This window comes from uncultured Sphingomonas sp., assembly GCF_964250165.1.
Taxonomy (GTDB): domain Bacteria; phylum Pseudomonadota; class Alphaproteobacteria; order Sphingomonadales; family Sphingomonadaceae; genus Sphingomonas.
The window spans coordinates 29267-70489 of record NZ_CAXUEK010000006.1 but is presented as its reverse complement, the minus strand read 5'-3'; the positions used below and the strand labels follow the sequence as shown (position 1 = coordinate 70489).

Here is a 41223-nt window from a genome sequence, read left to right as displayed (position 1 = left end):
TCAGCTCGTAGCCGGTGACGTGCGGCATCTGGATGTCCATCACGATCAGGTCGGGGGCGAAAGCGCGGGCGCGCGCCACCGCCTCGCGCCCGTCACGCACCGGCTCCACCACGAGCTCGTGCGCGCGCAGCAGGTCGCTGAACAGCTTCAGGTTGAGTTCGTTGTCCTCGACAACGAGCACCTTCTTCGCCACGAACCCCCCGAACACTGACCCCGCATGAAGGTAGGCATGGGCCGATCGGTTGTAAATGAAGACGCGGACGTGCTGGCGTTGCGCGCGCTGGCCTGGACGCTGGCGGACGAACGCCGCGCCGAGCGGCTGCTGGCGGTGACGGGCATCGACCCGGCCGGGCTGCGCGCGCGGGCCGGCGAGCGGCCGGTGCTCGCCGCGGTCATGCAGTTCCTGCTCGCGCACGAGGCGGACCTTATCGCCTGCGCCGACGCGATCGGGGTCGCGCCGGACGCGCTGGCGCGCGCCGCGGGCGTGCTGGAGGGCGCAGGCGCATGAGGCCGCTGCTCATCACCGATTGCGACGAGGTGCTGCTGCACATGGTCGCGCATTTCCGCGACTGGCTGGGCGAGCATCACGCCATCGACTTCACGATCGGCGCGGGCGATTTCGGTCGCTCGATGCGGCGGCGCGAGGGCCCCAATCCGCTCGCGCAGGAAGAGATGTGGGAGCTGCTGAACGGCTTCTTCCCCGGCGAGATGGACCGGCAGACGCTGGTGCCGGGCGCGGCGGAGGCGCTCGCGGCGCTGGCCGGGGAGGCCGACATCGTGGTCCTGACCAACCTGGCCGACCAGTGCCGCCAGCCGCGCATGGACCAGCTCGCCCGTTTCGGCATCCGCCACCGGGTCGAGTGCAACCAGGGCGGCAAGGGCGACCCGGTCGCACGCCTGGTGGCGGAATATGGCCCGAGCGTCGCAGTGTTCGTCGACGACCTCGCGGTCCATCACGCCTCGGTGGCACGCCACGCGCCGGCGGTCTACCGGCTGCACATGGTGTCCGAGCCCGAGCTGGCGCGCGCCACGCCGCCCGCGCCGCTGGCGCACGCCCGCATCGACGATTGGCCGACGGCGCGGGGCTGGATCGCCGATCGCTTCGCGGCCGGCGTCCCCGCTGCGGCGGCCCCCGAGGAGTTGCCCGCATGACCACGCAGATCGATCGCCGGCTGGAGGAGCTGGGGCTGGAGCTGCCGCAGGCCGCCGCGCCGGTCGCGGCCTATGTCCCCGCCGTGCTGGCGGGCGGGCTGCTGCATGTCTCGGGCCAGCTGCCGTTCCGCGACGGGCAGGTGATGACCGGGCGGCTGGGAGACGGCGTGACCCTGGCGGACGGGCAGGAGGCGGCGCGGCGCTGCGCGCTGATGCTGCTCGCGCAGGTCAAGGCGGCGCTGGGCTCGCTCGACCGGGTGGAGCGGGTTGTGAAGCTGGGCGCGTTCGTCAATTCGGCCGCCGACTTCACCGATCAGCCCAGGGTGGCCAACGGCGCGTCCGAGCTGATGCAGGCGGTGTTCGGCGAGGCCGGCCGCCACGCGCGCTCCGCGGTCGGCGTGCCGACGCTGCCGATGGGCGTGGCGGTGGAGGTGGACGGCATCTTCGCGGTGCGGGACTAGCCGCCGGACCGCGCGCGCCTAAGTAGAAGGGGATGACCGCCGTCACCGCGCGCCTCGTCGAGGGCGTCTCCCTAATCCCCGCCGACCAGTGGGACGCCTGCGCGGGCGACGCCAACCCGTTCGTCGGCCACGCCTTCCTGAAGGCCCTGGAGGATTCGGGGAGCGTCGGCGACCGGTCGGGATGGCGGCCGTTGCCCGTGGTGGTGGATGGACCGGACGGCCGCCCCGCGGGGATCGCGCCCGCCTATCTGAAAAGCCACAGCCAGGGCGAGTATGTCTTCGACCATGGCTGGGCGGACGCCTGGGCGCGCGCGGGCGGGAGCTATTATCCCAAGCTGCAGGTCGCCGCGCCCTTCTCGCCCGTGCCCGGGCCGCGGCTGCTGCTGCGCGATCCCGCCGCCGGGCCGGCGCTGATCGCCGCTCTGGAGGCGGTGGCGGATCAGCATGAGCTGAGTTCGGTGCACGCCACCTTCGTCGCACCCGCGCAGGTCGCGACGTTCGAGGCGGCGGGCTGGCTGATCCGCCAGGGCACTCAGTATCACTGGCAGAACGACCGCTACGCCGCCTTCGAGGACTTCCTCGCCGCGCTCGCCAGCCGCAAGCGCAAGGCGATCCGCAAGGAGCGCGCGGCCGCGGTCGAGGGGCTGACAATCCGCCACCTGACCGGCGCCGAGATCACGCCGCGCTACTGGGACGCGTTCTGGCGCTTCTACCAGGACACCGGCAACCGCAAATGGGGGCGGCCCTATCTGACTCGCGCCTTCTTTCCGCTGCTCGGCGAAGCGATGGGCGACGGGGTGCTGCTGATCGTCGCGGAGCGCGACGGCGTGCCCATCGCGGGCGCGCTCAACCTGATCGGCGCGGACGCGCTGTACGGGCGCTATTGGGGCTGCACGCAGGAGGTGCCGTTCCTCCATTTCGAGCTGTGCTACTACCAGGCGATCGATGCGGCGATCGCGCGCGGGCTCGCCACGGTGGAGGCGGGCGCGCAGGGCGAGCACAAGCTGGCGCGCGGCTATCTGCCGACGCCGACCTGGTCGGCGCATTACCTGCCCGATCCGGGCTTCCGCCGCGCCGTCGCCGAGTTCCTGGCGCGCGAGCGCCGGGCGGTGGCGCAGGATCAGGACTATCTGGGCCAGCTGACCCCGTTCAGGCGCGCGGACCGCTGAACGCAGCGGGTTGGGCCGGTTCGGGCGGCTCGGGCTGGCGGCGGTCGACGATCCGGTAGAGCACGCTGCCGCGCTCGCCGCGCCAGAGCGGCCGCATCCCTTCGACCAGCACCGGATCGAAGGGCGGCGGGTTGAGCATCCAAACATAGTCGAACGCGTCGCGCGGGAACCGGGCGAGCGCGATGCCGATCGGGCGCCACCATTCGCCGCGGCACTTCACGTCGGTCACGATCTCCGACGGATCGTGCTGGAAGCCCTTCGCGGCGGGATAGTGCGTCGTCAGCTGCTGCGCGCCGGCCATCGACCATTGATCGTTCGAGAAGGCGAGCCGGCGGACGACCAGCATCGCCGGCATGTGCTCCAGGCGCGAATAGGCCCAGTCGTCGCGGCAGGTCCGCCCCACGAACGACACGATGCGCGCGCCCGGCGGCACATGGTCGAGCGCCGTCAGCGCCCGGTCGTAGCTCCGCGCGTAGAGCGCGTAGCTGAGCGTCGTCCCCGCCAATCGCACCCCGAAAAAGGCGAGCCCGACGGCGGCGAAGGTCGCCGCGCCGCGGAACGACATCCCGGCGCGGGGCCGGATCGCGACCAGCGCGACGGCGAGCGCGAACGGCGCCAGCCGCATGTCGGCGTAGGCCGAGCCGAACACGATGCGCGGCAGCAGGATGAACACGGCGAGCAGGAACAGGGCCGACAGCCCCAGATGCCGCGAATATTGCAGGCGCTTGTCGGTGAAGCCGTCGAACAGGATGGTGACCAGAACGGCGACCGAAAGCAGGTCGAACACCATCCAGCGGTCGCGCAGCACCATCGTCACCCAGCTGATCTTGGCGCGCCAGTTGAACCAGTCCCCGGTCTGGCCGGAAACATGGTCGCCCGAGCGCCACAGCACCATCAGCGCCAGCGGCAGCGCCAGCGGCAGGCAGCCGAGCGCGGCGCGCACCAGGCTCTCCAGCCAGTGGCCGTTACGCCCATCCTTCAGCCGGTCGTGCTGGCGGATCAGCTCCGCCGACAGCGCGAGCACGCCCAGCGTGCCCCAGCCGAAGGTATGGCACAGCCATAGCAGGCAGGAGATCGGCACGAACAGCGCCGCGCGCAGCCGCAGCCATCCGCCCCGCGCGAGCCGCAGCCACAGCGCGAACAGGTTGAGGGCCAGCGCCATCGACAGCGCGAAGTTCACGAAGCCGAACTGGAAGGGATAGGAATAGGCGAGCGGCAGCGCGAACAGGGCGGTGGCGGGGATGCGGCCATGCACCTCGCGCGCGATCCAGAGCAGGCCGACGACGGTGAGCGCGGGGATGCTCATCACGATCAGCTTCACGCCCAGCTCCAGCCCGAACAGCTTGGCCATCGGGATGATGAGCAGGTCGATGCCGAGATTGCCGATCAGCGACCAGCGGAAATCATACCAGCGCCCGAGCTCGGGGTGCGAAGCCATCGCCAGCTCGACGCGCCAGCGGCCCATATGCCCCGGCAGGTCGACGAGGGGTGGGATGGTCGGCCAGAGCAGCGGGACGATCGCCGCGAGCGCCATCGCGGCCACGAACAGCCGCCCTTGCCACCAGTAGCGCGCGTCGGGGGCGTCCATCGCCCTCCGCCTAGCGCGCCGGCGCGGCTCCCGACAAGCAGCGTCGCGGCCCGACGCGATAGATGGCGGAGCGATTGTCGGTCCAGATCATTCGCAGGTCGGGCGCGTGGGCGCGACCGGGTGGGAAATCGATCGTCCAGACCGTGCCGAAGGTGCAGCGGTCAAAGCCGGCGATCGCCGCGTCGAACTGCGTCGAGCGGAAGGCGTGGCCCTGGAACACGACCTGCGAGGGGTTGCGGTCGAACGGCGCGGCGCGCGGGTGGCGCGGCCGGATCGGCTGTTGGCCCGGCAACGCCCATTGCTCGTTCACAAACACGTGCCGCCGCGCGATCGCGAGCCCGGCGAGGTGAACGAGGCGCGGCTGCGCCCAGCTGGTCGGCGGCGGCTGGTCGACCAGCACCAGCGTCGCGCCGCCGACGGGCAGCGCCGGCAGCGCGCGGAGCGCCGCCCCCTGGCCCTGCGCGTAGAGGAGGAAGGCGAGCGTCGTGGCGAGCGTGCGGGCGAGCAGGAAGCCGCTGCCGAGCACCGCCAGCCGATGCTCCAGCGCGATCTCGCCCGGCTCGACCCGGATCGCGAGCAGCGCCACCGCGGCGGCGCCGGGGAGCAGCCGCATGTCGACATAGGCGCCGCCCTGGTAAAGCTGCGGCAGGAGGAGGAAACCGAGCAGGAACAGCAGCGCCGGCACGCCGAGCACCGGCGCGAAGCTGAGCCGCGGCGAGCGCATGGCCGTGTAGAGCGCGCAGCCGATGAGCGCCACGCCGGCCAGGTCCCACCCGATCCAGCGCTCGCGCAGCAGCGAGACGGCCCACCACGCCTTTTCCGTCCAGTGGAACCAGTCGCCCGTCTCGCCGCGCAACGGCTCGCCGGCGAGGGTCGCGAGCAGCGGCGCGGCCATCGGCAGGCAGCGCAGGCCGGCGCGGACCGTCGCGCGCGTCCAGCCGAGCCCGGCCTCACGCCCGCGCTGCGCCTCCATGCCGAACACGCCGAGGCCGAGCATCGCCCAGCCGAAGCTGTGGCAGAGCCAGACGACGCAGGCGAGCGGCGCAAACAGCGCGATCCGCGTCGCGGGCGCGTGGGTGCGCGTCAGCCGCAGCCATAGCGCCATCCCGGCAAGCGCGAGCGCCTGCGCCAGGCAGAAGTTCACGAAGCCGAACTGGAAAGGGAAGGCATAGGCGAGCGGCAACGCCAGCGCCGCCGTCGCGGGCAGCCGCCCGTGCGCCTCGCGTGCCAGCCACAGCATCGCCGCGACGGTGAGCGGCGGGATTGCCGTCACGATCAGGCGCGCCGCGGGTTCCACGTCCAGCAGCGGGTGCAGACCGACGACAAGCAGATCGACGCCGAGATTGCCGATCAGCGACCAATGCACGGCGTAGTGACGCGCGAGCGGTTCCCGCCCCGCCTCGACCAGGATGCGATAGCGGCCGATATGGCCCGGCAGGTCGACCAGCGGCGGCAGCGCCGGCCACAGGAGGGGGACGATGGCGCAGGCCAGCGCGACCGCCACGAACGCGCGCGACTCCCACCAGCGCCGCGCAGGAATGGCGATAGCGGCGGGCGCGGCGCGCAGGGGAAGGGCAAGCCCCGCCATCAACGGTCGTCGCGCGTCCAGATCGTCGCTCCGTCCGGCAGGTTCGCGGTGACGCGCCAGCCGGGCAGGCCGGTGGCGCGGGCGGGGCTCGGCATGGCGTCGCAGCGGAGCCAGTAGCGGGCGTGCCAGCGATCGGCGACCGCCTCCGCCGCGCGCGCGTCGCCGAGATAGAAGCGATAGGCGGCGAGGTCACCGGCGCCGTCGCGGTGATAGGGCGCGGCGAGGAAGTGCCGATGCGTGGCGGCGAGCAGCCAGGCGCCGGTGTCGACCGGTGCGATCACCAGGCCCGGCGGCAGCCGGTCGAGCGCGGCAGCCATGGCGGGCGACGCGCAGTCGCCGCGCGCGCTGGCGCGGGCGGGGCGGGGGGGCGTCAGCGCGTCCGCTGCGAGCGGGTAGAGCATGCCGGCCGACGCCGCCCAGGCGCCCACGACATGCAGCGCGCCGCGCGCCCGCGCCGCGCCGATCGCGGCGGCAAGACCCGGGGCGGCGAGCAGCGCGCCGGCATAGGCCCCGCGCAGTTGGTCGCAGGTGACGGCCAGCGCGGCGAGTTGGAGCGCGAGCAGCACCGCCCACCCGCGCGCGGGGCTGGCGCGGAGCCGCCACGCGCTCGTCCCGATGCCGGCGAGCATCAGCCCGGCATAGCCGATCGCGGCGGCGGGCGGCGCGGCGAACAGCGGCTGCGCCTCGCCGACCTTCGACAGCCAGAGCCGGACCAGCAGCGGATCGATTCTTGCGTAGGGCGCCAGGCAGCCGGGCGACAGCAGCAGCGCCGCCGCGCCGCTCGCGCCCACGACCAGCATCGTGACCGCGATCCGGGCGCGGACGTGCCGGACGCGCCCGTCGACCGCGACGAGCAGCAGCGGCGCGGGTGCGATCGCCAGCGCCGCGCGCCATGCCTCGCCGGTGAAGCCGTCGCACGCCGGGTAGTCCCACGCCGTCGTCGCGAAGATCAGCCGCCCGGCAAGCAGCCCGGCGAGCGCGCCCAGGCCCAGGCCCCGCAGGCGGGCGACCGCGCCATCACGGCCCAGCACCCAGTCGACGATCGCGATCGCACCGACCATGGCGAACAGCGCCGCCGTCTCCAGCCCGATCACCAGGCTGGCGGCGGCGAGCAGCCCGGCCGCCGCGCCCGCGGCGATGCTCCCCGCGCGCAGCAGGCTCAGCGTCGCCCCGAGCAGCAGCACCATCTGCAGCCCGTGATGATCGATGCGGCCGGGCAGGAACAGCGTCGTCGCAGGATAGCCGAGCGCGGCGACCAGCGCGGCGGTCGCGGCCAGCGCCGTCCCGCCGCTGGTCCCGCCAAGCGTCCGCGCGATGCGGGCGACGAGCAGCAGCGCGGCGGCGAAGAGGGCGAGCGGCCAGGCGATCACCGCCGTCACCTCCGCCATGTGGCTGCCGAGCACGGGCGCGAGCAGGCGGATCAGCGCCGCGGGCGCGAGGTCCGCCAGCCGCGACCAGTGCATCGGCACGCCGTCCGCCAGCCGGTATTGCGTCACGTCGGCGAAGCGCTGACCTGCCAGCCAGTCGCGGACCTGCTGGAGCCGAACGACGTCGTCGGTGTCGGGCAGGTGCAGGCGCTGCAGGTCCGCCCAGGCGCGCCACGTCCATGCCGTCCCGAGCGCCAGCGCCAGCAGGACGGCCATGAGCAGGTCGCGGCGAAAGGCGGCGCGGGCGGGCACGGCGGAGGCATAGGTCCGCGCCGTTTAAGGTGCGGTTACGCCCTCGCCGTCGACCAGGGGTCGGGGCGACGGGGGCTCAGCGATCCCGCCGCCCGAGTAGCCTGAGCCGCAGTGCGTTGAGCTTGATGAAGCCCTCCGCGTCGCGCTGGTCGTAGGCGCCCTGATCGTCCTCGAAGGTCACGACCTTCTCCGAATAGAGCGACTGCGGCGACCTGCGGCCGATCACGTAGCAGCCGCCCTTGTAGAGCTTGAGGCGGACGGTGCCCTCCACCTTCGCCTGGCTCTGATCGATCGCCGCCTGCAGCATGTCGCGTTCGGGCGAGAACCAGAAGCCGTTATAGACCAGCTCGGCATAGCGCGGCGCCAGCTCGTCCTTCAGGTGGGCGGCGCCGCGGTCGAGCGTCAGCTGCTCGATCGCGCGGTGGGCGGCGTGGAGGATGGTGCCGCCCGGCGTCTCGTACATGCCGCGGCTCTTCATGCCGACGAAGCGGTTTTCGACCAGGTCGAGCCGGCCGATGCCGTGGACGCGGCCATAGTCGTTGAGCCTGGCAAGCAGCGCCGCGGGCGACAGCGCCTCGCCGTTCACCGCCACCGCGTCGCCGCGCGCGAAGTCGACGGTGATGATCTCGGGCGTGTCGGGCGCGTCCTCGGGCTTCACCGTGCGGCTGAAGACGTAATCGGGCACCTCGGCCCAGGGATCCTCCAGCACCAGCCCCTCCGACGAGGTGTGGAGCAGGTTCGCGTCGGTCGAGAAGGGCGCCTCGCCGCGCTTGTTGTGCGGCACCGGCACCTGATGCGCCTCCGCCCATTCGATCAGGCGGGTGCGGCTGGTCAGATCCCATTCGCGCCACGGCGCGATGATCCTGATGTCGGGGTTGAGCGCATAGGCCGACAGCTCGAAGCGGACCTGGTCGTTGCCCTTGCCCGTCGCCCCGTGCGCGACCGCGTCGGCCCCCGTCTCCGCCGCGATCTCGATCAGGCGCTTGGCAATGAGCGGGCGCGCGATCGAGGTGCCGAGCAGGTATAGCCCTTCATACAGCGCGTTGGCGCGCATCATCGGGAAGACGTAATCGCGGACGAACTCCTCGCGCAGGTCGTCGACGAAGATGTGCTCGGGCTTGACGCCCATCAGCTCGGCCTTGGCGCGCGCCGGCGCCAGCTCCTCGCCCTGGCCCAGATCGGCGGTGAAGGTGACGACCTCGCAGCCCTTCTCGGTCTGGAGCCATTTCAGGATGACGCTGGTGTCGAGGCCGCCGGAGTAAGCTAGGACGACTCGTTGCGGTCCGGCTTCGCCGGTCGGGCGTGTGGGTGTGTCGGCCATGGCGCGGGCGCTTAGGCGGTCGCGCCGCCTTGGCGCAAGGCGCGTTCGGCCTCGGCCATGTAGTCGCGGGTGATGGGGAGGGCAGTGCGGCTCTTCGCCAGCTGGAGCTGGTAGTTGACCAGCCCGCCATGCTCGAACGCCATCGCGGCGCCGGCGAGATAGAAGGTCCACATGCGATAGAAGCGCGCGTCGTACAGCGCCTCGATCTCGGCGCGCGCGGCGACGGTGCGGGCGTACCAATGCTTCAGCGTTTTCGCATAATGCAGCCGCAGCACTTCGATATCGGTCGGGAACAATCGCAGCCCCTCATAGGCGCGGGCGATCTCCGACAGCGCGGGGTTGTAGCCCCCGGGGAAGACGTATTTCGCGGTCCATGCGTCCGTCACGCCGGGCGCCCCCATCCGGCCGATGGTATGGAGCAGCATCACGCCGTCCTCGGCCAGCAATTCGCGGCACTTGCGGAAAAAGGTGCGGTAATGCGCCGGGCCGACATGCTCGAACATGCCCACCGAGACGACCCGGTCGAACTGCCCGGTCACGCGGCGGTAGTCGATCAGCTCGAAGCGCACCTTGTCCGCCACGCCCGCGTCGGCCGCGCGCCGGCGGGCGATGCTGAGCTGTTCCTCCGACAGGGTGACGCCGAGCACCTCCGCGCCCAGCTTGCGGTGGAGATACAGCGCCAGCCCGCCCCAGCCGCAGCCGATGTCGAGCACGCGCATCCCGGGCCGGATGGCGAGCTTGGCGGCGATATGCGCCAGCTTGTCTTCCTGCGCCTGCTCCAGCGTGGCGTCGGGGAAGGCGAAATAGGCGCAGCTGTACTGCTTGTCGCGGTCGAGGAAGAGATCATAGAGCCGCGCCGACAGGTCGTAATGATGCGCGACGTTGCGCTTGGAGCGGCGCTCCATGTTGAAGCGGCTGAACCGGAACCTCACCGCGCCGAACGCCCGGGAAAGCGGCGAGGGCTCGAGATTGTTCTGCCCCGTCTCCCACCGGTCGTTGCCGGTCAGCAGCGTGGCGAGATCGAGCACGTCGCCCTGGTCGATCACCAGCCGCCCGGCCATGAACATCTCGCCGGCGCCCAGCCCGGGATCGCGCAGGATCGCCCGCTCGGCCGCCTTGTCGGTGAAGCGGATCGTGACGTCGGGCAGCGCCGGGTCGGGCGCGCCGAAGGTGCGGTGCTGCCCGTCGGGGTGGATGACGGTCAGCGTGCCGCGCTTGACCGCGCGGGCGAGGAAGTGGTCGATCAGTGCCATGGGCGGTCCGCGTAACGATCAGATGCCGGCATACCAATCGTAATCGATCCGATCTTCCCAATAGCCGCCCTTGCCCTGCCCGACGCCGCCGAGACTCGGCACGGCCTCGATCGCCATGACATATTTCGCCTGCTTGTAGCCCAGCTGCCGCTCGACGCGCAGCCGCGCGGGCGCGCCGTGGCCGACGGAGAGCGGCCGGCCGTTCAGCTGCGTCGCCAGGATCGTCTGCGGGTGGAAGGCGTCCACGAGATCGATCGATTCGTAATAGGGCGTGCCCCCGATCCGGTCCGCGCAGCGGAATACGATGTAGCGCGCCTCGGCCCTGATGCCGGCCAGCTTCAGCACCGTGCGCAGCTGCGGCCCCCGCCACTGCCCGATCGCGCTCCAGCCCTCGACGCAATCGTGCCGGGTGATCTGCGCGCGCTGCGGCAGTCCGTGCAGCTGAGCGAGGCTGAGCGCCAGCGGGCGGGCGACCAGCCCCGTCACCTGCAGCCGCCAGTCCGCGAAGCCGCCTCCGGCGAGCGCGTGGTAGGCGTCGGTGCCCGGATCGGTGCTGCCGTTGGTGCGGAACACCGGCGACATCTGGTCCGGCCGGTATTCGGGCGCGAGCGCGCCGCGATCGATCAGGGCGCGCTGCAGGTGGTAGTTGATCTTGTCGCCCGACAGCAGGATCTTGCGTGCGGGCGCCCAGCTCTGCACCCGGTCGCAGCCGGCGAGCAGCAGGCCGGCCCCGCCGGTCACCAGCGCCCGGCGCGTGACGAGCGCGCTCATCGCGTCTTCGCCGCGTGCGAGCGGAACCAGCCGCTGACCATGCCGCGGATCTCCGCCAGCGGCCCCGCCAGCATGACCAGCACCAGGTGGACGACGACGAAGCCGATCAGCCCCCAGCAGGCGAGGAAGTGGAGCGACCGCGCCGCCGCCCGGCCGCCGAGCAGCGCCAGCAGCCACGGCGCGCCCGCGTCCCAGCCCGGCGACAGCGCCAGCCCGGTCGCGATCATGGCGGGCAGCAGCACGAACAGGGCGGCCGCATAGGCGAGCTTCTGCAGGAGGTTGAACGCTTCGGGATGGTCGGCATCGTGGAAGCGGAAGGCGAGATGCGCGCGCACGTCCGCCCAGACATGCGCCGGCCGCAGCTCCGCCGCGCGGATGCGCAGGTCGCGGGTGAAATGCCGGTTCACGAGGCTGGCGACCATGAACCACAGGAGGTTGAACGCCAGCACCAGCGCGAACAGCAGGTGCCAGCGCCGCCCCAGCGCGAGATTGTAGCGCGACGGAATCGTGAGCCAGCCCGGGAAGGCCGGCGGATTGAACCAGGGCCGGTCGAAGTTCGCGCCGTAGACGCCCCAATAGAGGTGCGGGTGCGCGTTGGAGATCATCAGCCCGCTGCCGATCATCACGAACACCGCGACCATGTTGGTCCAGTGCCACAGCCGGGTGGCGAGGCGGTGGCGATAGACGGCGGGCGGCGCGGCGTCGGTCATCATCCGCCAAGATAGGATCGCCATGCGTCCATGTCATGCGCACAGGCGTTGGCGCGGGCGATGACGGACTGGCACTTCTACGAGCCCGCCGAGGGGCATGGACTGAAGCACGACCCGCTCAACGCGATCGTCGCGCCGCGGCCGATCGGGTGGATCTCCAGCCTGTCGCCATCCGGGGTGCGCAACCTGGCGCCCTATAGCTTTTTCAACCTGTTCAACTACCGGCCGCCGCTGATCGGCTTCTCGTCGATGGGGTGGAAGGACTCGGTCGCCAACATCGCCGAAACGCGCGAGTTCGTGTGGAATCTGGCGACGATGGAGCTCGCCGAGGCGATGAACGCCACGTCGGCGAACGTCGCGGCGGACGAGTTCGCGCTGGCTGGACTGGAGTCGGCGCCGTCGCGGCTGGTCGCCTGCCCGCGCGTTGCGGCGAGCCCGGCGGCGTTCGAGTGCAGGCTGACCCAGCTCGTCCGGCTGGAGACCAAGGAGGGCCGTCAGCTCGACCAGTGGCTGGTGATCGGCGAGGCGGTGGGCATCCACATCGACGCCGCCATGCTCGACGACGGCGTCTACCGCACGGCGCGCGCGCGCCCGATCGTGCGCGGCGGCGGGCCGGCGGACTATTTCGAGATCACCGAGGATCGCCGCTTCGAGATGCGCCGGCCGGACTGAGCAAAGGCAATTCTCCCTCGCAGGGGAGGATTGATGGGCGTCGGAGCTGACTCAGGCCGCCAACCGCCGCGTCTCGCCGAGCCAGGCGCGAGCCTGGCGTTGCGCCTCGACGATCTCGCGCGCGGTCATGTCCTCGGCCACCTCGGCGCGCGCGTGATGCGCGGCGGGCGAGCCGGCGACCGCGGCCAGGTTGAACCATTTGTGCGCGGCGATCAGGTCGATGCCCACGCCGGCGGCGCCGGTCGAATAGCAGATGCCCAGATCGTACAGCGCGTCCGCGTCGCCGCGGGCGGCGGCCGACATCCGGCTGTCCAGCAGGACATGCGCGTTCGTGAAGCCCTTCTCCATGTTCACCCCCATTGCAGGAAGGGCAAACATGGTCCGAGTCGCGTCACCAAATGGTTAACGCGCCGGTGACCTCAGTCGACCGGCAGGTTGTCGATCAGCCGGGTCGTGCCGATCCGCGCCGCGGCGAGCAGGCGGCGGGGGCGATCGGGCTGAGGCGCTCCGAGCGTCTCGGCATCGGCGAGATCGCAATAATCGACCGCGAAGCCCGCCGCCGCCAGCGCCTCGTGCGCGCGCTCCAGCGCCGCGGCCGCAGGCTCGCCCCGTCCGATTGCCGCCGCCGCCTCGCCCAGCGCGCGCGGCAGCGCCACGGCATGCCCCCGCTCGTCGGGGGCGAGATAGAGGTTGCGCGAGGAGAGCGCGAGGCCGTCATCCTCGCGCTCGGTGGGCACGCCGACGATCTCGATCGCCAGATCGAGGTCCGCGACCATCCGGCGCACCACCTGCAGCTGCTGCCAGTCCTTCTCGCCGAAGCAGGCGAGGTCGGGCGCGACCTGGTGGAAGAGCTTGAGCACTACTGTCGCGACCCCGTCGAAATGGCCGGGCCGGGCGGCGCCGTCGAACGGCTCGGTCACGCCCGCGACGCTCACGGTCGTGGCGAAGCCGGCCGGGTACATGGCCGCGACACCCGGCAGCCACAGGAGATCGCAGCCCGCCTCGGCGAGCAGGCGGGCGTCCACCGCCTCGCGCCGGGGATAGCGCGACAGGTCCTCGTCCGCACCGAACTGCAGGGGATTGACGAAGATCGAGGCGACCACTTTCGCGCCCGCGCGCCGGCCTGCGGCGATCAGCGCCAGGTGGCCGGCATGGAGCGCGCCCATCGTCGGCACCAGCGCGACCCGGCCCCCTCCGGCCCGCAGCATCGCCACCGCCGCGCGCAGATCGGCCAGCTCCCGAACGGTCTGCACGGCGCACCCCCCAAACAATCTGGCTCGAACAATCCGGCGGCCGCCCCTATGGGGAACAGCGCGTTAACGGACAAGGATAGCCAGTGTGCCGAGCGGGCCGGACAATACCCACGTCATCGTCTTTGCCAACGAGAAGGGCGGCACCGGCAAGTCGACCACCGCGGTCCATGTCGCGATCGCGCTGGCGGCGAAGGGCGCGCGCGTCGCGTGCCTCGACCTCGATCATCGCCAGCGCACCGTCGGGCGCTATCTCGACAACCGCGCCGCGACGATCAAGCGCACCGGCCAGGACCTGCCGATGCCGGTCCACGCCACCCACACCGCGCAGACCGAGGCGGCGTTCGAGGAACTGTGGGGGCAGCTGAGCGCCGGCGCCGACTATCTGGTGGTCGACACGCCGGGTCGCGACGATCCTTTCGCGCGCACCGCGGCGGCGCTGTCCGATACGCTGGTGACGCCGATGAACGACAGCTTCGTCGACTTCGACCTGATCGGGCAGGTCGATCCCGAGACCTACAAGGTCACCCGCCCGTCCTTCTACGCCGAGCTGATCTGGGACGCGCGCAAGCAGCGCGCGCGTGCCGACGGGACGACGATCGACTGGGTGGTGCTGCGCAATCGCCTCCAGCACATCGAGGCGCGCAACATGCGCCGGGTGCAGGACGCGCTGGGCCAGCTGGCCAAGCGCGTCGGCTTCCGCCTGATCCCGGGGCTGGGCGAGCGCGTGATCTATCGCGAGCTGTTCCCGGCAGGCCTGACGATGATCGACGCCAAGGCATTCGGTCAGATGGGGCTGGGCCATGTCGCCGCGCGCCAGGAACTGCGCGAGATGATGGCGGCGCTGGCGCTCCCCGAGCCCGCCCTGCCGCTGTTCGCCGACGCGGGCGCGGCATGACGCTGCTCCCATGAAATTGTTGGTCGTCGTGCTGCTCGCCTGGCTGGCGTGGCGGTGGCTCCGGCCTACCCGCGCGCCCGCGGACCGCGCGCTGATCGATGCAAGGGCGGTGCTGGGCGTGGGGCTCCATGCCGATGCCGACGCGATCCGCGCCGCGCACCGCCGGCTGGTCGCCGAGGCACACCCGGACCGCGGCGGCTCGCCCGAGCTGGCGCGTCGGCTCAACACCGCGCGCGACCTGCTGCTGCGGCACGGGGGGAGGCCGTAACCTTTTTGCGCCATCGAGCCGCGCGATCCTCCCCTCGCAGGGGAGGATAATAGAAGGAACAGGGGAATCCATGACCACGCATCGCTTCGATCCCACCGTGCTGCGCGAATATGACGTGCGCGGCGTCGTCGGCCGCACGCTGTTTCCCGCCGACGCGCGCGCGCTCGGGCGCAGCTTCGGCACGCGCATCCGCCGCGCCGGCGGCACGCGCGTCGCGGTCGGCTATGACGGCCGGGTCTCCTCGCCCGAGCTGGAGGCGGCGCTGGTCGAAGGGCTCACCGCGGCCGGCGTGAGCGTGGTGCGCATCGGCATGGGGCCAACGCCGATGCTCTATTACGCCGAGGCGACGCTGGAGGTGGACGCTGGCGTGCAGGTGACGGGCAGCCACAATCCGGCCGATTACAACGGCTTCAAGATGGTGCTCCAGCACAACAGCTTTTTCGGCGAGGATATCCAGGACCTGGCGCGGCTCGCCGCCGAGGGCGATTGGGAGGAGGGCGCGGGCGACGTCACCGAGGCCGACGTGATGGACGCCTATGTCGGCCGCCTGCTCGCGGGCTATGCGGGCGGCAGCTACCGGATCGGCTGGGACTGCGGCAACGGCGCCGCCGGGCCGGTGATCGAGCGGCTGGTGAAGGAGCTGCCCGGCGAGCACCATGTCCTCTTCCCGGAGGTGGACGGGCGCTTCCCGAACCACCATCCCGATCCCACGGTCGAGGCGAACCTCGCGGACCTGAAGCAGCTGGTGGCCGAGCAGGGCCTGGATTTCGGCCTCGCCTTCGACGGCGACGGCGACCGGATCGGCGCGATCGACGGCGCGGGCCGCGTGATCTGGGGCGACCAGCTGCTCGCCATCCTGGCCGAGCCGGTGCTCAGGGTCGAGCCCGGCGCGACGATCATCGGCGACGTCAAGGCGAGCCAGGCCTTGTTCGACCGCATCGCCGAGCTCGGCGGCAAGCCGGTGATGTGGAAGACCGGCCACTCCCTCATCAAGACCAGGATGAAGGAGACGGGCGCGCCGCTGGCGGGCGAGATGAGCGGGCATATCTTCTTCGCGCAGGGCTATTACGGGTTCGACGACGCGCAATATGCCGCGATCCAGCTGATCCGCGCCGCGCATCTGATCGGGCGCTCGATGACCGAGATCAAGGACGCGATGCCGGCGCTGGTCAACACGCCCGAGATGCGATTCCAGGTGGACGAGAGCCGCAAGTTCGCGGTCGTGGACGAGGTGCTCGATCGGCTGCACACCGACGGCGCCGAGGTCAACGCCATCGACGGCGCGCGCGTCTCGACCGCGGACGGCTGGTGGCTGCTGCGCGCGTCGAACACCCAGGACGTCCTGGTCGCGCGCGCCGAGGCGAAGGATCAGTCCGGGCTCGACCGGCTGGTCGCGGAGATCGACCGGCAGCTGGCCTTGTCGGGGCTGACGCGCGGCGAGCAGGTCGCGCACTGATCCCTCTCCCTGCAGGGGAGAGGGACCGGCCGCGGAGCGGCCAGGGTGAGGGGCTGACGGGCGGGCCTGGAATAGCACGTCCATCCCCTCACCCGACCTCGCCTGCGGCTCGGCCACCCTCTCCCCTGCAGGGAGAGGGGATGCGCTGGCAAAAGCGCTCGCTCACGCCCATTTACCGACGAATGCCTCCGCCCCGCCCGCAGATCGTCCGCGTCATCGACCTCGAAACCACGGGCAACGCCCCGCCTGCGCACGGGGTGCTGGAGATCGGCTGGCAGGACGTGGCGCTTGGTGCCGACGGGCGCTGGGAGCTGCACGGCGAGGGTGGCTGGCGCTTCGTCAATCCCGGCCGCGGCATCCCGCCCGTCACCCAGGCGGTGCACCACATCCTCGACGAGGAGGTGGCCGACGCGCCCTATTGGCACGACTGCGCGCGCCAGGCGCTGGACCCTTATCCGCGCCGTCTCGCGCTCGCCGCCCACCGCGCCGATTTCGAGCAGCAGTTCTGCACGCCCGCGCTGACGGGCGGCGCCGAGTGGATCTGCACCTGGAAATGCGCACTGCGGTTGTGGCCGGACAGCCCCGCCTTTTCCAATCAGGTGCTGCGCTACTGGCGCAAGCCGCATGGGCTGGAGCATGCGCGCGGGCTGCCCGCGCACCGCGCTTTCCCCGACGCCTATGTCACCGCCCATCACCTGCGCGACATGTTGAACGAGGCGAGCGTGGCGCAGCTGCTCGAATGGTCGCAGGCGCCGGGGCTGCTGCCGCGCGTCCGCTTCGGGCCGGACCGCGGCAAGGAGTGGACGGAGATCGCCGATGACAGCCTGGCGGGCTTCCTGGCCGATCGCGATCCGGACGTGCGCTTCACCGCCGAGACCGAGCTGGCGCGGCGACGCGGCGGCGGTCATGTCGGTCGGGCCACCGCGCAGCAGCTGTTGCTGTGAAGCGCAGCAGGGGCGCGCAGCAGCTGTTGCTGTGAAGCGCAGCAGGCGCGCGCAGCAGGGGCAGCAGGCGGCGGCTGGCCTAGCCATCCGGTAGACTTGTGCCTAAGCGGCCGACCATGTCCGGAGCGGCGCGGTGGCTGGAGCTGGGGGAGCGGTCGATCGGGCGGTTCCTGATCGGCGCGATGGCGCTCGGCTTCGCGCTGCTGGTCGCCGCCGTCGTGGCGGCGGCCCTGGCGACCGATCGCACGCGCGCCCACAGCGATCGGGTGGCGCACACGCTCACGGTGGCGGCGGCGATCGAACAGGCGCAGCTGCTGGTCGAGCAGGGCGAGACGGCGCGGCGCGGCTACCTGCTCGCGCACGAGCAACGATACCTCGATGCGTATGCCGGCTTCCAGGCCCGGGTGGCGCCGGCGATCGACCGCCTGGCGCGGCTCACGGCCGATAACGGGCGCCAGCAGCGCAACATCGCGGACTACCGCCGCCGGATCGCCGCGCTGCTTGCCGCCAGGGCGGAAAGCATGAGGCTCGTGCGGATCGGTCAGCCCGAAGCGGCGAACCGCTATTTCATCGCCGAAGCGGCCTATGCGCGACCCAAGGCGATCCGCGCCCTGGCCGCGCGGATGCTGACCGAGGAGCGGCGGCTGCTGGCGATCCGCGACGCCGACCAGCGATCGAGCCAGCACGTGTTCTACGCGATCCTCGCGGCGGCGGGCGTGCTGCTCCTGCTGCTCGGCGGCACGACGGCGGTGACGCTGGTGCGCTTCGCCCGCGACATCAGCGCCTCGCGCGAGCGGCTGCGCGCGTTCAACGCGACGCTGGAAGCGCAGGTGGCGGCGCGCACCGCCGATCTCAGCCGCGCTAATGAGGAAATCCAGCGCTTTGCCTATATCGTCAGCCACGACCTGCGTTCGCCGCTGGTCAACGTGATGGGCTTCACCAGCGAGCTGGCGAGCGCGATGCGGCCGCTTGCCGAGCTGGTCGACCGCGCCGAGGCGGAGGCGCCGGGCATCGTCACGGCGGCGGCGAAGCTCGCGGTGAGCGAGGACCTGCCCGAGGCGATCGGCTTCATCCGCACCTCCACCGAGCGCATGGACCGGCTGATCAACGCGATCCTGCGCCTGTCGCGCGAGGGACGCCGCGTGATCACGCCGGAGCCGCTGGACGTGGCCGCGATCGCCGAGGCGTCGATCGGTTCGATCCGTCACTTGATCGACGCGCGGGGGGCGGCGGTGGAGGTGCAGCACCCGTTGCCCTACCTCGTCAGCGATCGCATCGCCATCGAGCAGATCCTCGCCAACCTGATCGAGAATGCGATCAAGTATCTCCAGCCCGGCCGCCCGGGCCATATCGCCATCACCGGCGCGCGCGAGGGCGGTCGGGTGCTGCTGACGGTGCGCGACAACGGCCGCGGCATCGCGCCCGCCGATCACGAGCGCATCTTCGACCTGTTTCGCCGCTCCGGCCCGCAGGATCAGCCGGGCGAGGGGATCGGCCTCGCCCATGTCCGCGCGCTGGTGTATCGGCTGGGCGGCGTGATTGACGTCGAATCGCAGCTGGGCGAAGGCTCGGCCTTCCGGGTCAGCCTGCCCGCCATCTTCGAGGAGTCCCGCGCGTGAACGACCCTCAGTCCGTGAACATCGTCATGATCGAGGACGACGAAGGCCATGCCCGGCTGATCGAGAAGAACATCCGCCGCGCCGGGATCATGAACGAGATCCGGCATTTCACCGACGGCACGAGCGCGCTGGACTATCTGTTCAACGCCGCCGAGGGTCCGGCACTGAACGGCCCGGCGCTCGTGTTGCTGGACCTCAACCTGCCCGACATGAGCGGCACCGACATCCTGACGAAGGTGAAGGCCGAAGGAAGCCCGCTGCGTCGCACGCCGGTGGTGGTGCTGACGACCACTGACGACAAGGTCGAGATCCAGCGCTGCTACGATCTGGGCTGCAACGTCTACATCACCAAGCCGGTCAATTACGAGAACTTCGCCCAGGCGATCCGCCAGCTCGGGCTCTTCCTGTCGGTGATCCAGGTGCCCGAGATCGAGGCCTGACGATTGGCCGAACCGCACGTCCTCTACATCGACGATGATCCCGGCATCCGCCGCCTGGCGGCCCGGGCGCTGGCGCGGCGCGGCTATCGCGTGACGGCGGCGGCGGGCGGAGCCGAGGGGCTGGCGCTGGCCGCGGCCGAGCGCTTCGACCTGGTCGCGGTGGATCATTACATGCCGGGCATGGACGGGCTGGCGACGCTGGCGGCGCTCGGCGCGCTGCCCGCGCCGCCGCCGGTCGTCTATGTCACCGGCTCGGAGGAAGGGCGGATCGCGGTCGCGGCGTTGAAGGCTGGCGCGGCGGACTATGTCGTGAAGACGATCGGCGAGGACTTCTTCGATCTGCTCGCCGCCGGCTTCGCGGGCGTGCTCGCGCGCGCCGGGCTGGAGCGTGCCAAGGCCGAGGCGGAGGCCGAGCTGCGCGCCAGCAACGCGCGGCTGGAAGCGCTGCTGGGCGAGGTCAACCACCGCGTCGCCAATTCGCTGCAGCTCGTATCGGCGATGGTGCGGCTGCAATCCTCCGCGCTGGCCGACCCCGCCGCGCGCCAGGCGCTGCAGGATACGCAACGCCGCATCGAGGCGATCGCGCAGGTGCATCGCCGGCTCTACACCTCGCAAAGCGTGGAGAGCGTCGACATGCGGGAATACCTGTCTGCGCTGGTCGACGAGCTCGCCGAGACCTGGTCGAGCGACGCCGCGCCGCGCCGGCTCGCGCTCGCCGCCGAACCCGTGCGCCTCGCCGCCGACCGCGCGGTGTCGCTGGGCGTGATCGTCACCGAGCTCGTCACCAACGCCTGCAAATACGCCTATCCCCATGGCGGCGGCGAGGTGCGCGTGCGGCTCGACGCGCAGGACGACGCACGCTTCCGGTTGACGGTGGAGGACGACGGCTGCGGCATGGGGCCGGACGATCGGCCCAAGGGCACGGGGCTGGGCACACGCCTGATCCGCGCGATGGCGCAGAGCCTGCAGGCGGTGCTGGAATACGACGCCGCGCATCGCGGCGTCCGCGCGACGTTGACCGCCGCCACCGGCTGACCGCCTAGCGGGCGAGCGAGCGCCGCATCGCCGCCGTCGCCCGCCACCAGCCGATCGCCCACAGCGTCCCGAAGCTCCAGCCGGCGAGCACGTCCGACGGCCAGTGGACGCCCAGATACACGCGGCTGATCCCGATCGCGCCCACCAGCAGGATCGCCGCGCCCATCAGATACGCCCGCGCGCCGCGGCTCGGCGTCACCTGCCCGGCCAGCGCCGCGAGCGTCAGGTAGATCACCGCGCTGGACGTGGCGTGTCCGCTCGGGAAGCTCTGGTGATTGACCACCGCCCAGTGCGCGACGATCGTCGGCCGCGCGCGGGCGACATGCAGCTTCAGCAGCGCCACCGCCCAGCTGCCGGTGAGCGCCGCGGCGATCAGCGCCAGCGCGGCGAGCCGATGCCCCAGGGCCAGCAGCAGCCCGGCGACGCCGACCACCACGATCGTCAGCACCGTGCCGCTGCCGAGCGCGGTCACGTCGCGCGCGGCGTCGGGCAGCCAGTCCGGGCCATGCCACGCCCGCAGCCCCAGCAGGATCGCGCGGTCCCACCCGAACGGCCAGCGGTCGACCGCCAGCCCCGCAAGCAGCAGCAGCGCCACCGCCGCCGCGCCCACCCCCGCCCCGGCCATCACCGGCGGCATCGTTCGTCCGGCTCCGTTCACGGCGTCGGCGGTAGCCGCAGTCGGTGCGCCGCGCCACCGCGCGGCGGCTGTTCACGCCCGCCGTCTGCCGGTAAGGCCGCCGGCATGATCGTCGAGGCGACGCCGCGGCTGCGGCAGATCGGGGCGGAGGTGTGGCGGCCATTGGCGCTGCTCTTCGTCTGGGACTGTGTCGTCGCCCTCGCCTATCACCTGCTGCCCTTCCACGCGCCGAACCTGCCGATCACCCTGTTCGGTTCGGCGCTGGCGCTGTTCCTCGGCTTTCGCGGCAACTCGTCCTACCAGCGCTGGTGGGAGGGGCGGGTGCTGTGGGGAGCGATGATCAACGGCTCGCGCAGCCTGGCACGCATGGCGTCCAACTTCCTGGTCGAAGACGATGCCCGCGACCTGCGGCGGACGCTGGTGCTGCGGCAGATCGCCTATGTGCATGCGCTGCGCTGCCGCCTGCGCGGTCAGCCCCACGACGCCGACGTCCTGCGATTCCTGTCCGACGACGAGGCGCATCCGGCGCTGGCGCGCGCTAACGCCGCCAACGGCCTGCTCGACGGCACCGGCCGGCGGATCGCCGATGCGGTGCGGCGGGGCTGGCTCGACACCGTCCAGCAATGCGCGATGGAACGCGGACTGGTCGACATCGCCAACGCGCAGGGGGGGATGGAGCGGCTGAAGAACACGCCGCTGCCCCATCAGTATCGCTTCCTGCCGACCTTCTTCACGCAGCTGTTCTGCGCGCTGCTGCCGATCGCGCTGGTGGAGACGCTGGGGTTCGCGACCCCGCTCGGCTCGACGGTGGCGGGGCTGATGTTCCTGGCGGTGCTGCGGACCGGCGACGATCTCGTCGATCCCTTCGCGGGCACCGTCCACGACGTGCCGATGACCGCCTTGTGCCGGACGATCGAGATCGACCTCCTGCAGGCGATCGGCGATCCCGCGCCCGCGCCGGTGCGGCCGGAGCGTGGGGTGCTGTGGTGAGCGATCCCGCCCGTTGATGAAGCCGCCGTCGGACGGGTCGGCACGCTGCGCGCACCGCCGCGGGCGTGGCCGCGCCTGCCGCTACGCCGCGTCGATCCCCAGCTCGCCGAGCTTGCGATAGAGGGTCGAGCGCCCGATCCCCAGCCGCCGCGCGACCTCGGTCATACGGCCGCGATAATGGCCGATCGCGAGCCGGATCACGTCCGCCTCGATGTCTTCCAGCGGGCGCATGTTGCCGTCGGCGCGGAACAACGTGACGCCGCCTGCCATCGCGGCCTGCGTCGTCGCATGGCGGCGCGCGCCCAGGCTCGCGATCTGCGGGAAGTCGGCCCTGGTCAGCGCCGCGCCCTCGCACAGCACTGCGGCGCGGAACAGGGCGTTCTGGAGCTGGCGGACATTGCCCGGCCAGTCATATTCGCCGAGCATCTGCAGCGCGTCGTCGGTGATGCCGAGCGGACGCAGGCCGGGCTGCTTGGCGATGCGCGCGAGCAGGTGGCGGGCCAGCGCCGGAATGTCGCCGGCGCGCTCGCGCAGCGGCGGGATGGTCACCGGCACCACGTTCAGCCGATAATAGAGGTCCTCGCGGAACCGCCCCGCCTCGACCTCGTCGAGCAGCCGCTTGTTGGTCGCGGCGATGACGCGGACGTCGACCTCCTGCGCGTGGCGCGCGCCGAGCGGATGGACCTCGCCCGTCTGCAGCGTGCGCAGCAGCTTCACCTGCGCGTCGAGCGGCATCTCCCCGATCTCGTCGAGGAAGATGGTGCCGCCCTCGGCCTGCTGGAAGCGGCCGATCTTGCGGTCGAACGCGCCGGTGAACGCGCCCTTCTCGTGCCCGAACAGCTCGGACTCGACCAGGTTGGCGGGGATCGCGCCGCAGTTCACCGTCACCATCGGCTTCTTGGATCGCGGCGAGGCGGCGTGGACGGCCTCCGCCACCACCTCCTTGCCGACGCCGCTTTCGCCCTCGATCAGCACGGGGACGCGCGCGCGCGCGGCCTTGGCGGCGATGGCGAGCGCGGCGCGGAAATCGGGCGCGGAGCCGACGATCTCGTCGAACGCGAGCAGCGCCGGGATCTTCTCGGTCAGCGGCCTCAGCTCGCCCGCGGCGGTGCCGGCCACCGCCTGTTCCAGCGCCGCGAGCAGCCGTTCGGGCGCGAGCGGCTTGACCAGGAAATCGGTCGCGCCCGAGCGCATCGCCGCCACCGCCTGCGCGACCGAGCCGTTGGCGGTCAGCATCAGGATCGGCAGCGCCGGCCGACGCTCGCGCAGCGCGGCGATGACGGCCGCGGCGTCCGCGTCGGGCGTCCAGTGATCGAGCAGGATCGCGTCGAGCTGCATCCCGTCCTGCGTGCCGAGCATGGCGACGCCGGTCTCGCCGTCCGACGCGAAGATCGCGCGCCACCCGCGACGCGCCGCCAGCGCGGCGACCAGCCGGCGCTGCGCGGGCTCGTCGTCGATCAGGAGCAGCAGCCGTTGGCCGTTGCGGGTCATGGACGGATCTCTCCAGGCACGACGAGGCGCTTAGCGCGGCGGCGGTAAATGCCGGCTTAAGCGCTTGAGGCGACCGGGCGGGGCGGGTAAGGCCGGTTCCAGGACCGTTCAGGAAGAGGCGCATGGCCGGCGACAGCGACACTCCCCCGACCGACATGGACTTCCATGTGCAGACCTACGGCAGCGTGATCGCGATGCTGAAATGGGGTGCGGTGGCGGTGGCGATCATTGCGGCGCTGGTGATCTGGGTGATCTCGCGCGCGTGAAGATCGCCGTCCTGCGCGAGCGCGCCGACGGCGAGAAGCGGGTCGCGGCGACGCCGGAGACGGTGAAGAAGCTCCTCGCGCTGGGCGCGACCGTCGCGGTGGAGACGGGCGCGGGCGCGGCCGCCGCGTTCGACGACGCATCCTACCGCGCGGCGGGTGCCGAGCCGGGCGACGCCGCGGCGACGGTGGCGGGCGCGGACATCGTGTTGGCCGTGCAGGGACCGGAGCCGGCGAGCCTGGCGGGTGCGAGCGCGGGGGCGTGGATCGTCGGGGCGCTCGACCCGATCGGCGATCGGCCGCGCATCGATGCCTACGCCGCCGCCGGGCTGGAAGCGCTGGCGATGGAGTGGATGCCGCGCATCACGCGGGCGCAGTCGATGGACATCCTGTCCTCGCAATCGAACCTCGCCGGCTACAAGGCGGTGCTCGACGCCGCGGCGGAATATGGCCGCGCCTTTCCGATGATGATGACGGCGGCGGGCACGATCAGCGCCGCGCGCGTGTTCGTGATGGGCGTCGGCGTCGCGGGGCTGCAGGCGATCGCGACCGCGCGACGGCTGGGCGCGCAGGTCTCCGCCACCGACGTCCGCTCGGCGACGCGCGAGCAGATCATGTCGCTCGGCGCCAAGCCGGTGTTCGTCGAGGGCGTAGCGGGGGTCGAGGGCGAGGGCGCGGGCGGCTACGCCGGCGAGACCTCGCCCGAATATCAGCGCGCGCAGGCCGAGCTGGTGTCGGCGCACATCGCCAGGCAGGACATCGTCATCACCACCGCGCTGATCCCCGGCCGCCCCGCCCCGCGGCTGGTGACGGACGCGCAGGTGGCGAGCATGCGCCCCGGCTCCGTGATCGTCGACCTCGCCATCGAGCAGGGCGGCAATGTCGAGGGCGCCGCACCGGGCGAGGTGGTCGAGCGGCACGGCGTTCGCATCGTCGGCCACCGCAACATGCCCTCGCGCCTGGCCGCGGACGCGAGCGCGCTGTTCGCGCGCAACCTCTACAACTTCCTGTCCACCTTCTGGGACAAGGAACAGGGCCGCCCGGTGCTGGACGCCGAGATCGGCGACGCGATCCGCCTGACGCGGGGCGGCCAGGTGGTGAACCCGAGGCTAGCTCTTTGATCCTCCCCGGCACGGGGAGGGGGACCGCCGCGCCTCGGCGCGGCGGTGGAGGGGCGATCGGCTCGAACGTCCCGCCGATCGTGGAGACCGCCCGCAAGCTCCGTCGCAAGATGAGCTACCCCGAGGGGCTGCCCTGGCAGCACTTGCGCGGTGCGCCGATGGGCATCCGCTTCCGCCGCCAGCATCCGATCGGCCTCGACTACGTCGCCGATTTCTACTGTGCGGCGGTGAAGCTGGTCATCGAGGTCGATGGGCAAATCCACGATCAACCGGAAGTGGTCGTGCGCGACGCGACGCGAGACGCGTTCATAGCTTTGCGTGGGCTAAAGATCATACGGCTGCTGGCTACCGAGATTCTCGGTGATGCGGACCAGGGTGCCGCTGCGGTCGTGGCGCTTGCGTCGACGCCCCTCCCCCACCGCGCCAAGAGGCGCCGTGGTCCCCCTCCCCAGCAAGCTGGGGAGGATAGAAGGTAAGCGCATGGACTTCGTTTCGATCCTCTCGATTTTCGTGCTGGCCTGTTTTGTCGGCTATTATGTCGTGTGGTCGGTGACGCCGGCGCTGCATACGCCGCTGATGGCGGTGACCAATGCGATCTCCTCCGTCATCGTCGTCGGCGCTCTCATCGCCGGGGCCGCGGCGGGGTCGCCTGTGTCCAAATGGCTGGGGTTGGGCGCGGTGACGCTGGCGAGCGTCAACATCTTCGGCGGCTTCGCGGTGACGGCGCGGATGCTGGCGATGTACCAGAAAAAGGGGCGGTGATGGGCTTCGGCAATCCTCCCCTGGATGGGGAGGTGGCGCGCGCAAAGCGCGTGACGGAGGGGGCTCAGCCACGAGGGGGGCGCCTGGACGAGCGCCCCCTCCACCACCGCCTGCAGCGGCGGTCCCCCTCCCCGTTCCGGGGAGGATTTTAGTGGAGGCCGCCGTCAACCCCTGGGCCGCGCTCGCCTATCTGGTGGCGGGCGTATGCTTCATTCTCGCGCTGCGCGGCCTGTCGAGCCCTGCGACCAGCCAGCGCGGCAATCGCTTCGGCATGGCGGGGATGCTTATCGCGGTCGGGACGACGCTGGTCACGCACCTGCCTTTCGAGACGGTTCAGGATTACATCCACCGGATACCGGGTCAGTTTGAACCTTACCGGATCGTCGATCAACTAAGTGTCGGCACGCTCGCCGAGATAGTTGCAGCTATCGCCCTAGGCGCCGTCATCGGCCTCGTCACCGCGCGCCGCATCGCGATGACCGCGATGCCGCAGCTCGTCGCCGCCTTCCACAGCCTGGTCGGGCTCGCCGCGGTGCTGGTCGCGGCGGCGGCGTACCTCAACCCGCAGGCGTTCGGGATTGCCGACCTCGTCGTGCCGATGATCGGCCAGCCCTTCGCGGTCATCCACCCGGTCAGCCGGGTCGAGATGGCGCTGGGCGTCGCGATCGGCGCGATCACCTTCTCCGGCTCGGTGATCGCGTTCCTGAAGCTGAACGGCAACATGGGCGGCAAACCGATCCTGCTGCCCGGGCGCCACCTCATCAACCTCGCCACGCTCGCCGCGATCGTACTGCTGATCGGCTATTTCACCACTGACCAGCAGCCGGCGGTGTTCTGGACGATCACCGTCCTGTCGTTCGCAATCGGCTTCCTGCTCATCATCCCGATCGGCGGCGCGGACATGCCGGTCGTGGTGTCGATGCTGAACAGCTATTCGGGCTGGGCGGCGGCCGCGATGGGATTCACGCTCCACAACAGCGCGATGATCATCACCGGCGCGCTGGTCGGCTCGTCCGGCGCGATCCTCTCCTACATCATGTGCCGGGCGATGAACCGCTCGTTCCTGTCGGTTATCGCCGGCGGCTTCGGCGCGGTCGCGGGCGGCGGCGACGCGGCGGCGATCGACCGGCCGTGGAAGCGCGGCTCGGCCGAGGACGCCGCGTTCCTGATGAGCCAGGCCGAGCAGGTGATCATCGTTCCCGGTTACGGCATGGCGGTGGCGCAGGCGCAGCACGCGCTGCGCGAGATGGGCGACCAGCTCAAGAAGCATGGCGTGCGCGTCAAATACGCGATCCACCCGGTCGCCGGCCGGATGCCCGGGCACATGAACGTGCTGCTCGCCGAGGCGAACGTGCCCTATGATGAGGTGTTCGAGCTGGAGGACATCAACGGCGAGTTCGCGCAGACCGATGTCGCCTTCGTGATCGGCGCCAACGACGTGACCAACCCGGCCGCCAAGACCGACAAGTCGTCGCCGATCTACGGCATGCCCGTGCTCGATGTCGAAAAGGCGAAGACCGTGCTGTTCATCAAGCGCTCGATGGGCGGCGTCGGCTATGCGGGCGTCGACAACGAGCTGTTCTACCGCGACAACACCATGATGCTGCTCGCCGACGCCAAAAAGATGGTCGACGATATCGTCAAGGCCATGGCCTGAGGTGGCCTGGGGGCAGGGCGACGCGTTCGCGGCGGTGATCGTCGGCCGGCGCGACGGCGCGCTGGCCGAGGCGGTGGCGCTCGCGGGCGGTCGGGTGACGGCGACGTCCGGCTGGGACGAGCCGCCCCCGCACGCGCCGGGTGCGCTGCTGCTGCTCGACACGGCGGGCGTGGACGATGACCTGCTCGACGCCGCGCTGCCGGCGATGGCGGGGCGGGCGGACCTGGTCTCCTGCACGCTGCCGCAGCTCGATCTGGTCGCGGGTGCGATGCTCCTGACCGACGCGCAGTTCCTGTGCGAGCCGGACATGGCCGAGTGCGTGGCCGCGCTGGCCGCCTCCGCCGCCCTGGTCCGGGCGGGCGCGGCGGTGCGCGAGGGCGACGCGACGCGGCTCGCGCGGTTCAGCCAGGAGGTCGGCCGCATTGCCGGCGTGCTGGCGCGACTGGCGGCGGCGGAGGGCGAGACGGCGCTGGCCGATCGCCGCCCGGTGTTCGACGCCGGCCCGGCCGAGGCGGCGCCTGATCCGCAGGCGATCCGCGGGGCGCTGCGTGCGCGCCGGCTGCGCGACGGCTTCTTCGGCGCCGGGTTGTTCGAGGACCCGGCCTGGGACATGCTGCTCGACCTGTTCGCCGCCGAGCTGGAGGACGCGCACGTCTCGATCTCCAGCCTGTGCATCGCCGCCGCCGTCGCGCCGACCACGGCGCTGCGCTGGCTCAACCGGCTGGTGACCGACGGGCTGCTGGAGCGCCGCCCCGACCCGCAGGACCGCCGTCGCGCCTTCGTCGCGCTGTCGCCGCGCGGGGCGGGGGCGATGCGGGGCTATCTGGCGGCGCTGCGGCGGGCGGGGCTGGCGATCGGGTGAGGTTGCGATTCGGGCCGGTTGATGTCAGGGGCGGTGATGCCGACGGCGAAGCCGCCGGCCCGTCGGACAGGATCGGCGACGCCGACCTGCCGGCCGCTCCGGCCCGTGCGGCTTTGCCGCACCGGCGCGGGCGTGGCCGCGCCTCGGTCCGGAGGGCGCTTAGCTCAGCTGGTAGAGCGCTTCCTTTACACGGAAGATGTCGGCGGTTCGAACCCGTCAGCGCCCACCACCATCGCGGACCTGCTACGCCGCCCGAAGGGCCGGCTGCCGGCGACGTAGAGCAAGGCCAACCGCGCCGAGGCCGGCGATCATCATCGTCCAGCTCGCCGGTTCGGGCACGGGCGGGGGCGGAATGAGCAGAGTGCCATCCGCCAGTCGAACCGGAACGGCATAGAAAAGGCCCTGCTGGATGAAGGATGTCAAGATCGGCCTTCCGCGATCGTCGCCGCCTTCCGTGATCGTCAGGATGCTCGACAGGAGGGTGCCGCCACTGCCGAATGTGAGCGTTCCGGAGTAGGTGAAATTGTCGTCGTGCGAGCCCCCGCCCACCGTATAGTTCACCACCCCGCTGAGCGTCCCCACATCGATGGAAAAGCCATCATATAAAGTGAACCGGCGAGACTGCCCATAGCTGTATATGCAGCTGTAACCGAGCGGTGTCCCTGAGGCGGTGGGGCAAACCGATACAGTTCCGCTGCTGGAACCAGATAGCCGCCGGAGGCTGGCGCTATGTACGCCGTCACCGCCTGAGCAGGCACAGAGATAAAGGCAGCGGCGGCGGCCGCCGCGGCAAGCACGACCTTCATTGTAGTTCCCCTGATTCCGAGCCTATGCTGCGCTGTACTTTCCTGTCCGCCTAATTAAATCGCGTCAACCTTCTGCGCTGACGGTATCTGGCCGATCAATTCCGGCCGCCGCATCAAGCGCGTCCATCAGCCCGGCCGACTCGATCGGGTCCACCTTCCGCGCGAAGAGAGCGCCCGAGGCCTGAACAGGCTCAAGATCCGACAGGTCGAGCACGCGCGGCGAGCCGATACTGTCGGCAGTGAAATCGGCATAGGCGGTTGCCGCCCGGTGCCGCGCGCGCACCGGCGCGCCGGGCTCCGTGTCGTCGAAGCGGATGAATGATGCGCGGGATGTTTGCTTCAGGATGCTCTGGAACACCATCTCATCGGGCGCGCGACAAAGTCGGAACCACGAGACTGCTCGCGGACGGTCCGCCGCAAAGCGCAGGACCTCTGTTACCGCCGCCCGGGTGAGACTCCACCAAGCGGACCCGTAATACACCGGGATCGGCGACTGCCGCCGTGGCAGCAGCCGTGCAACGGCCGTGGACAGTTTGCGTAGTGGCACGTAGCCATCGCGCACGCTGAACAGCTTGGTATCGCCGAAGAACGGTTCGAACGCACAGCGATCGAACCAGCTCGGTCCCTGTCGCTCGCAGCGATTGTCTACGGCGATGATTTCTTCGTCGTTGCCGATTTCGGCCAGCAAATCTTCACCGCCTTCACCGGATAATCCTGCCCTGAAAGGTAGATGAAGCGATCAGCGCCACCCGCATATGCTTGATGCAGCAGGGCGAAGATGGCGCGAACGGTCGAGAAGCCGAAGTAATTGATCCGCACCCGGTGTCGGCATCGGAAATGAAGCGGAGGTTGGCATGGCGGCTAAGCGCGGTGCGGAAGGGTCGCTGGTTCGATCGAGCATCAATATGCACGACGAAGAACACATCCGGGTGCTGCAGCCGGTCAACGAGGCGCGCCAGCATCGCCGGCTCATGGTGCGCCAGGATCATGAAGCAGAATCGCACCGGTCGGCCTCCCCCGTCCGCCGCCCTCATGCCCCGATCAGAGCGCGCGCACCAGCGTCGCCGCGCGCGCCAGCCAGGGCGCGTCCACCACCACCTGCTGGCGCGCGCCGGGACCGATCGGCAGCAGGTGCAGCCTGGCGCCGTCCCGGTCGAGCAGCCGGCCGAACAGATAGCGTCCGGCCGGGCGCGGCACCAGCACGTCGCGGTTGAGCGCACGGGCGAAGTCGGCCGGCGCGAGCCGCTCGCACCACAGCGTGTCGCCGGCGCGATAGTCGCCCACCCCGCCTGTCACCGTCATCGCGATCATCCCGGCGGCGGGGCGCGGCGGCGGCGCGGTCGCGGCCCGGCGCGCCGCGTGCGCGCCCGCGGCGTCGAGTGTCGCGGCGACGGCCAGCTCGGCCTGCTCGGGCAGCCGCACCAGATCCGCCGCCTCCACCCCCAGCGCGGCGGCGATGCGGTTCAGCCAGCCGATCGAGACGGTGCGCGTCCCCGTCTCCAGCCGGCCGATCGTCTGCGCGGTGGTCGGCGGCGTGCAGGCGCGCCCGACCGCCTCCAGCGTCATGCCCTTGGCGCGGCGGACTTCCCTGATGGCGGTGATCATGCGGCACTCTCCCAACCAGATCGGTTCATCCCTGTCCTACATCATCGCCGTCATGGCAAGCGCCGGCGACTCGGACGAGGAGACGACGGCGATGCGGGAACTGGTGGAGCGGGCATTGGACGCGCACGGGGTGACGGGGCGCGCGCCGGCGCGGCGCGAGCGGAGCGTAACGGTGAACCTGCGCGAATCGCCGCTCGCCTGGCTCGGCGCGCGCGGCCTGCTCACCGCGCGGCAGCTGGAGGCGGGCGAGCGGCTGCGTGCCGATTACGAACGCGCGGCGCTCGGCCCGCGGGTGACGATGCGCTGGGGCGATGCGCGGGTCGATGGCGGCGGGACCGGGCTCGACCCCTCGACCGCGCAGATCGCGGCCAAGCGGCGGTTCGACGCGGGCGTCGCGGCGGCGGGGCCGGGGCTGGCGGACGTGCTGTGGCGCGTGGTCTGCGCGGGCGAGGGTCTGCCGGCGGCGGAGAAGGCGCTCGGCTGGCCGGCGCGCGCGGGGCGGGTGGTCCTGATGCTGGCGCTCGACCGCGTCGCGAGCCATTATGGCCTGCCATGACCCGCTTCACCCGCCACCCAGGCTCAACCTGGCCAACTTCCGCGGGCGGGGCGCGCTGATGCGGCTTCCGCTCGTCAAGTGCCATGGCTCGGGCAATGATTTCCCGCTGCTCGACACGCGCGCGCTGCGGCTGGACGATCGCGCCTGGGCGCGGATCGCGGTGGCGCTGGCCGATCGCGCGGGGCCGGTCGGCGGCGACGGCATGCTGCTGCTGACCGACGGTGACGGCCCAGAACGCAATGGGGCGGCGTTCGGGATGCGGATGTTCAATGCCGACGGCTCGGAATCGGAGCAGTGCCTGAACGGGCTGCGCTGCGTCGCCCGCATGGGCTTCGCGCGGCTCGGCTTGAACGCGGCGACGGTGCGGCTGAAGACCTCCGCGGCGCAGGTCGCGCGCGCGCCCGACCTCGCGCCCGGCGTCTACACGGTGCGCGAGACGGCCGGGCCGGCGTCGCTCGACGTGACGCGGTGGCCGATGGCGGTCGGGCGGTCCGAGAATATCGAACGGCCGATCGCGGCGCTGCCCTCGCCGCGCGCCTTCACCGCAGTCGCGATGCCCAACCCGCATCTGGTCGCCTTCGTCGATATGATCGACGAGGTCGAGCTCGTGGCGGCGGGCGAGGCTTGCGAAGCGGCGCCCGCCTGGCTGCCCAACCGGGCGAACGTGTCCTTCGTGGAATCGCGCGGCGAAGACCTGTTCGTCCGCACCTTCGAGCGCGGCGTCGGCCTGACCGACAGCTGCGGCAGCGCGATGGCGGCGGCGACCTATGCGGCGTGCCTGACCGGGCGGCGCGCGTGGGCGCGCGAGCTGACCGTCTTCAACCACGGCGGCCTGGTCCGCGCCGCAGCCGCGGAGGATGGCATGGTGACGCTGGCCGGCAATGCGACGTGGGAGTGGGAGGGGGCGGTCGAGGTGGACGCGGGCGGGGCGGTGCTCGGCATCACGATCGAGCGGCGCTTCGAGGACGAGGCGGCCGCGTGGGAAGCACTGAAATCCTCCCCGGGGAGGAGCTGGTGACCTACAGCTTTCGGCCGATGACCTCCTTCATGATCTCGGTCGTGCCGCCGTAGATCCGGCTCACCCGCGCCGCGCGCCACATCCGGGCGATCGGGTATTCGTTCATATAACCCGCGCCGCCATGCAGCTGGAGGCACTTGTCCATCACCTCCCATTGCAGCTCGGTGTGCCACAGCTTGGCGGCCGCGCCCTCCTCGTTGGTCAGCTCGCCCTTCAGGTGGCGCGCGATCGCCCAGTCGAGATGCGCCCAGCCGACCTGCAGCTTCGCCTTGAGATCCGCCAACACGAAGCGGGTGTTCTGGAAATCGAACACCATGCCCGCGAACGCCTTGCGGTCCTTGGTGAAGGCGACGGTGTCGTCGAACGCGCGCTGGGCGGAGGCGTGGGTGCCGACGGCGATCGACAGCCGCTCCTGCGGCAGCTGGCTCATCAGGTAGACGAAGCCCTTGCCCTCCTCGCCCAGGCAGTTGGTGATCGGCACGCGGACGTCGTCGAAGAACAGCTCGGAGGTGTCCGCGGCGTCCTGGCCAATCTTGTCGAGCTTGCGCCCGCGGCGGAAGCCCTCGCGATCGGCCTCGACCAGGATGATCGACATGCCCTTGTACGCCGGCCTGGCATCGGGATCGGTCTTCGCGACGACCAGCACCAGATCCGCGTTCTGGCCGTTGGTGATGTAGGTCTTGGAGCCGGCGATGACGTAGTGGTTGCCGTCCTTCTTCGCGGTGGTGCGGATCGCCTGGAGGTCGCTGCCGGTGCCGGGCTCCGTCATCGCGATGGCGGTGATCGTCTCGCCGGAGACGAGGCGGGGCAGCCATTCCCGCTTCTGCTCCTCCGAGCCGTAATGCGCGATATAGTCGCAGACGATGTCCGACTGGAGGGAGAAGCCGGCCGGGACGCCGTTATAGCTCATCTCCTCATCGACGATGGCGTTGTAGCCGAAATCCAGGCCCAGCCCGCCATAGGCTTCCGGCACGGTCGGGCACAGCATCCCGATCTCACCCGCCTTGCGCCAGAAATCCTTCGGCACGAGGCGGTTCTTCTCCCAGTCGTTGACGTGGGGAACACCCTCCTTCTGCAGGAACGAGCGCACGGTCTGGCGGAACGCCTCGTGGTCGGGGGTATAGGCGAAACGGCCGGCGATCTGGTCGAGCGTGAGCATGGGATACTCCTTTGGGGGGAGATTGCCGGGGGAGACGGGTTCGCGTCAAGCGAACAGAACAAGAGTTATGGTGCCTGCCGTTATGCCGGCCTTGTGCCGGCATCCACGCCACGCTCGAGCGCGAGCTCAACGATGATGACCTTCGCTTGACCCGAGGTGGACCCCGGCACAAGGCCGGGGTGACGGAACGCGGGAGAGGACGGCATGAAACTCGCCAGCCTGAAGCACGGGCGCGACGGCAGACTGGTGGTCGTGTCGGACGACCTCGCCTGGTACGCCGACGCCGGGCACATCGCGCCGACGCTGCAGGCGGCGCTGGACGCGTGGGACCGGCTCGTCCCCGACCTGCAGGCGCTGGCAACGGACGTGCGCAACCAGGCGATCCCGCTGGAGCGCTTTCACGAGCACGATGCCGCCGCGCCGCTGCCGCGCGCCTATCAATGGGCGGACGGCTCGGCCTATGTGAACCATGTCGCGCTGGTGCGGCAGGCGCGCGCGGCCGAGATGCCGGAAAGTTTCTGGCACGACCCGCTGATGTACCAGGGCGGCTCGGACGGGTTCTTGGGGCCGCGCGACCCCATCCCGCTCGCCGACGAGAGCTGGGGCTGTGACCTGGAGGCGGAGGTGGTGGTCGTCACCGGCGACGTCCCGTTGGGCGCATCGCGCGACGGGGCGCTGGCGGCGATCCGGCTGGTCGGGCTCACCAATGACGTCAGCCTGCGCAACCTGATCCCGGGCGAGCTCGCCAAGGGCTTCGGCTTCTTCCAGTCCAAGCCGGCGAGCGCCTTCTCCCCGGTGTTCGTGACCCCGGATGCGCTGGGCGACTGGTGGCGGGGCGGCAAGCTGCACCGCCGGCTGATGGTCGATCTCAACGGCCAGCCCTTCGGCCGGGCGGACGCGGGCGAGGACATGACGTTCGATTTCGGCACGCTGATCGCACACGCGGCCAGGACGCGGGCGCTCGGCGCGGGCACGATCGTCGGCTCGGGCACCGTGTCGAACCGCGGCGCGGACGGCGGGCCGGGCAAGCCGATCGCCGACGGCGGCGTCGGCTATTCGTGCCTGGCCGAGCTGCGCACCGTCGAGACGATCACCGGCGGCGCGCCCGTCACGCCGTTCCTCAAGGCGGGCGACACCGTACGCATCTGGGCGGAGGACGATCGCCGCCACTCGATCTTCGGCGCGATCGAGCAGGTGGTGGGCGAGCAGGTCGTGGGCCTCTAGGCTTGCCATTCGCCCGCTTTGGGCGAAAGAGCGCGGCCGAGCGTTTCGCCCCCGTCCGAGGAGAGATCATGGCCGACGCGCACCCGCGCGCCAACCTGCCGCCGCTGTCGCTGCATGTGCCCGAGCCCAAGTTCCGGCCCGGCGACACGGTCGACTTCGCCGCGGTCGACGTGCCGCCCGCCGGCAGCGTGCGGCGGCCCGACACGGCGGACGAGCCCCGCGGGTTCGCCGATCTGGCCTATACGCTGGTGCGGGTGCTGGACGAGGACGGCCGCGCGGTGGGGCCGTGGGACCCGAAGCTGTCGCCCGACCAGCTGCGCCGCATGCTGCGCGCGATGGCCCTGCTGCGCGCGTTCGACGAGCGCATGTTCCGCGCGCAGCGCCAGGGCAAGACCAGCTTCTACATGAAGGCGACGGGCGAGGAGGCGGTGGCGGTGCCCCAGGCCTTCGCGCTCGACCGCGACGACATGTGCTTCCCCTCCTATCGCCAGCAGGGGCTGCTGATCGCGCGCGGCTATTCGCTGGTCGAGATGATGAACCAGATCTACTCGAACAAGGGCGACAAGCTCGGCGGCAAGCAGCTGCCGATCATGTATTCGGCCAGGGATTACGGGTTCTTCTCGATCTCGGGCAACCTCGCCACGCAATTCCCGCAGGCGGTGGGTTGGGCGATGGCGTCGGCGGCCAAGGGCGATACGCGGATCGCGGCGACCTGGTGCGGCGAAGGTTCGACCGCGGAGGGGGACTTTCACTCCGCCTGCACCTTCGCCGCGGTGTATCGCGCGCCGGTGATCCTCAACGTCGTCAACAACCAGTGGGCGATCAGCTCCTTTTCGGGATTTGCCGGGGCGGAGGCGACGACCTTCGCGGCGCGCGCGATCGGCTATGGCATCGCGGGGCTGCGAGTGGACGGCAACGATGCACTTGCGGTCTTCGCCGCCACCCAATGGGCCGCCGAGCGGGCGCGGACCAATCAGGGGCCGACGCTGATCGAGCACTTCACCTATCGCGCCGAAGGGCATTCGACGTCGGACGACCCCTCGCAATACCGCTCCGCGGGCGAGGCGAACGCGTGGCCGCTCGGCGATCCGGTCCGGCGGCTGAAGGATCACCTGATCGTGCTCGGTGAGTGGGACGAGGATCGCCACGCGGCGCAGGACAAGGAGTTGGCCGAGGAGGTCCGCGCCGCGCAGCGCGAGGCGGAGAAGAACGGCATCCTGGGTCATGGCCTCCACCAGCCGCTCGATTCGATGTTCGACGGCGTGTTCGAAGAGATGCCCTGGCACCTGCGCGAGCAGCGGCAGACCATGCTGGACGAGGAACAGGCGAGCGGACGGCCATGGGCGCGGAAGTGACGGCGCTGCCGCGCGGCGTCGTCATCCCCGCGCAGGCGGGGATCCATAGGCGTCGTAACAGGCACACCTCCTGCTCGCAGCGACAACGGATTCCCGCCTGCGCGGGAATGACGGGAGAGGTTGCGTGAGCGCCGACGTAGAAGCGGATGTCGACGCCCCCGCCGCCACGCGCATGAACATGATCCAGGCGATCAACGCGGCGCTCGACATGGCGATGGCGCGCGATCGCGACGTGCTCGTCATGGGCGAGGATGTCGGCTTCTTCGGCGGCGTGTTCCGCGCCACCGCCGGGCTGCAGGCGAAACACGGCAAGACGCGCGTGTTCGACACGCCGATCACCGAGATCGGCATCATGGGCGTCGCGATCGGGATGGGGGCCTATGGCCTGCGTCCCGTCCCCGAAATCCAGTTCGCCGACTATATCTACCCCGCGCTCGACCAGCTGGTGAGCGAGGCGGCGCGGCTGCGCTATCGCTCGGCGGGCGAGTTCACCGCGCCGATCACCGTGCGCTCGCCCTATGGCGGCGGCATCTTCGGCGGGCAGACGCATTCGCAATCGCCCGAGGGCATCTTCACGCACGTGTCGGGGATCAAGACGGTGATCCCGTCGACGCCCTACGACGCCAAGGGCCTGCTGCTCGCGGCGATCGAGGACAACGACCCCGTACTCTTCCTGGAGCCCAAGCGCATTTACAACGCCCCATTCAACGGCCATTGGGACCGGCCGTCGGAGAACTGGTCGAAGCACCCCGCGGGCGCAGTGCCGACCGGCTATTACACGGTCCCGCTCGGCCGGGCGAACGTGGTCCGCGGGGGCGAGGCGGTAACGATCCTGTGCTACGGCACAATGGTCCATGTCGTCGCCGGCGTCGTCGCCGAGCAGGGCGTCGACGCCGAGATCATCGATCTGCGCACGCTGGTGCCGCTCGACATCGAGGCAATCGAGACATCGGTGCGCAAGACCGGACGCTGCCTGATCGTCCATGAGGCGACGCGGACCAGCGGCTTCGGCGCGGAGCTGTCGGCGCTGGTGCAGGAGCGCTGCTTCTACCATCTGGAAGCGCCGATCGAGCGGGTGACGGGCTTCGACACGCCCTATCCGCACAGCCTGGAATGGGCCTATTTCCCGGGACCCGTGCGCATCGGCGAAGCGCTCAAGAAGATGATGAAAGACTAAGGATGGCGCGTTTCACCTTCAAGCTGCCGGACATCGGCGAGGGCATCGCCGAAGCCGAGATCGTCGCCTGGCATGTCGCGATCGGCGACCGGGTGGAGGAGGACCAGAACCTCGCCGACATGATGACTGACAAGGCGACCGTGGAAATGGAGTCGCCGGTGTCGGGCACCGTGGTGGCGCTCGCGGGCGAGGTCGGCGATCAGGTGCCGATCGGCGCCGCGCTGGTGGTGATCGAGACCGGTGCCGCCGGAAAGGACGAGGCGGAGATGGCCGCCGCGCCGGCTGAAGCCGAGGTGGACGCGCAGGTCGAGGCCGAGAACCCGGGGGTGGAAGAGGTTGCTGCAATCCTCCCCGGGACGGGGAGGGGGACCGCGCCCGAAGGGCGTGGTGGAGGGGGCTCCGTTACAGGCGAGCCGCCCAATGCGGAACCCCCTCCACCACTCGCCCAAGCGGGCGAGCGGTCCCCCTCCCCGCTAAGCGGGGAGGAGCGTAAGATCCTCGCCTCCCCTGCCGTCCGGCTCCGCGCCAGGGAGCTGGGCGTCGACCTCGCGCAGGTGAAGGTCGCCGATGGGGATCGCGTGCGGCACCAGGACCTGGACGGCTTCCTGCGTTACGGCGCCGGCCAGGGCTATCACGCCCCGCACGCCAGTCGCGCCCGGCCCGACGAGCAGGTGCGCGTCATCGGCATGCGCCGCCGCATCGCCGAAAACATGGCGGCGGCGAAGCGCCACATCCCGCACTTCACCTATGTCGACGAGATCGACGTGACCGCGCTGGAGGCGATGCGCGGCGACCTCAACACGGCGCGCGGAGACCGTCCCAAGCTGACGCTGCTGCCGTTCCTGATCGTCGCGATCTGCCGCACGCTGCCCGACTTTCCGATGCTCAACGCCCGCTATGACGACGAGGCGGGAGTGGTGACGCGCTCGGGCCGCGTGCATCTCGGGATGGCGACGCAGACTGATGCGGGCCTCACCGTGCCGGTGATCCGCGACGCGCAGGACCGCAACGTCTGGCAGCTCGCGACCGAGATCGCCCGGCTGGCCGAGGCGGCGCGCGCCAACAAGCTGAAGTCCGACGAGCTGCAGGGCGGCACGATCACCGTCACTTCGCTCGGCCCGCTCGGCGGCATCGCCACCACCCCGGTCATCAACCGGCCGGAGGTGGCGATCATCGGGCCGAACAAAATCGTCGAGCGGCCGGTCTTCGTCGATGACGGGAGGGGCGGGGACGCCATCCGCCGGGCGAAGCTGATGAACCTGTCGATCAGCTGCGATCACCGCGTCGTCGACGGCTGGGACGCCGCCTCCTATGTCCAGGCGCTCAAGCGGCAGCTGGAGACGCCCGTGCTGCTGTTCGCCGACTGAGCGCGTCAGGTTCGCGTCCGCTGCAGCGAGCCGACGAGGCGGCGGGCGAGAAAGCGCGGCGTGAAGCGGATGCTCTCTGCCATCAGCGCGTTGGCGACGCCGGACACGCGCACCGCCTGGTTCGCCGCGAGCGCCTTGAGGCCGTCCTTCACGACCGCGCCGGCGTCGCTGGCAAAGGTCTTGAACAGCGCGCTCTCGCCCATGCCGGCGACGTCGGCGAACTCGGTGCGGGTCGGGCCGGGGCAGAGGGCGGCGACGCGCACGCCATGCGGCTTCACCTCCTCGTGGATCGCCTCGGAGAAGGACAGCACGAACGCCTTGGTGGCGTAATAGACGGCGAGCCAGGGGCCGGGCTGGAAGGCGGCGGTGGAAGCGATGTTGAGCACGCCGCCGGCGCGCCGCGCGATCATCTGCGGCAGCACGCCATGGGTGAGCGCGACCAGCGCGCGGCAGTTGAGATCGATCATCCCGAGCTGCCCGGCGGCGTCGCCTGCGGCGAAAGCGCCCTGGACGCCGAAGCCGGCGTTGTTGATGAGCTGGTCGATCGTCAGCCCGGCGGCGGCGATGTCTGCCAGCAGCTGAGCCGGCGCAGCCGGGTCCGCAAGGTCGGCAGGGAAGAGGTGGACGGCAACGCCGTGCGTCGCCCTGAGCTCGGCGGCGAGCCCCTCCAGCCGATCGGCCCGGCGCGCCGTGAGGATCACGGCCTCTCCCCTGGCGGCGAGCGCGCGGGCGAAGCCTTCGCCCAAGCCGGCCGACGCGCCGGTGATGAGGGTGGTCATGGCGTTTCTCCTTCTCGATCAACCGACGACGGCAAAGCCGCCGTCGGACGGGTCGGCGGGTGCCGCCCGCCGGCCGAGCTGGTCTGCCGCGCTCGGCGAGCGGAGCGGTCGCGGCCGCGCCTCAGACCAGCTCGAACAACCCCGCCGCGCCCATGCCGCCGGCGGTGCACATGCTCACCACTACCCAGCGCACGCCGCGCCGTCGTCCTTCCAGCAGCACCGCGCCGATCAGGCGGCTGCCGGTCATGCCGAAGGGGTGGCCGACGGCGATGGCGCCGCCGTTGACGTTGTACTTGTCGGGGTCGATGCCGAGTTGGTCGCGGCAGTAGACGCATTGCGACGCGAACGCCTCGTTCAGCTCCCACAGGCCGATGTCGGCCACCACCAGCCCGGCGCGGTCGAGCAGCTTGGGGATCGCGAAGACCGGCCCGATGCCCATCTCCTCCGGCCCGCAGCCCGCCGCCTGGAAGCCGCGATAGATACCGAGGATGTCCTTGCGCTCGGCCTCGGCAGTGGCGCGGTCCATGACGATCTGCGCCGCCGCGCCGTCCGACAGCTGGCTCGCGTTGCCGGCGGTGATGTGCTTGCCGGGCCCGGTGAACTCGCCCCCGGGCCACACCGTCTTGAGAGCCGCCAATGCCTCATAGGTGGTGCCGGGGCGGATGCCCTCGTCCTGCGTGACGGTGATCGTCTCCGCGCCAATGCGATTGCCTTCCTTGTCGAACAGCGCCTTTTCGACCGTGATCGGCGCGATCTCGGCGTCGAACGCCCCGCGCGCCAGCGCGGCGGCCGCGCGCTGCTGCGACTGGGCGCCGTATTCGTCCTGGCGCGCGCGCGAGATGGCGTAACGCTCGGCGACGATCTCCGCGGTCTCGATCATCGGAATGGCCGCAGCGGGTTCCCTCGCCAGCACCGAGTTGTTGCGGAAGCGCGGCGCATCCTTGGTGACGGTCAGGCTGATCGACTCCATGCCGCCCGCCAGCGCCACGTCGATGTCGCCGGCCATGATCGACCGCGCCGCTAGCGCCGCGGCAGTGAGCCCGGAGCCGCACTTGCGATCGAGCGTGAAGGCGGGGACGGACCTGGGCAGCCCACCGGCGAAGATCGCCATGCGGCCGGCATTGCCGCCCGACGTGCCCCATTCGTTGCCGACGCCCCAGAACACGTCGTCGATGCGGGCGGGATCGATGCCGGCGCGCGCGACCGCGGCGTTCATGACGTGGCCGGCGAGCGCGGGCGCGTCCGTGTCGTTGAAATAGCCGCGATAGGCGCGGCCGATGCCGGTGCGGGCGGTGGCGACGATGGCGGCTTCGCGCATGGGCTCGGTCTCGCAAGAACGGATTGGACGCCAGTCTAGCGGCGCGGGCGCGGTTCCACTACCCGTCATCCCGGCTTGGGCCCGGTTCCCGCTTCCTGTCGCCTGGTCGAGGCAGCGGGACTCCGGATCGAGCCCGGGGTGACGAGGGAGCAGCTGGTATGACGGTCACCACCACCCGCGACGGCCATGTCGCGATGGTCGCCTTCTGCCGGCCGCCCAACAACTTCGCGGACCTGGAGCTGATCGAGGGCATCGGCGCCGCATTCGACGCCGCGGACGCCGAGCGCGACGTCCGGGCGATCCTGCTGAGGTCCGAGGGGCGGGTGTTCTGCGCCGGCGCGGACCTGGCGAACCGGAACCCGGTCGCGGCCGGTGGGGCGGGCGGCGAGCGCAATCCCTTCTACGTCGCGGCGGCGAAGCTGTTCGGCGTGAGGAAGCCGGTGGTCGCCGCCGTGCAGGGCGCGGCCGTCGGCGCGGGGCTGGGGCTGGCGCTGGTCGCGGATTTCCGGGTGGCGACGCCGCAGGCCCGGTTCGTGGCCAACTTCGTGCAGCTCGGCTTCCATCCGGGCTTCGGCATCTCGGCGGTGCTGGAGCGGGTGATCGGCCGCCAGCGCGCGCTGCTGATGACGCTGACCGGGCGGCGGATCGGGGGCGAGCAGGCCGCGGCGTGGGGTCTGGCCGACGTGCTGGTCGGAGCCGACGCGCTGTACGGCGCGGCGCTGGCCAAGACGGCGGGCAAGATCGTGCTGCGGCTGGCCAACGCCGAGGTCGCGCCCATGCGCTTCGGCGACACCGCGGCCAC

The 41223-nt window shown here is 71.0% G+C and carries 45 protein-coding genes and 1 tRNA gene; 27 read left to right on the top strand and 19 right to left on the bottom strand.

All coding sequences use genetic code 11. The annotated features are described in order from the left end of the window. On the bottom strand, positions 1-193 hold a 193-nt coding region (locus tag ACFE64_RS02460), incomplete at its 3' end, for a response regulator (protein ID WP_375390864.1). Between the two features lie 24 nt (positions 194-217). Between ACFE64_RS02460 and ACFE64_RS02455 the strand changes: the two genes are divergently transcribed. Genes ACFE64_RS02455 through ACFE64_RS02440 form a run of 4 tightly spaced genes read left to right on the top strand, consistent with a single transcriptional unit; the run spans position 218 to position 2782 of the window. Continuing rightward, a complete protein-coding gene (locus ACFE64_RS02455) occupies positions 218-508 on the top strand; it encodes a DUF3572 domain-containing protein (protein ID WP_375390863.1) in 291 nt (96 codons plus the stop codon). Continuing rightward, positions 505-1152: an HAD family hydrolase gene (locus ACFE64_RS02450; RefSeq protein WP_375390862.1), complete on the top strand. Its 648-nt coding sequence runs from the start codon at positions 505-507 to the stop codon at positions 1150-1152. The genes ACFE64_RS02455 and ACFE64_RS02450 overlap by 4 nt, the downstream gene beginning before the upstream one ends. Continuing rightward, positions 1149-1613: a RidA family protein gene (locus tag ACFE64_RS02445; protein WP_375390861.1), complete on the top strand. Its 465-nt coding sequence runs from the start codon at positions 1149-1151 to the stop codon at positions 1611-1613. Before ACFE64_RS02450 ends, ACFE64_RS02445 begins: the two co-directional genes overlap by 4 nt. Positions 1614-1645: 32 nt before the next feature. After that, complete coding sequence (locus ACFE64_RS02440) at positions 1646-2782, top strand: GNAT family N-acetyltransferase (RefSeq protein WP_375390860.1); 1137 nt, start codon at positions 1646-1648, stop codon at positions 2780-2782. Here ACFE64_RS02440 and ACFE64_RS02435 read toward each other — a convergent pair. The 7 genes from ACFE64_RS02435 to ACFE64_RS02405 form a co-directional block, all read right to left on the bottom strand. Beyond that, positions 2763-4370 (bottom strand): hypothetical protein, encoded by a 1608-nt coding sequence (locus ACFE64_RS02435; RefSeq protein WP_375390859.1) that lies wholly within the window; start codon positions 4368-4370, stop codon positions 2763-2765. The genes ACFE64_RS02440 and ACFE64_RS02435 overlap by 20 nt on opposite strands. 10 nt (positions 4371-4380) lie before the next feature. Continuing rightward, positions 4381-5958: a hypothetical protein gene (locus tag ACFE64_RS02430; RefSeq protein ID WP_375390858.1), complete on the bottom strand. Its 1578-nt coding sequence runs from the start codon at positions 5956-5958 to the stop codon at positions 4381-4383. Next, a complete protein-coding gene (locus ACFE64_RS02425) occupies positions 5958-7637 on the bottom strand; it encodes a hypothetical protein (protein ID WP_375390857.1) in 1680 nt (559 codons plus the stop codon). Before ACFE64_RS02425 ends, ACFE64_RS02430 begins: the two co-directional genes overlap by 1 nt. 76 nt (positions 7638-7713) lie before the next feature. Continuing rightward, the gene (locus tag ACFE64_RS02420) at positions 7714-8958 is read right to left on the bottom strand and encodes an argininosuccinate synthase (RefSeq protein WP_375390856.1); all 1245 of its coding nucleotides are present in this window, start codon (positions 8956-8958) and stop codon (positions 7714-7716) included. Positions 8959-8969: 11 nt separating this feature from the next. After that, positions 8970-10211 carry a class I SAM-dependent methyltransferase gene (locus ACFE64_RS02415; protein WP_375390855.1) on the bottom strand — a complete coding sequence of 414 codons (1242 nt, stop codon included), beginning with the start codon at positions 10209-10211 and terminating at the stop codon, positions 8970-8972. Between the two features lie 18 nt (positions 10212-10229). Next, positions 10230-10982 carry a molybdopterin-dependent oxidoreductase gene (locus ACFE64_RS02410; protein ID WP_375390854.1) on the bottom strand — a complete coding sequence of 251 codons (753 nt, stop codon included), beginning with the start codon at positions 10980-10982 and terminating at the stop codon, positions 10230-10232. After that, on the bottom strand, positions 10979-11692 hold the full coding sequence (locus ACFE64_RS02405) for a cytochrome b/b6 domain-containing protein (protein WP_375390853.1): 714 nt from the start codon (positions 11690-11692) through the stop codon (positions 10979-10981). Before ACFE64_RS02405 ends, ACFE64_RS02410 begins: the two co-directional genes overlap by 4 nt. A 60-nt stretch (positions 11693-11752) precedes the next feature. Between ACFE64_RS02405 and ACFE64_RS02400 the strand changes: the two genes are divergently transcribed. Further along, positions 11753-12364 (top strand): flavin reductase family protein, encoded by a 612-nt coding sequence (locus tag ACFE64_RS02400; RefSeq protein WP_375390852.1) that lies wholly within the window; start codon positions 11753-11755, stop codon positions 12362-12364. Positions 12365-12415: 51 nt separating this feature from the next. Here ACFE64_RS02400 and ACFE64_RS02395 read toward each other — a convergent pair whose 3' ends face one another. Together ACFE64_RS02395 and panC are read right to left on the bottom strand one after the other, a co-directional pair. Then, the gene (locus ACFE64_RS02395) at positions 12416-12712 is read right to left on the bottom strand and encodes a hypothetical protein (protein WP_375390851.1); all 297 of its coding nucleotides are present in this window, start codon (positions 12710-12712) and stop codon (positions 12416-12418) included. 71 nt (positions 12713-12783) lie between these two features. Next, positions 12784-13617 (bottom strand): pantoate--beta-alanine ligase, encoded by an 834-nt coding sequence (panC, locus tag ACFE64_RS02390; protein ID WP_375390850.1) that lies wholly within the window; start codon positions 13615-13617, stop codon positions 12784-12786. An 85-nt stretch (positions 13618-13702) separates the two neighbouring features. Between panC and ACFE64_RS02385 the strand changes: the two genes are divergently transcribed. The 7 genes from ACFE64_RS02385 to ACFE64_RS02355 all read left to right on the top strand — a co-directional run bounded on the left by ACFE64_RS02385 (position 13703) and on the right by ACFE64_RS02355 (position 20274). Next, positions 13703-14512 (top strand): division plane positioning ATPase MipZ, encoded by an 810-nt coding sequence (locus tag ACFE64_RS02385; protein WP_375390849.1) that lies wholly within the window; start codon positions 13703-13705, stop codon positions 14510-14512. Between the two features lie 10 nt (positions 14513-14522). Beyond that, positions 14523-14780, top strand: coding sequence for a J domain-containing protein (locus ACFE64_RS02380; RefSeq protein ID WP_375390848.1), 258 nt, complete (start codon positions 14523-14525; stop codon positions 14778-14780). A 70-nt stretch (positions 14781-14850) separates the two neighbouring features. Further along, the gene (pgmG, locus tag ACFE64_RS02375) at positions 14851-16236 is read left to right on the top strand and encodes a phosphoglucomutase/phosphomannomutase PgmG (RefSeq protein WP_375390847.1); all 1386 of its coding nucleotides are present in this window, start codon (positions 14851-14853) and stop codon (positions 16234-16236) included. A 182-nt stretch (positions 16237-16418) separates the two neighbouring features. After that, on the top strand, positions 16419-17180 hold the full coding sequence (locus ACFE64_RS02370; protein ID WP_375390846.1) for a 3'-5' exonuclease: 762 nt from the start codon (positions 16419-16421) through the stop codon (positions 17178-17180). A 116-nt stretch (positions 17181-17296) separates the two neighbouring features. Continuing rightward, complete coding sequence (locus ACFE64_RS02365) at positions 17297-18799, top strand: ATP-binding protein (RefSeq protein WP_375390845.1); 1503 nt, start codon at positions 17297-17299, stop codon at positions 18797-18799. After that, positions 18796-19239, top strand: a complete 444-nt coding sequence (locus ACFE64_RS02360) for a response regulator (protein ID WP_375390844.1) — start codon at positions 18796-18798, stop codon at positions 19237-19239. The genes ACFE64_RS02365 and ACFE64_RS02360 overlap by 4 nt, the downstream gene beginning before the upstream one ends. A 3-nt stretch (positions 19240-19242) precedes the next feature. Beyond that, positions 19243-20274 (top strand): histidine kinase dimerization/phosphoacceptor domain -containing protein, encoded by a 1032-nt coding sequence (locus tag ACFE64_RS02355; RefSeq protein ID WP_375390843.1) that lies wholly within the window; start codon positions 19243-19245, stop codon positions 20272-20274. A gap of 4 nt (positions 20275-20278) precedes the next feature. Here ACFE64_RS02355 and ACFE64_RS02350 read toward each other — a convergent pair whose 3' ends face one another. After that, positions 20279-20911, bottom strand: coding sequence for a phosphatase PAP2 family protein (locus ACFE64_RS02350; protein WP_375390842.1), 633 nt, complete (start codon positions 20909-20911; stop codon positions 20279-20281). Positions 20912-21016: 105 nt separating this feature from the next. On the opposite strand from ACFE64_RS02350, the gene ACFE64_RS02345 reads away from it, so the two are divergent. Further along, the gene (locus tag ACFE64_RS02345) at positions 21017-21901 is read left to right on the top strand and encodes a bestrophin family protein (protein ID WP_375390841.1); all 885 of its coding nucleotides are present in this window, start codon (positions 21017-21019) and stop codon (positions 21899-21901) included. 81 nt (positions 21902-21982) lie between these two features. Here the strand turns inward: ACFE64_RS02345 and ACFE64_RS02340 are convergent, their stop codons facing one another. Further along, positions 21983-23392, bottom strand: coding sequence for a sigma-54-dependent transcriptional regulator (locus tag ACFE64_RS02340; protein WP_375390840.1), 1410 nt, complete (start codon positions 23390-23392; stop codon positions 21983-21985). Between the two features lie 122 nt (positions 23393-23514). Here ACFE64_RS02340 and ACFE64_RS02335 point away from each other — a divergent pair, with 122 nt between their 5' ends. The 7 genes from ACFE64_RS02335 (at position 23515) to ACFE64_RS02305 (ending at position 28286) form a co-directional block, all read left to right on the top strand. Beyond that, a complete protein-coding gene (locus ACFE64_RS02335) occupies positions 23515-23658 on the top strand; it encodes an aa3-type cytochrome c oxidase subunit IV (RefSeq protein ID WP_375390839.1) in 144 nt (47 codons plus the stop codon). Then, a complete protein-coding gene (locus ACFE64_RS02330; RefSeq protein WP_375390838.1) occupies positions 23655-24776 on the top strand; it encodes an NAD(P) transhydrogenase subunit alpha in 1122 nt (373 codons plus the stop codon). Before ACFE64_RS02335 ends, ACFE64_RS02330 begins: the two co-directional genes overlap by 4 nt. An 80-nt stretch (positions 24777-24856) precedes the next feature. Further along, positions 24857-25252, top strand: a complete 396-nt coding sequence (locus tag ACFE64_RS02325) for an endonuclease domain-containing protein (protein WP_375390867.1) — start codon at positions 24857-24859, stop codon at positions 25250-25252. Between the two features lie 4 nt (positions 25253-25256). Then, complete coding sequence (locus ACFE64_RS02320) at positions 25257-25538, top strand: proton-translocating transhydrogenase family protein (protein ID WP_375390837.1); 282 nt, start codon at positions 25257-25259, stop codon at positions 25536-25538. A gap of 151 nt (positions 25539-25689) precedes the next feature. Next, on the top strand, positions 25690-27195 hold the full coding sequence (locus tag ACFE64_RS02315) for an NAD(P)(+) transhydrogenase (Re/Si-specific) subunit beta (RefSeq protein ID WP_375390836.1): 1506 nt from the start codon (positions 25690-25692) through the stop codon (positions 27193-27195). 1 nt (position 27196) lies between these two features. Beyond that, a complete protein-coding gene (locus ACFE64_RS02310; protein ID WP_375390835.1) occupies positions 27197-28057 on the top strand; it encodes a MarR family transcriptional regulator in 861 nt (286 codons plus the stop codon). 153 nt (positions 28058-28210) lie between these two features. Next, positions 28211-28286, top strand: a tRNA-Val gene (locus tag ACFE64_RS02305). 14 nt (positions 28287-28300) lie between these two features. On the opposite strand, the gene ACFE64_RS02300 is transcribed toward ACFE64_RS02305, so the two are convergent. From ACFE64_RS02300 to ACFE64_RS02285, 4 genes are all read right to left on the bottom strand, one after another. Further along, the gene (locus tag ACFE64_RS02300) at positions 28301-28618 is read right to left on the bottom strand and encodes a PEPxxWA-CTERM sorting domain-containing protein (protein ID WP_375390834.1); all 318 of its coding nucleotides are present in this window, start codon (positions 28616-28618) and stop codon (positions 28301-28303) included. Between the two features lie 309 nt (positions 28619-28927). Beyond that, complete coding sequence (locus ACFE64_RS02295) at positions 28928-29551, bottom strand: hypothetical protein (protein ID WP_375390833.1); 624 nt, start codon at positions 29549-29551, stop codon at positions 28928-28930. A gap of 13 nt (positions 29552-29564) precedes the next feature. After that, on the bottom strand, positions 29565-29852 hold the full coding sequence (locus ACFE64_RS02290) for a hypothetical protein (RefSeq protein ID WP_375390832.1): 288 nt from the start codon (positions 29850-29852) through the stop codon (positions 29565-29567). 52 nt (positions 29853-29904) lie between these two features. After that, a complete protein-coding gene (locus ACFE64_RS02285) occupies positions 29905-30468 on the bottom strand; it encodes a helix-turn-helix domain-containing protein (RefSeq protein WP_375390831.1) in 564 nt (187 codons plus the stop codon). Between the two features lie 91 nt (positions 30469-30559). Here ACFE64_RS02285 and ACFE64_RS02280 point away from each other — a divergent pair, with 91 nt between their 5' ends. After that, entirely contained in the window at positions 30560-31024 is a 465-nt protein-coding gene (locus ACFE64_RS02280) for a DUF6456 domain-containing protein (protein WP_375390866.1), read from the top strand. Between the two features lie 58 nt (positions 31025-31082). Beyond that, positions 31083-32042 (top strand): diaminopimelate epimerase, encoded by a 960-nt coding sequence (gene dapF / locus ACFE64_RS02275; protein ID WP_375390830.1) that lies wholly within the window; start codon positions 31083-31085, stop codon positions 32040-32042. 1 nt (position 32043) lies between these two features. Here the strand turns inward: dapF and ACFE64_RS02270 are convergent, their stop codons facing one another. After that, on the bottom strand, positions 32044-33201 hold the full coding sequence (locus ACFE64_RS02270) for an acyl-CoA dehydrogenase family protein (RefSeq protein WP_375390829.1): 1158 nt from the start codon (positions 33199-33201) through the stop codon (positions 32044-32046). Between the two features lie 204 nt (positions 33202-33405). On the opposite strand from ACFE64_RS02270, the gene ACFE64_RS02265 reads away from it, so the two are divergent. The 4 genes from ACFE64_RS02265 to ACFE64_RS02250 all read left to right on the top strand — a co-directional run bounded on the left by ACFE64_RS02265 (position 33406) and on the right by ACFE64_RS02250 (position 38324). Next, complete coding sequence (locus ACFE64_RS02265; protein WP_375390828.1) at positions 33406-34425, top strand: fumarylacetoacetate hydrolase family protein; 1020 nt, start codon at positions 33406-33408, stop codon at positions 34423-34425. A 68-nt stretch (positions 34426-34493) separates the two neighbouring features. Beyond that, positions 34494-35780: a 3-methyl-2-oxobutanoate dehydrogenase (2-methylpropanoyl-transferring) subunit alpha gene (locus ACFE64_RS02260; protein WP_375390827.1), complete on the top strand. Its 1287-nt coding sequence runs from the start codon at positions 34494-34496 to the stop codon at positions 35778-35780. 172 nt (positions 35781-35952) lie between these two features. Beyond that, complete coding sequence (locus tag ACFE64_RS02255) at positions 35953-36957, top strand: alpha-ketoacid dehydrogenase subunit beta (protein ID WP_375390865.1); 1005 nt, start codon at positions 35953-35955, stop codon at positions 36955-36957. 2 nt (positions 36958-36959) lie between these two features. Continuing rightward, on the top strand, positions 36960-38324 hold the full coding sequence (locus ACFE64_RS02250; RefSeq protein ID WP_375390826.1) for a dihydrolipoamide acetyltransferase family protein: 1365 nt from the start codon (positions 36960-36962) through the stop codon (positions 38322-38324). A gap of 5 nt (positions 38325-38329) precedes the next feature. Here the strand turns inward: ACFE64_RS02250 and ACFE64_RS02245 are convergent, their stop codons facing one another. Both ACFE64_RS02245 and ACFE64_RS02240 read right to left on the bottom strand, forming a co-directional pair. Continuing rightward, positions 38330-39103 (bottom strand): SDR family NAD(P)-dependent oxidoreductase, encoded by a 774-nt coding sequence (locus tag ACFE64_RS02245; protein WP_375390825.1) that lies wholly within the window; start codon positions 39101-39103, stop codon positions 38330-38332. Between the two features lie 121 nt (positions 39104-39224). Beyond that, positions 39225-40421 carry an acetyl-CoA C-acyltransferase gene (locus tag ACFE64_RS02240; RefSeq protein WP_375390824.1) on the bottom strand — a complete coding sequence of 399 codons (1197 nt, stop codon included), beginning with the start codon at positions 40419-40421 and terminating at the stop codon, positions 39225-39227. A gap of 158 nt (positions 40422-40579) precedes the next feature. Here ACFE64_RS02240 and ACFE64_RS02235 point away from each other — a divergent pair. Continuing rightward, on the top strand, positions 40580-41223 hold a 644-nt coding region (locus tag ACFE64_RS02235; RefSeq protein ID WP_375390823.1), incomplete at its 3' end, for an enoyl-CoA hydratase/isomerase family protein.

Bases quoted from the DNA above. Each gene is read 5' to 3' on its own strand.
- ACFE64_RS02400 (WP_375390852.1), top strand. From the start codon at position 11,753: ATGACGGACTGGCACTTCTACGAGCCCGCCGAGGGGCATGGACTGAAG.
- ACFE64_RS02340 (WP_375390840.1), bottom strand. From the start codon at position 23,392: ATGACCCGCAACGGCCAACGGCTGCTGCTCCTGATCGACGACGAGCCC.
- ACFE64_RS02240 (WP_375390824.1), bottom strand. From the start codon at position 40,421: ATGCGCGAAGCCGCCATCGTCGCCACCGCCCGCACCGGCATCGGCCGC.
- ACFE64_RS02335 (WP_375390839.1), top strand. From the start codon at position 23,515: ATGGCCGGCGACAGCGACACTCCCCCGACCGACATGGACTTCCATGTG.
- ACFE64_RS02380 (WP_375390848.1), top strand. From the start codon at position 14,523: ATGAAATTGTTGGTCGTCGTGCTGCTCGCCTGGCTGGCGTGGCGGTGG.
- ACFE64_RS02285 (WP_375390831.1), bottom strand. From the start codon at position 30,468: ATGATCACCGCCATCAGGGAAGTCCGCCGCGCCAAGGGCATGACGCTG.
- ACFE64_RS02405 (WP_375390853.1), bottom strand. From the start codon at position 11,692: ATGACCGACGCCGCGCCGCCCGCCGTCTATCGCCACCGCCTCGCCACC.
- ACFE64_RS02370 (WP_375390846.1), top strand. From the start codon at position 16,419: ATGCCTCCGCCCCGCCCGCAGATCGTCCGCGTCATCGACCTCGAAACC.
- dapF (WP_375390830.1), top strand. From the start codon at position 31,083: ATGCGGCTTCCGCTCGTCAAGTGCCATGGCTCGGGCAATGATTTCCCG.
- ACFE64_RS02320 (WP_375390837.1), top strand. From the start codon at position 25,257: ATGGACTTCGTTTCGATCCTCTCGATTTTCGTGCTGGCCTGTTTTGTC.
- ACFE64_RS02420 (WP_375390856.1), bottom strand. From the start codon at position 8,958: ATGGCCGACACACCCACACGCCCGACCGGCGAAGCCGGACCGCAACGA.
- ACFE64_RS02265 (WP_375390828.1), top strand. From the start codon at position 33,406: ATGAAACTCGCCAGCCTGAAGCACGGGCGCGACGGCAGACTGGTGGTC.
- ACFE64_RS02250 (WP_375390826.1), top strand. From the start codon at position 36,960: ATGGCGCGTTTCACCTTCAAGCTGCCGGACATCGGCGAGGGCATCGCC.
- ACFE64_RS02280 (WP_375390866.1), top strand. From the start codon at position 30,560: ATGCGGGAACTGGTGGAGCGGGCATTGGACGCGCACGGGGTGACGGGG.
- ACFE64_RS02350 (WP_375390842.1), bottom strand. From the start codon at position 20,911: ATGCCGCCGGTGATGGCCGGGGCGGGGGTGGGCGCGGCGGCGGTGGCG.
- ACFE64_RS02455 (WP_375390863.1), top strand. From the start codon at position 218: ATGAAGGTAGGCATGGGCCGATCGGTTGTAAATGAAGACGCGGACGTG.
- ACFE64_RS02245 (WP_375390825.1), bottom strand. From the start codon at position 39,103: ATGACCACCCTCATCACCGGCGCGTCGGCCGGCTTGGGCGAAGGCTTC.
- ACFE64_RS02345 (WP_375390841.1), top strand. From the start codon at position 21,017: ATGATCGTCGAGGCGACGCCGCGGCTGCGGCAGATCGGGGCGGAGGTG.
- ACFE64_RS02260 (WP_375390827.1), top strand. From the start codon at position 34,494: ATGGCCGACGCGCACCCGCGCGCCAACCTGCCGCCGCTGTCGCTGCAT.
- ACFE64_RS02365 (WP_375390845.1), top strand. From the start codon at position 17,297: ATGTCCGGAGCGGCGCGGTGGCTGGAGCTGGGGGAGCGGTCGATCGGG.
- ACFE64_RS02450 (WP_375390862.1), top strand. From the start codon at position 505: ATGAGGCCGCTGCTCATCACCGATTGCGACGAGGTGCTGCTGCACATG.
- ACFE64_RS02270 (WP_375390829.1), bottom strand. From the start codon at position 33,201: ATGCTCACGCTCGACCAGATCGCCGGCCGTTTCGCCTATACCCCCGAC.
- ACFE64_RS02435 (WP_375390859.1), bottom strand. From the start codon at position 4,370: ATGGACGCCCCCGACGCGCGCTACTGGTGGCAAGGGCGGCTGTTCGTG.
- ACFE64_RS02410 (WP_375390854.1), bottom strand. From the start codon at position 10,982: ATGAGCGCGCTCGTCACGCGCCGGGCGCTGGTGACCGGCGGGGCCGGC.
- ACFE64_RS02440 (WP_375390860.1), top strand. From the start codon at position 1,646: ATGACCGCCGTCACCGCGCGCCTCGTCGAGGGCGTCTCCCTAATCCCC.
- pgmG (WP_375390847.1), top strand. From the start codon at position 14,851: ATGACCACGCATCGCTTCGATCCCACCGTGCTGCGCGAATATGACGTG.
- ACFE64_RS02415 (WP_375390855.1), bottom strand. From the start codon at position 10,211: ATGGCACTGATCGACCACTTCCTCGCCCGCGCGGTCAAGCGCGGCACG.
- ACFE64_RS02255 (WP_375390865.1), top strand. From the start codon at position 35,953: ATGAACATGATCCAGGCGATCAACGCGGCGCTCGACATGGCGATGGCG.
- ACFE64_RS02430 (WP_375390858.1), bottom strand. From the start codon at position 5,958: ATGGCGGGGCTTGCCCTTCCCCTGCGCGCCGCGCCCGCCGCTATCGCC.
- ACFE64_RS02395 (WP_375390851.1), bottom strand. From the start codon at position 12,712: ATGGAGAAGGGCTTCACGAACGCGCATGTCCTGCTGGACAGCCGGATG.
- ACFE64_RS02445 (WP_375390861.1), top strand. From the start codon at position 1,149: ATGACCACGCAGATCGATCGCCGGCTGGAGGAGCTGGGGCTGGAGCTG.
- ACFE64_RS02290 (WP_375390832.1), bottom strand. From the start codon at position 29,852: ATGATCCTGGCGCACCATGAGCCGGCGATGCTGGCGCGCCTCGTTGAC.